Consider the following 45,627-nt stretch of genomic DNA (forward strand, 5'->3'; position numbering starts at 1 on the left):
CCACCGTGGTGGAGGCCACCGAGGGACAGGTGGTGTGCGAGCGCTCCATGTACGGGGACGGGCGCACCTGGGCCCACGACTCCGTGGGGGCGACGGCGCCCGCCGCCTCCTGGTACCTGGCCGAGGGAGCGACGGGCGGGGGTTTCGAGACCTATATCCTTGTGCAGAACCCCGGGGATACGGAGGCGGCGGTCACCATAACCTATATGACCGATTTCGCGAGGCTCGAGGGGCCGTCGCTCACCCTGGCCCCGCGGAGCAGGTGCACGGTGAACGTGAACGCCGAGCTGACCACCTACTACGTATCCGCCATGGTCACCTCGGACCAGCCGGTGGTGGTGGAGCGGGCCGTCTACTACCGCTAGGGGGCCGTATCTTCGCTCTTCGGTTAATCGATTGTCTGCCGGAAAAGCGAAGGGTGAAGATACGACCCCATCCGCCTACGCCATTTCTCTGCGCATCAGGTCCTTGAGTTCGCGCTTGAGGACCTTGCCCACCGCGCTCACCGGCAGGGTGTCCATGAACTCCAGGACCTTGGGCACCTTGTAGGGGGCAACGGTTTCCTTCAGGTAGGCGAGGATTTTCTCCCGCTCTTCGTCGCTCTTCTCGATGCCCGGCTTGAGCACCACCGCGGCTATCACCCGCTCCGAGCCCGGCCGGTTGGGGTCGGGGAAACCGAAGGAGGCGGCCATATCCACGTCGGGGTGCTTCATCAGCTCGTCGTCCAGCTCGCGGGTGAAGACCTTGAAGCCCGAGACGATGACCATGTCCTTCAGGCGGTCCACCACGTAAACGTAGCCGTCCTCGTCCATGCGCCCCAGGTCGCCGGTGTGCATCCAGCCGTCGCGGATGGCGTTGGCGGTCTCCTCGGGCTTGTTGTAGTAGCCTTTCATCACTTCCGGTCCGCGCACGCAGATCTCGCCCGTCTCGCCCAGGGGCACCGTCTCCCCCGTCTCGGGGTCGGTGAGCTTGAACTCCGTGTCCGGATACGGCAACCCCACCGAGCCCACCTTCTTCACTCCGTAGCGCGGGTTGCAGACGCTTACGGGCGAGGTCTCGGTCATGCCGTACAGCTCGATGAACTTGTTCTCGCCGACAACCGATTCCATGTCCGGGATGCTCTCCGGCGGGAAGGGGGCGGCGCCGCTGATGCAGTAGCCGACGTTGCTGAAGTCCAGGGCCCGGAACTCCGGCTTCTTCAGCAGCTCGTAGAAGATAGTGGGGACATTGATGAGTGAGGTGGGCTTGTGCTTGTCGATGGCGCCGATGATGAAGTCCAGGTCGCGGGGGTTGGGCACGCAGATCTGGCCCATGCCCCCCTGCAGCAGGCCCGCGGCCATGGCCAGCCCGGCCATGTGGAACATGGGGAAAGCCGAGATGCCCACCTCGCCGTTGCAGCCGGGCTCGTCCGCCCAGGTGAGGGTCTGCTGGCAGTTGGCCATGAAGTTGCGCTGGGTGAGCACCGCGCCCTTGGAGGGTCCGGTGGTGCCGCCGGTGTACATGATGAAGATGGTGTCGTCCATGGTGCGCGGGACCAGGACATCGTCCTCGGGCATGTCCGCGATGGCGTCCATGAACGAGATGACCGTCTTGCCGGGGACCTCCTGCACCTGCACCGGGGGGAAGTCCCCGGGCATGTAGTCGGTGGTGCCGGCCACGATGACCGTGGTGAAGGGGCACTTGTCGGCCACCGCGGCGAGGGCCGGGAAGAGCAGGTCCATGGTGAGCACGGCTTTGGCGCCCGAGTCGTTGAGCTGGTGCTCCAGCTCGTAGGGGGTGAGCAGGGGGCTGATCCCCGTGGAGACGCAACCCGCCTTCTGCACCGCCACCATGCCGATATAGTTGGCCGGGATGTTCAGGGCGTGCAGGCCCACCACGTCGTCGGGCTGGAGGCCTATCTTCAGGAAGTAGGCGGCCAGCTGGTTGGAGAGGCGGTCCACGTCCCTGAAGGTGAGGATGGTGTCCATATAGATGAGGGCCCGGTTGTCCCCCACCTTCTCCGCCACCTCCTTGAACTTCACGTTGAAGGGCTTGTTATCGTAATCGAGGAACTCGGGGACGTGCGGGTCGTAGCTCTTGAGCCAAGGTTTTGAGGCGTAGACGTCGTCATACTGCCCTTTCGGTTCGGTGCCGGACATGTGAAAACCCCCTTGTTTGATCCGTCTGGACCTGCCTGACCTGCCTGCGTTCGATCGCAACGGAGCACGTAACAGCACGGCTGGAACAGGAATGCTGTGACTGTTGCCGGAATGCCCCGCTCGATCGGTTATGGTATGAATTCTACCACAGGCCAGTGGGGTCGCAATCCTCACTCTTCATTTTTTTGACAGACAATCGCATTATTAAGAGTAGAGATACGACCCCTTAATTGAAGAGTGGAGATACGACCAACGCCGAGTGATAGAATGTAGGACAGTGGATACGTAAGGGTCAACAGCGGGGCGAACAGTCATTCTCCACTTCTGGGCACACGCCTCCCCACGAGGATCCAATCGATCTGAAATGCGCGAGCAGAGGGGGACGGACTTTCGTAGGGCCTCAGGGTCGGGCTTCGACATATGCTCAGGCAGATTTTGAGGCTTGACCCCGATGCCCGGGGTGAAAGGAGAGACACGATGCCGGTTATACGCCTTCCTGGCCGTGGAAAGACCTTCCTGCGCAACCTGTTCATACTCCTGGTGACGTCGGTGCTTCTTGCGGCCCCCGGGGTCGCCCTGTCCGCGGGGGCCGGCGCCCCGGACAGCGTCGTGGCAACTGTAACCGGCACCCCGGTCTACCCTGCCGCCGCCCAGGACAGCGTCCGGCCCGGCCTCGCGGTCCCCGGCCCGCCCGCCGTATCCTCCGGAAACGGTATCGCCGAGGAGTTGGGCCTGTCGCGCCCCTATTACGCTCCCGAGGTGGAGCATGCGTCATCGCCGGAGGGGGAGGGGGAGGAGGCCCTGGAGCGCATCGCGCAGCGCCTCCCCGCGGAACTGCTGCCGCAGTCGCTGCTGCCGCGGGGCAAAGGCGCCGGGGGGGCAGCGGGGGAAGAGGGCTCTTCCACCACGGCGGAAGCCGAGAGCGCCCCCGCCACGGAGGACGGCGATTTCACCGCCGCGGGCACCGGAGGCTGGGCGGCGCTCACCCGTCCCTACCTGCCCGCCGCCGACCCCAGCATCTATTACGGGGTAAGCTCTTACTCCGGGGTGCTCGACGGCAGCGGCAGGATGCACTTCATCTACGGCAAGAGCCGGCGCACCGATATCTCCCTTCCTCCAGACGGGGCTGGCTTCCGGTTGGAATACCTGCAGGATATCCTGTACTGCACCTACGCCGGGGGCGCGTGGGACGTGCCCCGCAACATAACCAGCGTGTCGAGCCCGTGCAGTTCCACCCCCGTCTTCTACGAGGTGGACGACCGCGGCTACTTGCACATCGTCTTCACCGCCTGGATATGGGGACGCGATTCCACCCGCCCCGCCGGAGAGTACGGCGCCTACCAGCACGAGCAGGAGAACCTATGGTACCGCTATATATCTCCCGACGGCTTCATGAGCGACCCCCGCCGGCTCACGGACTTCAGCGGCAGCTGGGGCCTGCAGGGAGCCAATTTCACCCTGCGGGGGAACCGCCTCTGCGGCGTCTATACCGCGGTGCGCAACAACGAGACCGCCCCTTCCTCCTACCGGGCCGTGGAGGGCTTCGTGGAGGGGTACCTGGACGCGTGGCAGCCCGCCGTACAGCTCGCCGCCTGGGACTTCAACGACGACCCCGGCCAGCTGCAACCCCAGTACTGGCCCTCCATCGACGTCTCGGGGATGGGAGGAGAGGTGACCGTGGTCTATGGGGTACGCACCGTATCACCCATCTTGTTCACCGCCAAGATCGACGTTTACGGCTGCGTGCGCGGCGCGGGTGCGGGTGCGGTATGGTCCACGCCGCGCAACATCTCGAGCGCGGCCGGCAACGAGGGCTGGCTGCCCCTGTTCGTCTTTTACAGGGACGGCGCGGACTTCGCCACGGCGTGCACTTTCCGTATGACCATGGCAAGGGACGCCGCCCACCCTCCCCGCGAGGACGCCTTCCTCATCTACCAGTACGGCGGCGTATGGCAGGCGCCGGCCAACATCACCCGCGTCGCAGCCCAGCAGGACGGCTCGTACTTCAACCTCGATCTCGACTCCTTGCAGAACCTTCACTTCTGCTACATGGTGGCCAGCTACGCATGGACAGGCGCCTCATGGGAACCCCAGGGAGCGGATCTCAGGTACACCCGCGAGACGGGGGCGGGGCTGTCCGCCCCGGCGACCATCCTCACCTATTCTCACCAGAGATACTTCCAGGAGATCACCATGGCCATGGACCGTGACGGCAACTCGCACGTTCTCTTCTCGGCCTATATGTATGACGGCGTAACCACTTGGAACAACAACATCGGCCATGCCACCAACGCCCCCGGGGGAGATCCCGGCAGCTTCACCCCTCCCACCCTCATCAGGCCGAACACGGCCTACAGCATCTACGGCCTGACCGCGAGCGCCTTCCCCGACGGCGACGTACTGGCCTCCTGGTTCGAGAGGGGCTTCGACGGCGGAGGAAACCCGGTTTACGGGCGGATGTACTCCCGCCACCGCGACGGGGACACGTGGGGCGACGCCCTGGTGGTCTCCTCCGTCCCCGGCAGCAGCGACATCCTGCATGTCGAGGCCGCATACTGGCCGAGCCACGAGAACACGACCATGAGCGACACGGGCGAGCAGCAGGCGGTCTTCGAGACCGCGAAGTACGACATAGTGGGCGGCACCTGGTACGACTTCCGCAAGTACTTCACCGAGACCGTTAACGGCGTCTGGACCACACCGCAACTCATCGCGGGCGGCGGCCTCAGCGGCGGGGAGCCCGCACTCTATGCCGACGGCGGCCAGCGCTATTTCGTGCTCTACACCATGATGGACCCGGCCACCGGCAAGGATCTGCCCTACGCCACCCGGCAGCCCGAGCCCTCGCCCCCCGCCTCCACTTATTTCTTCGCCGAGGGCACCACCAGGGACGGCTTCGAGGAATGGCTGTGTATCCAGAACGCCGGGGAGGAAGAGACCACCGTGACCATCACCTACATGCTGGAGACGGGCATCAACGTGGACCAGGTGCTCCCCGTGCCCGCCCACTCCCGCATGACCGTCAACGTCAACGAGGCCGTGGGGCCGGAGCACGACGTCTCGGCGCGCGTGGCGGCTGACGGGTTCATCGTGGCCGAGCGGCCCATGTACTTCCGCTACGGTCCGGCCGGCTGGACGGGAGGACACTGCGTGATAGGGGCCCGTAACACCAGCCGCCGGTGGTTCTTCGCGGAGGGGACCACGCGCGGCGGCTTCGCCGAATACCTCACGCTGCAGAACCCCTCGGACGAGGTCGCGCACGTGGACATCACCTACGTGCTGGGGGGAGGCACCACCGTGCCGGGCGCCCTCGACATCGCCCCGCGCAGCCGGGCCACGGTGGACGTGAACTCCGCCGTGGGCCCGGAACAGGACGTGTCCCTGGTGGTGGAGAGCGACACCGCCGTGGTGGCGGAGCGGCCCATGTACTTCGACTACCGCGGCATGACCGGCGGCCACTGCGAGGTGGGCAGCACCTCCCTGTCCCAGAGCTGGTACTTCGCGGAGGGATGCACGCGCAGCGGCTTCGACACCTACATCTGCCTGCAGAACCCGTTCGCCGTGGACGCGGTGGCCAACCTCACCTTCGTCCTGGAGGACGGCACCACAGTGCCGCAGCCCGTGCCCGTGCCCGCCACCAGCCGCCAGACGCTGCGGGTCAACGACGTGGTGGGGCCCGGGAGGGACGTGTCCACCGTGGTGGAGTCGGACAGCCTGCTGCTGGTCGAGCGGCCCATGTATTTCCTGTACGGCGGCACCTGGCCGGGAGGGCACGTGGCCGCGGGCGTGAGGGCGCCCAAGAACACGTGGTTCTTCGCCGAGGGGACGACGCGGGCCGGCTTCCAGGAGTGGCTCTCGCTTCAGAACCCCGGCGAGGTGGACGCGAACGTCACCCTGTCGCTGCTGCTGGACGGAGGCACGGTGCGGGACGTGGGCGTTTCAGTGCCCGCCCATTCCAGGACCACCGTGGCCGTGCACGCCATCGTGGAGCCGGAACGTGACATCTCGGTGGTGGTGAAGAGCGACCGCGCGATCGTGGCGGAGCGGCCTATGTATTTCCTCTACCGGGATAAGTGGCCCGGCGGCCACGTGGTCCCCGGTCTGTAGGCGGGACCAGGCCTGGGGGTCAAGCCTAAAAATCGCAGGCCTGAAAGGCCTGGGGGTCAACCCCAAAAATCGGCCCGGCCGAAAATCAGGCGTGACCCCAAGGCCCGGCCCAGCATCATCCATGGCGCGCGCTTGTGGAGGGCCGTATGTGCTTAGGTTGCCACGCTTCGTTCGCTTCCTCTCAATCCGCTCGCAATGACGGAGAATGTCACATGTCAGGGGCTGACCCCATCGACCCCGTTAGGGGGTGGAGCCCATGACGCAGTGGCCGCCGGTCCAGCCGGGTCCGTAAGAGAAGTACATGGGGCGCTCACAGATAACCGGCGCATCCGAAGTGACCATGGCGGAAACGGTCCGTCCCGGTCCCGCGTTGTCCGGCCCGTTCACATAGGCGGTGAACCGGCTGAAAGCGGCGATGGTCGGTTGCTTGCACACGATAGGGTCCCCGCTCTCCGTGAAGTAGGTGATGGTCACCTCAGCGGGCAGGTTCCCGGGATTCTGGATGCAGATCCAATCCTCGAAGCCCGTTCCAGTGTAACCTTCCGCGAAGAACCAGGTGCGGGCGAACGCGGTGGCCCCGGCGACACAGTGGCCCCCGGTCCAGGAGTGCGGCCCCATGCCTGAGTAGTCGAAGTACATGGGGCGTTCGGCCAGGAAGTCCTGGTAGCAGATGAGCATAACGGATACGTCCTTGCCACCCCCCACTCCCTCGGGGCCTGGGCTGTTCACGTACACCGTCTTTCTGCCGTTGGCGGGCACCGTGTAGATGCCGCCGATGGGATAGGGGCTCCCCTGCCCTTCTCCCAACATGTAAAAGGCATATACGGTGATCTCGAAACCGTTAGGATTCTGAAGGATGAGGTACTCGTCGAAGCCCTCCCTGGTGCAACCCTCGGCGAAGAGGTAATCGGTAGACAACTCGGTGGCACCTATGACGCAATGGCCTCCTGTCCATCCCGGTGCGCCGTAACCGGTGTAGTTGAAGTACATGGAACGCTCGGCCACCACCGGCTGCGTGGACTCCAGGTCCAGCGAAGCCTCGTAAGCCCCGCCTAAGAGCTCGTTTACCCTGAAGGTCCTGCGGGAATGGCCGGGCACCGTCTTTCCCGCTACCACCCTCTCCCCCTCCCCCTGGACCTGGAAACGGAAAGTGAGGTCCGCATCCGCGCCCCAGGGGTTCAGGACGCACAGGTATTCATCGAATCCCGGCCCCGTATATCCCTCGGCGAAGTACCACTCGTTGGCGGGCGCGGGAGCACCCATCACATCGTGGCCGCCCGTCCAGTGCCCGCCCGCTCCGGTGTAATCGAAATACATAGGCCGCTCGGCGACGATGGGCCAGTCGGCCTCGCACTCCATCGCGACATGCTTGCCCGCGCCGACCACCTGGTTGACGTTCACGGTGAGGCGGGACTCGGCCGGCACCGTATATGCCTCCTCCTGGGTACCGCCGCCCTCGAACATGTAAGTGACCCTAGCGGTCGTATCGTTTGTTCCGAAATTGCCAAGGCACAGGTATTCCTGGAAGCCGGCCCCCGTATGGCCCTCGGCGAAATAGTATGTTTGCGGGCGCGCGAATGACACGGCCTGCAGCGCGATGTCCAGCTCCAGCTGCTTCACCCAGGTCTCGCCGCCGTCGGAAGTGTGCTCGACGATGCCGGCGGGTACGCTGGTGCCTCCTGCAGGCCCGGCCGCCCAGGCGGTGTCCGCATCCAGGGCATCGATGCTTACCAGGTAGTAGCTGTACTTGCCGGCGGCCGCCTGCTGCTGCACGAAGTCCCTGGCGTTGTCGGAGCGGTAGATGCCGTCGGCGTCTGTGACCACCCACACGACGTTGTCGCCGATGGTGGTGACGCCGTTGGTGTCGAAGAAGGCCACGAGGATCTGCCCCGTCCAGGAGGCGCCGTTGTCGTCGGTATGGATGACCGAGGCGGTCGTGCTGCCCAGGGCGCCAGCCGATGCGATCCAGGCGGTGTCGTAATCGGAGGCGTGCACGTCCAGCAGAGCCGCATCGGGCACTTCGGCGGCCGAGCCCTTGCGCTGCCAGCTCGCCCCACCGTCCTCGGTACGGAAGATGGTGCCGTAACCCCCGTAGGTGTCGCCGGTCACCCAGACGTTGTCCGCGTCCAGGGCGTACACCCCCTGCAGCAGGACCGGGGGGATGTCGGCGGTCTGCTTCTGGGTCCAGGTGGCGCCACCGTCGGCGGTGAAGAGGATGACGCCCGGCGTTCCCACCACCCAGGCGGTGTCGCGGTCCACCGCGCTTATCTTGCCCAGGCCGACGTCGGGGATGGTCGCGGGCGAGCCCTGGCGCTCCCAGGTGGCGCCGCCGTCCTCGGTGCGCAGGATGGTGCCGTAACCGTTCGCGCTCTCCCCCACCGCCCAGCAGGTGAGGGGGTCTATGGCGGCCACGGCCTGGAGCGGCGCGTCGGGGATGGTCGCGGGCGAACCCTGGCGCTCCCAGGTGGCGCCGCCGTCCGTGGAGCGGAAGATGGCAGCGTAGCCGGAATCGCTCTGCCCCACCACCCAGCCCACGTAGTGCTCGGCGGCCTGTGGGCCCGCTTGTGCTTGCGCGGCCTGCGCCTGGGTGGCCGTCGGGGTATCCGCCGCGATGCTCGGCTGGTCGGCGAGGGGGAGTGCACTCCCCGCGGGTGTCGACGTCACCCCCATGGTCAGGATGAGCACGCCAAGAAAAAGCGTTATCACCAACAGCCTGGCTCGAGCATCGGCCGAGGGGTCACGCCCGGAAATCGGCCTGGGCTTCAGATCAAGCCTGGGATCATATCTGCGGGACCTGGACGACATCATCAGCCCCCTTCTTTCTCTTCGAACTACCGCTCCTCCCCGGCAACCCGATTATCTCACACTAAGACCTTTCCAACCGCGTGGCCGAGTCCAGGGACGCGGTGCCGGTTAATCGGCTAGTCCCAAACGGGCATGTCGCGGTGTCCTATGCTTGCGGATGAGTCGATAGCGGCCGATCTCCGGGCGTGACCCCTCGGCCGAACCTGCTCGGCCAACCTCCGGCCGATCTCCGGGCGTGACCCCTCGGCCGAACCTGCTCGGCCGTATAAATAAAGGCGTCTTGGGATATATATCTAATGTATGCTTGGATAGATATGCCTTTCTTGACTTCGGGGGTGAGGGATGATGCGTAAGACCTTGCGGAAGACCACAGTGATGCTCTGCGTCCTGCTGTTTTTGCCGGGGCTCCTCATGGTCGCGGGCACCCAGGCCGCCCTGGCCCCGCCCGTCCCCTTCTACTGGACCAGCACCGGGGGCGGGGCCGGGTTCAGCACTGTGGGCCAGTTCGCCTATGACCCCGTGCACGATGTGCTCTACGCGGCCACCTGGGGGACCGGGGTGTGGCGCTGCGAGGCCCCCCGCGCCGCCTCGCCCACCTGGGTCGACATGGGCATCGACGCCAGCGCATCCATCTCTTTCCAGGTCGCCTACGACAGCGCCCACGACCTCCTCTATGTCGGCACTCTAAGCGGCCTGTGGCGCTGCTCCAACCCTTCCTCGGCATCCCCTTCCTGGACGCAGCCCCAGGGCATTACCTACGGCGCCCAGGTCGACACCATGGCCTACGACCCCGTGCACGATGCGCTCTACATCGGCTTCTTCGACAGCGCCTCGGTGACCTACGAGGGGGCTTGGCGCTGCGACAATCCGCGGGCGGCGACCCTTGCCTGGACCGATATCAGCGCCGCCTCTCCCGTGGGTGGGTACCGCATCGACAGCCTCGCCTACGACGCCTCCACCAACCTCCTCTACGCCGGGTGCAGCCTCGTGAGCATTGTCCCCCCCACCGCCGACGGCAAGGGGGTGTGGCGCTGCTCCGGTCCCGATTCCGCCTCGCCTGCGTGGACCGACACCGGCACCGGAACCATCGACACCTACATCGTCACTCACCTGGCCCTCGACCCGCTGGGCGATCACCTCTATGCGTCCCCGGAATTCAACGGGGTATGGCGTTGCGACAACGCCAGCGGCACGCCTTCCTGGAGCGACATGGGCGGTGGGTTCGGCGGAAGCGCCATCGAGGACCTGGCCTACGACCCCAACAACAACGCGCTGTATGTCTGTATGTTCATCGGGAACGGGGTGACGCAGTGCCTGGCCCCCGATACCGCACCCGTCTGGCAGCCCACCGGAGGTGCCATCGCGACCTTCGCCGTCAATGCCCTGGCCATCGATCCCTTCAACTTCGTGCTCTACGCCGACTGTTTCGACATTGGGACTTATACCGAGCAAGACGTCTACCGCGCCTGGGTCGACCCCGCTTCCCACTGGTATTTCGCCGAGGGCTACACCGGGGCCGACTTCCAGGAATACCTCTGCCTGGGCAACCCCGGCACCGCCCCTATCACCGCCAGGGTCACCTACCTCTTCCCGGACGGGACCTCGCAGTCGTCCTACTACAGTGTCCCCGCCTCTTCCCGTACCACCGTGGACGTCAACGACGAGGTAGGCCCCAACAGAGAGGTCTCCATGTTCATCTCCTCTTCGGATCCCGGATTGATAGCCGAGCGCCCCATGTACTTCTCTTACGGCCCCGGCTGGACGGGGGGACACGATGCCGTGGGGGCGGAGTGGGCTTCGAGCGCGTGGTATTTCGCCGAGGGCTATACCGGCCCCGGCTTCGACGAGTGGTTATGCGTGCTCAACCCAGGGGGCGAACCGGCCCACCTGCGCTTCCGCTTCCAGACCCAGACCGCGGGGGAGATCATCCCTGCCTTCCAGACCGTACCTCCCTACTCCCGTGCCTCCTTCTCGGCCAATTCCCTGCTGGGCGGGGTGACCTATGAGACCTCGCTGCTGCTGGAGTCGGACTTGCCGGTGGTGGCAGAGCGCCCCATGTACTTCGATTACCTGGGAGGCAACCCGGCTGCGCCCAAGCACTGGACGGGGGGCCACTGCGTCATGGGCGCGACGGGACTGGGCACCGATTACTACTTCGCCGAGGGCTACACCGGGCCGGGCTTCGATGAGTACATCACCATCCAGAACCCCTTCGGGGCTCCGATCACGGTTGATGCGGAATACCAACTGGGCCCGGGACAGGGCGGCCCCGTGAACAAGTCCTACACCGTGCCCGCCAACGCAAGGAGGACGGTGTACGTTAACGGCCCCGAGGGGGTCGGGAACAACATGAACGTCTCGGTGCACCTCACATCGGCTGACGTGTTCCTGGCGGAGAGGCCCATGTATTTCAACTACCGGAGCATGTGGACGGGAGGACATTGCGTGATCGGGTCGCGTTTCCTCAGGACCGACTGGTTCTTCGCGGAGGGCTACACCGGGAGCGGTTTCGACGAGTATCTTTGCATTCAGAACCCCAATCCCACAGCGGCGAACGTCACTATAACCTACTATCCCGAAGGGGGCGGTACGCCCATCATCAGGCCACATCCGCCCATAGCCGCCAATTCCCGCTACACCGTCGGCGTGAACAGCGACGCCAGGGCGAACCTGTCGCTCTCGGCCAAGGTGGTCTCCGACCAGCCGGTGGTGGTGGAACGCCCCATGTACTTCGATTTCTTCGGCTGGACCGGCGGCCACGACGTCGTAGGCTACGCCCCCTAGTGGGGTCAGCCCCTGACATGTGACATAATAAAAATCTGTAAACAGCCACCGGGGAGAGAGAATGTCACATGTCAGGGGCTGACCCCATCGACTTACCATGATAGGGTGCCTCATTGATGAAAGGAGACGGTGATGCGGGCGAGAACGGGTGGCCATAGACCGCGGGCGGTGGCGGTGTTCCTCCTCGCCGCCTCCCTGCTGTGGGTGTGGACGGGGGCGGCACCGGCCGCGACGGGCGACCTCCTGTGCTGCTCCACGACGCAGGGGGGAGAGCTGGGGGACGCCGGCAGCTACTACCCTGCCATCAGCGCGGACGGCAGGTACGTGGCCTTCTACTCCAGCGCCGAGAACCTGGTGCCGGACGACGACAACGCGGCGAAGGACGTATTCCGCAAGGACCTGCGGACCGGCGCCATCGTGCGCTGCTCCACCGACGCCAACGGGGACCAGGTGAGCGGCGCCAGCGCCTTCCCCTCCATCAGCGCGAACGGCCGCTACGTGGCCTTCGCGTCGGAGGCGGCCACCCTGGTGCCCGGGGACGGCAACGGCATGCAGGACATCTTCCGCAAGGACCTGCAGACCGGCGCCGTCCTCCTCTGCTCCAGCGACGCCGCCGGCAACGAGGGGAACTTCTCCAGTGATGCGCCCTCCATCAGCGCGGACGGCAGGTACGTAGCCTTCAAGTCCGACGCCAACAACCTGTTGGGGACCGGGAACGACACCAACGGGTTTGGCGATATCTTCCGCAAGGACCTGCAGACGGGGGCCATCGTGAGGTGCTCCACTGACGCGGCGAACGGCGAGGGCAACAACGCCAGCTATGGGTCATCCATCAGCGCCGATGGCCGCTACGTAGCTTTCGAATCCAACTCCACCGACCTCGTGCTGCCCAATGCCAACACCTTCAGTGATATCTACCGCAAGGACGTCCAGACCGGGGCCATCGTGAGGTGCTCCACCTCTTCCGGCGGAGCCGAGGGAGACAACGGGGGCAGCTCCTATGCCATGATCTCCGCCGACGGCAAGTTCGTGGCCTTCGAGTCCGACGCCACCAACCTGGTGGGCGGAGACGGCAACAACACCCGCGACGTCTTCCGCAAGAACCTGCAGACGGGAAACATGGTGCGCTGCTCCGTTGATGCTTCCGGTGCCGAGGACGGCAACGCCTCCTACAACGCCGGCATCAGCGCGGACGGCAGGTACGTGTCCTTCCATTCCGCCAACGACGGCTTCGTCCCGAACGACGACAACGCGACAACCGACGTGTTCCGCAAGGACCTCGAGACCGGCGCCATCGTGCGCTGCTCCACCGCCCCCGGGGTCGGCGAGGGCGACGGCTACAGCGGACAGGCCGTGATCAACGCCGACGGCAAGTACGTGGCCTTCGTCTCGGAGGCGGCCAACTTCGTGGACGGGGACACCGCCGGGGACGACGTCTTCCGCAAGGAACTGGCCTTGCCGGTGCCGGTACTGACCTCCATCGACCCCACCTCCGGCGAAACGGGTGATGCGGTGACCCTGGACGGGCAGGACTTCCGCGCCACGCGGCTCCCGGGGTCCTACGTATCCTTCGGGGACACGCGGGCGACACAGTACATATCGTGGTCGGACACCGAGATCGTGTGCCGGGTGCCGGCGGGCGTGGGCGGCACCGTGCCGGTGACCGTGACCACCAGTGGCGGCACCTCCAACGCCGTCGATTTCACCGGCCCCTCCATCACCTTCTACTTCGCCGAGGGTTACACCGGGCCCGGCTTCCAGGAGTACCTGTGCCTGGGCAACCCGGGGCTATCCCCGGTTGATATCACCGTGAACTTCATGTTCAAGGGGGGAGGGGCCCCCATGTCGGAAGATTTCGAGGTGCCGGCGCAGTCCCGCCTCACCCTGGACGTGAACGCGCTGGTGGGCGCGGGTAAGGACGTCTCGATAATGTGCGAGGGCGGCTCCTCCTACGTGGCCGAGCGCCCGATGTACTTCGACTACACGGGGGCGGGAGAGCACTGGACCGGCGGCCACGACGTGGTGGGGGCCTCGGCTCCCAGGACCGCCTGGTACTTCGCCGAGGGCTACACCGGCCCCGGCTTTGACGAGTGGATCTGCGTTCTCAACCCAGGGGACGGGGACGCGGACCTCACCTTCCACTTCCAGACCCCGGGCGGGACGGATATGGCGGTCGGGGGCAAGAGCGTCCCCGCCCACTCACGTGAGACCTTCAAGGCCAACGAGCTGCTGGGCGGTGCCTATGAGGCCTCCCTCAAGCTGGTGGCCTCCGAACCGGTGGTGGCCGAGCGGCCCATGTACTTCGACTACCTGGGGGCTGATCCGGCGGCGCCCAGGCACTGGAGCGGGGGCCACTGCGTCATGGGCGCCCCGGGCCTGGCCACGGAGTATTACTTCGCTGAAGGGTATACCGGGCCCGGCTTCGAGGAGTACCTGACCATCCAGAACCCGGGCGGGGCGGAGATCAGCGTGGAAGCGAAGTATCAACTGGGGCCCGACCAGGGAGGGCCCGTGCACGCCACCTACACCGTGCCCGCCAACGGGCGCCGCACCGTGTTCGTGAACGGAGCCGGGGGAGTGGGAGAGGGCAAGGACGCCTCGGTCCACCTCACCTGCAGCGAGCCGTTCCTGGCCGAACGGCCCATGTACTTCGACTACACCGGATACGGGAACTGGCACTGGAAGGGTGGGCACTGCGTCATCGGGGCCGGTGAGACCTCCCAGACCTGGTTCTTCGCCGAGGGCTACACCGGGCCCGGCTTCGACGAGTACCTGTGCATCCAGAACCCGGGCAGTGTCGATGCGGACGTAACCATCACCTACTATCCCGGTGGGGACGGCGACCCCATCGTCCAGGTGCAGCCGACCGTGGCCGCTAACTCCCGCTACACCGTGTACGTGAACGTCGACGCGGGGGCCGGGCTCTCCATCTCCGCCAAGGTGGACGCGGACCAGCCGGTGATCTGCGAGAGGCCCATGTACTTCAACTTCACCGGACTGGACGGCGGCCACGACGTGGTGGGCTTCATCCCCTGATGGGGTCAGCCCCTGACATGTGACATGCTAGGGCAGGCTCGAGCCTCTGGCTGCTTCTACGCAATACAACGTCACATGTCGGGGGCTGACCCCAGGGGCTACGTCAAGAAATGTCACATGTCAGGGGCTGACCCCATCCCGGCGCACTTGGTCTTCGGGGGTGGTAATATCGAGTTGAAGGTAGGCGACGGGAATCGTAAGGGGGATGTCATGAGAGCGTCATCCAGAGGAGCTTCGCTACTACTGGCCGCGATGGTCCTTTCCGTGCTCGTCACCGGCGGGTGGTTCGCGCTGCTGCCGGAACCCGCCCAGGCAGCTGTCTACACCGTCAACCTGACCTCCGACACCCCCGCCGCACCAGCGCCGGGGATTCCGGGCGAGCTGCGCTGGGCCATCAACTCGGCCAACGCGACCATGGGGGTGGCCGACACCATCACCTTCGCCATCCCCGGAGCGGGACCCCACAAGATACGCCCCACAGCACCCCTTCCCGCCATCATCGACGCCGTGACCATAGACGGTTACACCCAGCCCGGAGCGGCGCCACCCGGCCCCGGCCCCGCGAACATCCTCATCGAGCTGGACGGCACCCTCGCCGGGCCGGCCAACGGGCTCACCTTTCAGTTGGCCGGGGTCAGCGGCAGCGCGGTCAGGGGCCTGGCCATCAACCGCTTCTCGCAGAACGGCGTCTTCCTCCAGGGCGCCATAGGGGTGACGGTCGAGGGCTGCAACATCGGCACCGACACCATCGGCGCCGTGCCGTTGCCCAACGCCTGGAGCGGCATAACGGCCCTGGGCGGAGCCCAGCTCAACGTCATCGGCGGCACCACCGCCGCCAGCCGCAACGTGATCTCCGGCAACCTCATGGACGGGATCACCCTCGACAACTCGCTCAACAACGCGGTCATGGGCAATTACATCGGCACGGACATGATCGGTGGCATACCGGTCCCCAACGGCGGCCACGGCGTCCGCCTCTTAAACAACGCCACCAGCAACGTCGTGGGGGGAAGCGGCGCCACCAGCCGCAACATCATCTCCGGCAACAAGGCCTGGGGCATCACCCTGAACGGCGCCCCCGGCAACAACGTCCTCGCCAACTTTATCGGCACCGATGCCATGGGGGCTGCCCCGTTGCCCAACGTAAGCGGGGGCGTAAACATCGCGAACGGCTCCGACAGCTGCACGGTGGGGGGCCTGCCGGCCACGGCCTGCACCATCTCCTACAACACCGGAGACGGGGTCAAGGTGAGCGGCAGCATTGACTGCGTGGTGCGCTTCAACCAGATCCACAGCAACACCGGCACCGGGGTGCTCATCGCAAACAGGTCCGCCTTCCGCGACCAGATAAGCCAGAACTCCATCTACAATAACGGCGCCCTGGGGATCGACCTCGGGGGAGACGGGGTGACCCCCAACGACGGCAACAATAACAATCCCGCCAAGCCCAACCGCGGTTATAACTTCCCGGTCTTCTCGGCCGCGGAGTTCCCACTGGTCGCGGGGTACGCCTACGTCACCGGGACCGCTCCCCCCAACGCGGTGGTGGAGATCTACCACACCGGGGCCGCTTCGGATCCCAGCGGGCACGGCCAGGGGCAGACCTATCTCACCAGCGTCACCTCCGGCGCGGACGGTTCCTTCTACGCCGTGCCGAACGGCCTCTCAAACGGCGACGAGATAACGGCCATCGCCACCAGCCAGTCGGGGGACCCCGCCGGCGCCAACAACACCAGCGAGTTCTCGCAGAACGCCACAGTGAAGAACGCGGCCTCCACCACCTTCTTTTTCGCGGAAGGGTACACCGGGACGGGGTTCCAGGAATACCTGTGCCTGGGCAACCCGGGGACCATCCCCTTTGACGTCGCGGTGACCTACCTCTTCCCGGACGGCAGCACCCAGACGGACGGCTATAACGTGCCGGCCTTCTCCCGTATCACCGTGGACGTGAACCAGGCGGTGGGAGCGGGCAGGGACGTCTCCATCAAGTGCGAGGGACCGCTCCCCTACATCGCCGAGCGCCCCATGTACTTCACCTACGGGCAAGGGTGGACCGGGGGACACGACGCGGTGGGGGCTTCCGATCCCGCCCAGGAGTGGTACTTCGCCGAGGGATATACCGGTCCCGGTTTCTACGAGTACATCTGCGTGCTCAACCCCGGGAACGACGACGCCGACCTGACCTTCCGCTTTCAGACCCAGAGCGACGAGATAGTGGTGGCGGACAAGGTGGTCCCCGCCCACTCGCGCCAGACCTTCCTGGCCAACGACCTGTTGGACGGGGCCTACGAGGCCTCCCTCAAGCTGGAGTCCACCCAGCCGGTGGTGGCCGAGCGCCCCATGTACTTCGACTACCTGGGCCCCGATGCGGCGGCGCCCCGGCACTGGAACGGGGGGCACTGCGTGATGGGGGCCACCTCCCTGGGCAACGTATACTTCTTCGCCGAGGGTTACACCGGGGCGGGCTTCGACGAATACATCACCATCCAGAACCCCGGCGCCTCCGAGATCACCGTGGAGGCCGAATACCAGCTGGGCCCGGGGCAGGGAGGGCCGGTGACGGCTTCCTACGAGGTCCCCGCTCACACCAGGAGGACGGTGTATGTGAACGGTCCGGAGGGGGTAGGAGAGGGAAAGGACGCCTCGGTGGAGCTGACCAGCGATGACGACTTCCTGGCCGAGCGCCCCATGTATTTCAACTACACCGGTTACGGGGCCCCGGGATGGACGGGCGGCCACTGCGTCATCGGGGCCAGGGATGCCGCCACCCGGTGGTTCTTCGCGGAGGGTTATACAGGGTCGGGTTTCGACGAGTTCCTGTGCATCCAGAACCAGTATCCAGGGGATGCCCAGGTGACCATCACCTACTACCCCGAGGGCGGAGGCCAGCCCATCGTGAAGGATGCCTTCGCCGTGCCGGGAGACTCCCGCGTCACCGTCTACGTCAACGTCGACGCCGGGGAGGGGCTCTCCATCTCCGCCATGGCCACCTCGGACCAGCCGGTGATCGTGGAGAGGCCCATGTACTTCGACTTCTTCGGCATCACCGGCGGCCACGACGTGGTGGGTTACGCCCCCTGAAGGACGATCACCGGGTTCGATCTTATTGCCGATGAAGGCCAGCACCAGGCATCGTAACGGATGAGAATCGGCGCAGGCTGTGGCCTGCCTCGAGGTGCCGAAAAGCGCGTGTTACGGTCGTGTAACAAAAGTCACGGGGGGGTAGTCGATAGCATATATCCTGTGCTAATATGTTCAGTGTCTTCGGGCGGGAGAAGCCCGGTACAACAACAAGACAGGCGAGGCAAAAACATGGACGCGAACATGACTGTCGTCGGAAGCGAGATGCCGAGGAGAGATCCAGCCATCTTCGATGGTTGGATTTTTCTTTTCTGAGGCTGCGGGTTTTCCGTACCGCGACAGTTGATCTCTAGGGGACCCTCATCTCCTAAAGGAAGGGCGCGGGAAACCGCGTCCTTCTGATTTGTAACGGATGTGACGGATGGGGTCAGCCCCTGACTTGTGACGGATGGGTTCAGCCCCTGACTTGTGACATTTCCTGATAATCGAAAGATTTAAGAAACTTGCCCTTGCTGGAAATGTCACATGTCAGGGGCTGATACCATTAGGGGATGAGGCCGACGACGTCGTGGCCGCCCGTCCACCCGGGGCCGTAGTCGAAGTACATGGGGCGCTCGGCCACGATCTCGGGGCCTGCGGTCACCCGCAGGCGCGTCGAGAGCTGGTAACCCGCGCCAGCACTGGCGTTCACCCACACGTTGAGCCTGGCGTGGGCGGGCACAGTGACGGTACGTTCGGGCAGGGGCCCCTCCTCCTGGGTGAAGTAGTCGATGCTCACGGCGGCCTCCGCATCCCCCGGGTTCTGAAGCGTCAGCCACTGCTGGAAGCCGGGCCCGGTATAGCCTTCCGCGAAGAACCACTCCGCCGCGGTGTCCGTGGCGCCGATAACGCAGTGGCCCCCCGTCCACCCCGGCGCCCCGTAGCCGGTATAGTCGAAGTACATGGGGCGCTCGGCCAGGAAAGGACCGGCCGAGGTGAGTTGCACCGAGAGGTCCTTGTTCTCCCCCGCTTCGCTGGGCACGAACACCGTGTGCCTGGTCCCGGGCATCAGAGTATAAGAGGCCTCGATGTTATCCCCCTGCCCCGCCACGGGCTGGTAGACGGCGTCCACGGTGATGGGCATGATGCCGGGGTTCTGGATGGTGATGTACTCGTCGAAGTTGGGCAGGGTGCAGCCCTCGGCAAAATAGTAGCGGTTGGAGAGGCTCGGCACCCCCATGATACAGTGGCCCCCAGTCCAGTGCCTGGGTGCGGCCGGGTCGGGGCCCAGGTAGTCGAAGTACATGGGGCGCTCGGCCACCACCGGCCGGCTGGACTCCAGCCTGAGGGAGGCCTGGTAAGCTCCACCCAGGAGCTGGTTCACAAGAAAAGAGCCTCGGAAGTGAGGGGGCATGCCGATGTCCTCTATGATGATGGGGTCCTCCAATCCTTCGACCTGAAAGATGAAGTCGAGGTCCGTATGCTCGTCCCCGGGATTGAGGACGCAGATCCACTCCTCGAAACCGGGGCCGGTATAGCCCTCCGCGAAATACCACGTATTGGAGAGCGAGGCCGCTCCCGCCGCGTCGTGCCCACCCGTCCAGTGCCCGGGATTCAGCGATGGGGTGTAGTCGAAGTACATGGGACGCTCGACGGAGATGGCCCGGTCGCACTGCACCAGGGCCGCGACGCTCCTCCCCGGGCCCACGGTCCCGTTGACGTCGACGGTGACGCGATAGCCGTGGGGTACGGTGAGGGACTCGCGCTGAGCGCTGCCGTCCTCGAACATGAAGGTGATGGTGGCGTCGGCGTCAAATGCCTCGGGATTGCCCAGGCAGAGGTACTCCTGGAAACCCGTCCCGGTGTATCCCTCGGCGAAATAGAAGTTGTTGGCGGCGGAGAACACCTCTGCCCCGTCTGGCCAGTTGGCGGTGGCGGCGTAGAGAACCGAGCCGTACTCGCACATGGCGTTGATGGGGTTGTTGTTGGCGTTGCCCAGGCCACCGTCGGCCTCGGGGTACCAGCCGGCGACGTCCGTGCGCCAAACCTGGGCGCCAGTTGCTCCGGTGCGAATGGTACCCGCGTAAAGATAAGTTCCGTAGGATACCAGGGACTTCACGGCGATGTTGCCGGTGTCGCCGAAACCCGGGCCGGAATCGCCGGGCAATGCCGGTCCCGCCGTCATGTTCCAGCCCGCGCCCGCGTATTGCCACACCTGGCAGCCGTCGGGGTTGAAGGTGCCCACGTAAAGGCTGGAGCGATGCTCGGCCATGGCGTATGCGATCTGGTTGTGTTCGTAGCCGAAGCCCGGTCCCGTGCCGAAGGTGCCGGCGGGGTCCTGCCCCACCAGCTGGGTCATGGCGGTCCCGCTCCAACGCCATATCTCGCAGCCATCGGCTGAATTACGGGTGCCCACGAACAGCGCTTCGGTATCCGTGCCCAGGGGATCGCTATAGACGACCATGGACTGGATGGCAAGGTTGTCGGGATTTCCCAGACCGGGTCCCAGGGCCATTTATTGATCGAAATCGATGCCGTCGTAGCGCCACAGTTCGCAGCCATCGTCGTTGGAGGTGCCGATGTAGAGGAAGTCACCGAAAGCGGCCATGGCGCCGATGCTGTAGTTGTCCACGTCGCCGAAACCGGGGTTCCGGCCCACCCCCACCAGTTTCTGGAAGCCGTCGCCGTCGTAACGCCACAGCTCGCAGCCGGTGTTCATGTTAAGGGTCCCCATATATAGGGCGCCCTCGAAGACCGCCATGGCGGTGATGGTATCGTTCTCGATGTTGCCGAAGCCGGGAGAACGGTAGGTTGGCAAGCCCTCCCCTACCAGCATCTCCCACTGCAGGCCGTCGTAGCGGTAGAGGTCGCAGCCGAGCATGTTGGAGGTGCCGGCGTAGAGGGCGCCATCATAGACCTGGAGGGTGTTGATGCTGCCGTTGGCACCGGTGGTGATCCCCCCGGCGGCGACCTGGTTCCAGTCGAGTTCGCTCTCGCCGGGTATAGGCGCGAAGGCAAGCGCCTCGGGCGCATCGAAAGGGGCCCCGGCCGGAAGCGGGAGAAGGGCCATGAGCACACAAAGGATGCCGGCGGACAACGTGCGCCTGAGCCATCTAGATCCCATCGCTCTCTCCCCCCTCTTCCGCGGCCACCAAGCATCCCAGCAAAGCGATTATCTCACAGGTGATGGGGCCGTATCCTCATTCTTCGTTTTCCCGACAGACGATCGGTCAATTGAAGAGTGAAATCACGACTCCAGCGGGACTATAATGTAATGGAAAGCCTGCAGGGCATGCATATAGGGAAAATCGCGGTATGGAGGTATCTATTATGTCATGGATAAACCATCACGGGGGTTGGAAGGCGAAGGCGTTCGTCCTGGGAGCGGTGCTCGTGTTCGCGGGCGGGCTTTTCTTCGCGCTTCCTCACCTGTCCAAGGCCGGGACGGCCCAAGCCCAGGATTCAGGACCCTACGACTACGCGTACAGCTCCATGGGCGGGACCGTTCCTACGTCGGTCTGGTATCTGCCCCTGAACGACGGCAACGGGTCCGAGTCGTTTATCGTGGTATTAAACCCCAACGTCTCCGCGTTCGAATTCGACGTGGACTTCATGACCGCATCGGGTCCGGTCGCCGGCCCCCAGGACCTGAGCGTAGCCGGTGGCTCCCGCCTCACCGTCCTGGCGGAGTCCTACACCAGCGGCCCCGCAAGCGCAAAAATCACGGCCACTGGGTCCGTGGTATGCGACTCCATGGTCTTCGGAAACGACAGGACCTGGAGCTACGGCTCCGTGGGCGCGACCGAATCGGCGAACAGCTGGTACTTCGCCGACGGCTGTACCGCCTGGGGCTTAGAGACCTTCGTGGTCATCCAGAACCCTAATGCGACCACGGCGGAAACGACCACGACCTTGATTACCCCTACCGGAAGCTCGACGAGCAATCACACCGTGCCCGCCAACTCCTGCTACGTTCTGGACACCAGCACGGTGGTGCCGGATTCCGAGATCTCCATCAAGGTGGAGGCGGATGAGCCGGTAGTGTGCGAGCGCACCATGTACGGGAACAGCAGGTCCTGGGCCCATGCCACCGTCGGCTCGACCAACCCCGCGACAACCTGGTACTTCGCGGAAGGAAACGAGAGCAGCAGCTGCGACACCTGGTTGATTGTGCAGAACCCGGGGGTCGCGGAGGTTACGGCCCACCTGTCCTTCATGAACGAAGCGGGCGCGGTCACCAGTGCCGACTTCGCCGTGACCGCGAATTCCCGGATCACCATCGACCCGGGGATGCATGCGACCGGCCGTTTCTCCACCAAGGTGGTAGCCACCGGGGCCGTGATATGCGAAAGGGTGATGTACGCGAGCGACTTTGCCTGGGGGCACTGCTCCATGGGCGTGTACTTTGCGATGAATTCATGGTATTTCGCGGACGGATATACGGGTTACCCATACGAAACCTACGTGCTCATCCAGAACCCCAACACGAGTGCCGTGAATGTCACTCTGACCTTCATGCAGCCGACCGGGAGCACGTACTCCAACATCGTCATCCCCGCCCAGTCGCGCTACACCGTGAACGTCAACCAGGCGGCGCCGAATGCCTACGTTTCGACCAAGGTAGTTGCCAACCTGGTTGTGGTATGCGAAAGGTCTATGTATCATCAGGCACCCAAGCCATCCATCTCCACCATCTCACCCGCCTCCAACGTGATCAACTCTCTGGTAACCATAAGCGGTGACGACTTCGGGGCCACCCGCGGCACCTCCAAGGTGAGGTTCGGGGACGTGGTGGCAACCTACTATGAGTCATGGTCCGATACCCAGATCGTGTGCAAGGTGCCGGCGGGAACGTCCGGGGCGCTAACCGTCACCGTGACCACACCCGCGGGAGAGTCCAACGCTTACCCCTTCAAGGTGCTGCCCCGCCTAGTCAAGCTGGTCCCCAAGTACGGGACGCAGGGGGCCACCATCACCCTGCAGGGCTCGGGCTTCGGGGCCACTCGGGGGACGTCCTACGTGAAGTTCGGGACGGTGAAGGTCACCAACTATATCTCCTGGACCCCCAACGAGATCCAGGTGAAGGTGCCGGCGGGGGCGGCGGGGCTCCTTAACGTCTCCGTGACCACCACGGGAGGCACTTCCAACCTGCTGCCCTTCAAGGTCACCCCCAGGATAACCAAGATCAGCCCCGCCAGCGGACCCGTAGGCACCACCGTGACCGTCACCGGCGCCGGATTCGGGGCCACCCGCGGCACCTCCACGGTGAAGTTCGGGATCACTGCCGTCACATCCTACGTCTCCTGGTCCAACACCCAGATCGTGGTCAAGGTGCCCCAGACCGGAGTAGGCACCAAGGACATCGTGGTCACCACCTCGGGGGGCAAGTCCAACGGTTTCCCATTCACCGTGCTGTAAGTGGTGTAAGCGGGGTCGCATCTTCTCTCTTCACATAATCGGTTGACTGTCGAAAACCGGATAGTGAAGATATGACCCCCATGGCGCTGGCGTCATCCATATAGTATCCTGATTTTTCAGGCTGTCTCGGCAGCGGCAGACCGGTCAGGGGTAGGCCGGCGCGGCCGCACAGGGCAAGAAAGGATGGAAGCCATGGACTTCAACGTCGGCACATTTCTCACCAAGCGGGCGGAGCTGTTCCCCGACAAGGAAGGGCTCGTGTGCGAGGGCCAGCGCCTTACCTTCAAGCAGATGAACGAGCGCTGCAACCAACTCGTGCACGCCCTTGGCAAGATGGGGGTGGAGGCGGGCGACCGAGTGGCCATCCTCGCCTTCAACGAACCGGAATACTACGACCTCTTCAACGCCGTGGCGAAGATGGGGGCCATCATGGTCACCCTCAACTACCGCCTTGCCGGGCCCGAGCTGCAGTACATCATGGAGGACAGCGGCGCCAAGGTGCTCATCTTCAGCCGGGAGTTCGTCGAGTTGGTGGACTCCTTCCGTGCAGAGGTCCCGGCGCAGCACTACATCGCCATCATGGACGACCCGCCGGAGTGGGCGTCTTCCTACGCGGCCGCCACAAAGGAGGAGCCCGCCGCCGAGCCCGAGATAGTCGGCGGGGGGGACGACACGCTCGCCATCCTCTATACCTCCGGCACCACCGGCAGGCCCAAGGGAGCCGAGCTCACCCATAACGGTTTCTTCGTGACCTCCGACACCATCATCGCCACGGTGGGGATGCCCGGGGACACCTTCCTCATCGTCCTGCCCCTCTTCCACATCGGGGCCCTGCCGGGGGTCATCCTGAACAGCCAGTTCGGCCTGCGCAGCGTGCTCTGCCGCACCCTGGACCCGGTGCGCTTCCTGGAGCTGCTGGGCGAGGAGAAGGTCACGGCCTTCGGCTCGGTGCCGCAGCTGCTCCAGATCCTGCAGCTGGTTCCCGACTTCGAGAAGTACGACTGGAGCTCGGTGAAGGTCATCCTGGTCTACGCGGCCCCCGTTCCCGTGACCCTGCTCAGGGAATACGCCGAGGCGGGCATAGAGGTGCGGCAGCTCTACGGGCTCACGGAGTGCACCGGCCCGGCCGCGGTTATCGACGGCGAGCACGCCCTCTCCAAGGCCGGCTCGTGCGGACTGCCCATGTTCTACATCGACATCCGACTGGTGGACGAGGACGGCAACGACGTGGGCCCCGAGGAGCTGGGCGAGGTCATCATGCGGTCGCAGAACGTGATGAAGGGATACTGGGGGAAACCCGAGGAGACGGCCAAGACTATCCGGGACGGCTGGCTCTACACCGGGGACATCGCCAAGAAGGACGAGGACGGCTACCTCTACATCATGGACCGCAAGAAGGACATGATCATCTCCGGCGGGGAGAACATCTATCCAGCCGAGATCGAGGACTTCATCCTCTCCCACCCCAAAGTCCAGGACGTCGGGGTGATAGGATGCCCCGACGAGCAGTGGGGCGAGGCGGTGCGTGCGGTGGTCGTGGTCAAGGAGGGAGAGGAACTGACCGAGGAAGACCTCATCGAGTACTGCAAGGGCAAGATCGGCAAGTTCAAGATCCCCAAGAGCGTCGTCTTCGCGCCGGAGCTGCCCCGTACGCCCACGGGGAAGATCCTGAAGCGCGTGCTGCGCGACGAGTACAACGCATAGGCCAGGCCGGGGGGCCACACCTGTGACCCCCCGGAATGCGGCGCCTCGCAATGGTATGACCGCGCAGGCCGATTTCCTGGCGTGACCCCTCGGCCCCGATTTCCGGGCGTGACCCCTCGGGCATTGACCGCGCAGGCCGATTTCCGGGCATTACCCCTCGGCCCACTTGAAACGGGGCCGGGTTACAAGACCCGGCCCCGTTGTTGCACGGACGTCGCGGCGCTAGGGGGCGAAGCCCTGCGAGTCGTGTCCGCCCGGCCAGTTGTAGGCGTGGTAGCCCTGGTAGAAGAAATACATGGGCCGCTCGCAGATCACCGGCTGGTCCGAGAGGATGTAGGCCGAGAGGTTCAGGCCCTCGCCGGCGTCCACTCCCACGTTGATGGTCAGGCGGGAGTGGGGATCGACGGTGTGGTTGGTGGTGATGGGCGGGCTGGGCGGGTCGGTGAGCACGTAATAGGTCACCAGCAGGTTCGCAACCGCTCCGCCGGGGTTCTGCACCGTGAGGTACTCGTCGAAGCCGGGACCGGTGTAACCCTCGCCGAAGAACCATTCCTGCGAGGTGGAGTTCACTCCCACCGCGCAGTGGCCGCCCGGCAATCCGCCGTGCAGCTGGTTGAAGTACATGGGCCGCTCCACCAGGATGGGCAGGTTGGCGTGGAGGTAAGTCGATACCTCCGCGTCCACCCCGCAGTCGGTGCGGGCGTTGATGGTGAAGCGCGAGTTGGCGGCGATGGTGTGGTTGGTGGTTATGGGTACCCCCGCCGGGGTGTAGTACTGTATGGCCACGGTGGCGTCGGCCGCGTTGGGATTCTGGATGGTGATGTACTCGAAGAAGGGGTCAAAGGTCGCGCCCTCGGCCAGGTACCAGTCCCTGGAGAGGAAAGGTGACCCCATGACGATATGGCCTCCGTCCATCTCCCCGGCGAAGTTGAAGTACATGGGGCGCTCGGCCAGGATGGGCTGGTCGGACGAGATGGCCGCCGAGACCTCCAGGCCCGTACCGGCATCGACGTTGACCATGACGGTGTAGCGTGATTCCGGGGCGACGCGATGCTGCCGGTGGATGGGGTCTCCCCCGTTCACCAGGTAGGTTACGTCGACGGTGGCCCATGCCGTATTGGGGTTCTGGATGGTGAGGTACTCCTCGAAGCCGTCCAGGGTGCAGCCCTCAGCGAAATACCACTGGCGCGAGAGCTGGGTGGAACCCATGGCGTCGCTGCCCCCCTGCCAGTCGTGCCCGGACGTGCCGGCATAGCGGAAGTACATGGGCCGCTCGCAGATGATGGGCACGTCCGATTCCACCTTGAACGAGTTCTCCTGGCCCGCCCCCAGGTCGCTGTTGACGTAGACGTTGTAGCGCGAGTTGGCGGGAACGGTATGGGTCTTCGTCTGTGGGACCGCCGACGGGGTGTAGTAGGTCACCCACACGTGGGCGTCAGCAGGCATGGGATTCTGGATGGTGATCCACTCGTCGAAGCCCGCTCCGGTATAGCCCTCCGCGAAGTACCAGTTGACGGGGATGGCGGTGAGGTCGATGGCCAGGTTGGAGACCTCGACCGCACCGATGCCTCCTAGCGACACCTTGTACTGGATGTAACGCGTAGGACCAAAGGGGACCGGTGTGCCGTTGGCCACAGCCGCCCATCCGCTCCAGGTACCGTCGGGGACGGGCACATCGCCGGTGCGCACCTCGACAGTGACGGAGGTGCCCGCTGGCACCACCTCATCCCAGGTGACGTTGCCCCATTGCGTCGGCGAGCCCGCGTCGAATACGGATGATAGCAGCCAGGAGGTACCGCCCGAGAAATTGGGAGTGCTGGTGGCGGTGCCGATGGCGGGTGGGACGATGCTGCCGTAGCCGTTGTAGAAAGCGCGCAGGGTATTGCCTTCCAGGAAGGGAAGGACGGCGAAGACAGCTCCGTCATCCCACGCCGGACCGGGCGCAGGCACGAGGTATGGGCTCGGGAATATGCTCCAGGGATTGCCGGGTTCCCTGTAGGCCTGCCCCACGCTGACCCCGGGGGGGCCATAACCGATGATCCCCATCTTGTATATGGTGCCGTCAAAGGTCAGTTCCCACACGTCGATGCCGCTCTGGTACCAGGGGGCGGCACCAGATGCGAGGACCGGGTTCGCGGCATCCTTGGTCCAGACCACGCCATCGGGTGAGGAGGCCATCCCGATGCCGTAGTTGCCGATGGTGTCATCGGAGGAATAGGCCATGAGATAGTCGTCCATCCAGGGCCGCTCGAGTATCTTGAAGGAACCGGGGCCGGTGACGTCCCAGGATGCGGCGTTCTCGGTCAGCACGGGGTTGGCCGCGCTCCGGGCCCACGAGACGCCGTCCGTCGAAAACGCGTACCCTATGCGGCCCGTTCCGGTGGCATCGAAGGCGAGGTACCACAGGCCGTAACCGCCGTTGACGAGCTTTACGACCGCCGAGTCCAGGAACTGCTCCCAGGAACCGGCCGCGCCTGGACCGAAGACGAAATTGGCGTCCCTGGTCCAGTCGATGAGGTCGGGTGAGGTCGCGCGGCCATAGCGTATAGCGCCGCCGCTGTCATAGCCGCGGAAGAACATGGTGTAGTGGTCACCCTCGTCGAGGATGGGGCCGTAACTCACTCCCCCCGCATCCCATGCCGTCGCCGCCGCGCTGCTGCGCTCGAGCACCGGATTGCCGGGGTGTTTCGTCCAGGTGACCCCGTCGGGGGATGAGGCGTAGCCGACGGCATTGATGCCGGCGCCATCGGTCCCGCGGTAGAGCACCTCGTATCCGCCGCCGTCCTTCCGCATGGGATACCCGATCAGCCCCAGGGCATCCATGGTCCCCGCCGCCGAGCCGAGCACGGGATTGGCCGCGTCCTTGGTCATAAAGTTTGCCATATAGCTCTTGCGTATGGTGCCGGGCACGCTCATTGTATCGATGAAACTGGACGAGCTGTAACGGGAACTGTCGTACCAGAGGTCCTGGCCGGGGCCACCCGACCAGTCGGTCTGGCGCCACTCCCAGCCGTCCGCCACAGCGGCCGGCGGCGGCAGGAGAGTTATGAAGAGCGCGGAGATAAGGAAACACAACCCGAAGACCAGCAACCTGCGCATGGCGCACCTCCCCGATAAGAGCCCGGCAATTTAGGACTTAAGACGACCGCCGTCCGTTGTGAGTATCCGATCTTTCCTTGCTTTACTTTTCGCTGAACCGACCCTATATCCTTTCCTATATATCCACATCCGCGCACGGCTAATCCCGACCGTGGCAATGGGGTCAGCCCCTGACATGTGACATGCCAGGTAAGCTCGAAGCTCTGGGTTGCTGCTACGCAACGCAATGTCACATGTCAGGGGCTGACCCCATTGCCCATTGTCTGCCCACAATGTCACATGTCAGGGGCTGACCCCGACCGGCACTAAGGGAGATGGCGGGTGGTGCCGCCGGCTCCGACGGTGATGGCGCCGGAGCCGAGGGAGGTCACGCCGAAGAGGGAGGCCGGCGAACCCCCGCAGGGGTACCAGGTGAGGCCACCATCGCTCGTCCTGAAGGCCGCACCTCCTTCGCCCACCACCCAGGCGATGAGCGGGCTGGCCGCAAATACGGCACGCAGGTTCGCGGTGGTGACGGGGATAGAAAGAGCGGCTGTGCCCGCTTTACCCGCGGCCGCGGTGCCCCTCACACTCTCCGCACCGCCCGCTTCCACCTCCGCGGCTGCCTCCGTGGAATCCGAGGCGGCTATGGCGGAGGTCCCCTTGACCACCCAGGTGAGGCCGCCGTTGTCGGTGCGCAAGACGGTCCCCGCGCCGCCCACGGCCCAGCAGGTGTCGGCGCTGACGGCGGAGACGCCGTAGAGGGTCGCGGTCACGCGGGAGTTCTGGGGCGCCCACGACGCCCCGCCGTCCACCGTCTTGAGCACCACGCCCCCCGCGCCCACCGCCCATGCGGTGCCGGAGTCGACGGCGCTCACGGCGTACAGGCTGGACCCGGTGCCCGAGGCCTGCGGCGTCCAGGTGGCCCCCCCGTCCACGGTCTTCATGATCGTCCCTGCGTCGCCCACGGCCCACGCGGTGGTCGCTCCGGCCGCGTCCACACCGTAGAGGGTGCGGGTGGCGCCGGCGGGATGCATTGTCCAGGTGGAACCACCGTCGCCGGTGGTGAGGATGGCGCCGCCTTCACCCACGGCCCATACCCTGGCCGCGCTTCCCGCGGCCACGCCGTACAGCCACAGGCCGCACCCGGAGTCCTGCGGTCTCCAGGTCGCGCCGCCGTCATTGGACCTCATGATGGTGCCGCCCTCGCCCACCGCCCAGGCCCTTCCGCCGCCGGCGTCGATGCCACGCAGGTCGGCTTTCCTCACCACGAAACCGGCGGCGGCTGAAGTGGCCACCGTTGTGGTGACGGTGACGGCCACCTTCCCCTCCAGCTGCGGGGGCACCTTGACCACGATGCGCCCCTCGGACCAGTAGTCGTATACCTGCGGCCTCACGCCGCCGAAAGAGACGTAGCTGGTGGGCCCCTCCCGCGGCCCGAAGGCGGCGCCGGTTATCTCTACCTGGGAACCGGCCGTGCCGGATGGCGGGGTTATGGCATATATGGTGGGGGGCATGACGGCGGTGAAGGCGAGCGCGGCGGTGGTGCCGGCAGCGGTGGTCACCGTCACCTTGACCTGGCCGACCACCCCGGGGGGCACCCTGACCACGATGTGGTCGTTGGCCCAGGCGGTGTATTCGGCGGCCTTGACCGTGCCGAAGCTCACGTATCCCGAGCCCCGGCAGGGCCCGAAACCGCTGCCGTAGATGGTGACCTCCTGGCCGGTCACCGCGGTGGTGGGGTCGAGGAAATCCGCTTTCGGCCTGATGATCTCGGGCAGGGAGGGCGCCGCGCGGGAGACGGTCACCTTCACGGCGTTGGAGGTGCCTGACGCCGTCACCACCTTGACCTCGGCGCTCTCGGGCGCGTTCCCGGGCACGGTGAGGCGGATCAGGTTGTTGGTCCAGTACTCGAACTCGGTGACCTTCACCCCGCCGATGGTCACGTACGATCCGCCACGCTGGGAGCCGAAGGAGGCCCCGGCTATGGTGAGGGGTTTGCCCGGGCGGCAGTGGTAAGGGCTCACCCCGTCCAGCTTGGGGAGGATGATGAGCAGCCGCCCGGCCGAGGTGCCCAGGGGGGTGGTGACGGTTATCTCCTCGCGGGGAGACGCGCCCGGCGGCATGACCACTTTTATGACGCGCTCGCTCCACTGGGCGTACTGTATCGCCCTGACGGCGCCGAAGGAGACGAACGAGCCCTCGTTGCCGTCGCCGAAGGCCAGGCCGGAGAGGGTGACGGTGCCCTTGGCCTGGGCCGTGGTGGGAGAGACCGCGTCCAGACGGGGCGAGGCGCGGAAGGTGAACACGGTGCCGTGCGCGCCCACGGCGTATGCGGTGTCCTTATCGGGCGCCGCTATGCCCCGCAGGGCGTTGGCGGTGCCGGTGTCCCGGGTGGTCCAGGTGAGGCCGCCGTCCGTGGTGCGTGCCGCGAAGCCATCCCGGCCCGCGACCCAGGCGGTCCGGGCCGCGTCAGCCGCGGCCGCGCCGCCGCGCGGCGCGGAAACGGCGGTGAGGTCCACCGCGGTACCCGCGTCCAGGGGGAACCAGGTGCGGCCGCCGTCGCTCGTGCGCAGCAGCGTCCCCGCCTCGCCGCAGGCCCACACGTTCTCGCCGTCGCTGCCGCATACCGAGAAGAGGTCGCTGGTGGTGCCCGATTCCTGCACCGTCCAGGTCTCCCCGGCATCGCCGGTCTTCAGGATGGCGCCTCCGCGCCCGACGGCGTAAGCGATATCAGCGCTGGCGGCGTAGACCCCAAGGAGGTCCACGGCGCTCTCCCCCGCTCCCCCGGGGTCCTGGCGGTACCAGGTATAGCCCTCGTCGAAGGTGCGCACGATGGTGCCGCGCCGCCCCACCGCCCAGGCGGTCTTGCCGTCCACGCAGGATATGTCGTGGAGGTCGTAGGAGGCGCGCGACGGTTGCTCCTCCCAGCTGCCGCCGCCGTCCCAGGTGCGCAGGATGAGGCCATCCTGCCCCACCAGCCAGGCGTCGTCGGGACCTGGTGACGCCACGCCGTAGAGGTTCCCGGTGGTGCCGGGATAGAGGCCGCTCCAGGTGAAGCCGCCGTCCGTGGTGCGCAGGGCGGCCCCCGCCTCCCCCGCCGCCCAGGCCGTGTCCCGGTCGGCGGCGCAGGCGTCGTTCAGGGAGCGACCGTCGCTGATGTGCTGCGGTATCCAGGTTCCCCCGCCATCGTAGGTCCTGACCACCATGCCGTTCTCCCCTACCGCCCAGGCGTCATCGCCCCCAGCGGCGTGGATGGCACGGATGTTGTTCGAGTCGCCCGCGTCCTGCGGGCCCCAGGTGGCGCCGCCGTCGGCGGTCTTGAGCAGGAGGCCCCCTCCGCCAGCCAGCCAGGCGGTGGTGGCGTCCACGGCGCAGACAGCGGTAAGGGTCGTCGTGGTCTCCAGGTTGTGGGCGGCCCAGGTGAGGCCGCCGTCGCCGCTGAGGATCACCGTTCCCGTCTCGCCCACCGCCCACAGGGTGGAGGGCGTGCCGGCGGAAGCCATATCCACGAGGTTATCGCCGGTGTTTGTCACCTGAAGGGCCCAGGTGAGGCCGCCGTCGGATGTGCTCAGAACGGTGCCGTTCTCTCCCGCCGCCACGGCCGTATCGGGTCCCGAGGCGCGAATGGAGGTCAGCCGGCTCTGGTTGCCGGGGTCGCGGTGATCCCAGGTGAGGCCGCCGTCCGTGCTGCGCAGGACCACCGGGCCTTCGGCGGCGGCCCAGATGGCGGAAGGGCTGGCGCCGCCACCGCCGGTGGCGGAGATGTCGTATATGTCCCGGCCCAGGCCGGGGTCCATGGACTGCCAGGCTTTGCCGCCGTCGGAGGTGTGCAGGACGGTGCCGCGGTTGCCGGCAGCCCAGGCGGTGGTGGTGTCCACGGCGGAGACGCAGAGCAGGTCCTCCTGCGTTCCGGATTCCTGGGGTATCCAGGTGGCGCCGCCGTCCCGGGTATGGAAGACGAACCCGCCGTCGCCGACGGTCCACGCCGTATCCGGGCTGGCGGCGGAGATGTCGCGCAGGCCGGTGGGACCGGCCTGGGACTGCCCGTCCTCGAGCTGAGCGCGCGGCGAGGCGTGCGCTGCGATGTCCCCCGTGGGCACAGCCGACATGGAAGCGAGGAAGGCCAGTACCGACAGGGCGCACAATATAAAGCCGCAGCGACGCCTGGAGCGGCGCCTCGCGCGCTTTATGGAGCCGAAACCCGTTCTCATCGTGGGCATCACACGGCCCTCCTCACAGCGGCCAGGGTACGTTCGGCCGTGACCTCCACGCGGAGAAACCATGGAGCGTTATTCCTCATTTCTTCCGCCCTGGATACTCGCTTAAGCTCTGGTTTTACCGGTATAGAATATTCTACCACGCCAAAGCGCAGCCTCCCGCTCTTGGGGCCGTATCTTTACCCTTAGATCAAGCGATGGACCGTCGGTAAAGTGAAGGGCGAAGATGCGGCCTCATTCGCGTTGACGCTATTTCGGATCCGGGATTAGAATTATTCAGAGGAACGACACATCCATCCATGAGGGCAAGCCGGTACTTCTCGGGACGCGCCCGGGCCTTTCCGCCCCCCCGCGAACGCCAGGACGCGGACCAGATAGACATCGGGGGTGACGAGATGAGGTATCCATCGCAAACGAGGTCTCACGCTGTGCGCGTCCTGGTCCTGGCCGCGGCATTCCTGTTGACAGCAATGCCGGTCGCCGCGGTGGCGGTCCCCACCGTTGGGACAGAGGCGAAGATAGGCGCAGACGCCGGGGTGTACGGTGATGTCACCGTACCGGGTGAGGTGTGGGAGCCCTGCGCCCCGGAGGGCATCTCCTCCCTGAGCGTCACCGAGATCGAGGCCGCGGGCCAGAACACCGCCTACGCGGTGGTCGACGACACCACGGGCAAGGTGCTCAAGACCACCGACTACGGCGACACCTGGGACATCATATCCCTGGCCACGAATTGGGGCTGGATGGGTTCTGTCTCGGTGGTCAGCGACCAGACCGTCTGGGCCGGGAAGGTCGGCGCGGGCGTGGCCATCACCACCAACGGGGGCGGCAGCTGGAGCTATGGTGGCAGCCCTGTCTATCAGTACACCCTGGAGGCCACCGACGATCTTCACGCCTGGGCAGGTGGGTCCTTCGGCCCCGGGGGCGCGTTCATACAGGAGACCTACAACGCGGGTGGAGACTGGATCCACCGCTGGGGTTACGGGAACGGTTCGTGCCAGGACATCGAGAGTTCCAGCGCCACCGACTTCTGGGCAGTGGGCAACACGTCCTACCGCGGCTGGATCGCCCACTATCACGAGGGCGAATGGTCCGACCAGACCCCCAGCGACCCCTCTCTTCCCGAACTTAAGGCTTGTTGGGCGGTGAGCGACACCACCGCCTGGGCGGTGGGCGGCACCACGATCCTCAGGACCACGGACTCAGGGGCCACGTGGGAGACCCACGCTGCGCCAGCCGGCAGCGGAAGCCTTCAGGACATATGCGCCCTCGACCCCAGCACCGCCTTCGCAGTGGGCGGAAGCGGCACCATCATCAAGACCACCGACGGCGGCGCCACCTGGACCCGTATGTACAACCCCAGCACCGAGACCCTCTACAGCGTCTGCGCGGCGGACTCCACCCACGCCTTCGCGGTGGGCACCAAGGGCACCGTCCTGCGCCTGGTGCAGGCCAACACCAGGGTGGGCAGCGACGTCACCGTTGGCTTGAAGGGCAGCGACACCATCACCTTCTCCGAGGTGACGGCGGCGGGGAACACCATCGAGTCGTCCGCGGAGGCCCCCACCGGCGAGGAGTTCGACTACCACATCTCCCTGAAGTGCGTCGACATCTCCAGCAGCGCCTCCTTCGCGGGCGCGGCCGAGGTGAAGTTCCCGTATGGCGAAGGCCTGATATGGGACGAGCGCTCGTTCCGCATGCTCCACAACACCGGCAGCGGCTGGGAGGACGTGACCACGGAAGTGGACACGGAGAACAACATCCTCACCGGGGAGGTGACATCGCTCTCGGAGTTCGCGTTCATCTTCCCCATCCCCAAGATCAAGAGCGTTAGTCCCACCTGGGGCAAGCGGGGGACCACCATCGATGCCGACCTCTACGGTTACGGTTTCTGGGAGGCGCCCGGGGACAAGCCCACGATACAACTGAAAAGCGGGGAGATGGCCATCGACGCCACCGACATCGTGGTGCACAGCCTCTACCACATCAGCTGCAAGTTCCCCCTCCCGGCGGACGCCGCGCTCGATACCTGGGACGTATACATCATGAACCCCGACGATTCCTACGAGGACACGTTCTGGGGTTTCAAGGTCGTGGAGAACCCGCCGCCCGCGCCCGCGATAACCGCGATAACTCCATACTACGGGGCCAGGGGGACCACGGTGAACATCAGCGACCTGGCCGGCACCGGTTTCTGGGATGCCCCCACCGTCCAGCCCACGGTCAAGCTCACCCGGGCCGGTGAAGACGACATCCTCGCGACGGGAGTCAACGTCTACAACGACGGCACCAAGATAACCTGCGGCTTCCCCATACCCGCGGACGCTTACTCCGGGCCGTGGGGCGTCACGGTGATAAACCCCGACGGCCAGCTGGCGACCCTGGCGGAGAGCTTCATGGTCACGGGAGGGCTGCCGGCCCCCACCCTGACCAGTATCACCCCCAACGTGGGAGCGCTGGGCGACTACGTCGACGTCACCCTGGAGGGGACCGGCTTCTGGGGAAAACCGTACGTCTATCTCTCCGGGCATGACGTGGGGCAGAACCCCTTGGGCTCCCTCGCCAACGTGGTGGTCACTGACGGTACCACCATCACCTGCACGTTTAAACTTGTTACTAACGTGAAGCCTGGCGTCTACGATGTGAACGTGAGAAACCAGGACAACCAGCTGGCTACCCTGGTCGGCGCCTTCACCATCACCTCCCCCGCGCCCGCCATCACCGGCGTCTCGCCCCCCAGCGGGGAGGCGGGCACGGAGGTGACCCTCACCGGCACCGCCTTCGGGCGTTACCGCTGGGACTCGAGCGTCACCTTCGGGGGTGTGCCGGCCACGGAGTTCCCCTCCTGGAACATAACTCAGATCGTGGTGAAGGTACCGGCCGGCGTGCCGTCGGGGCCGGTCAAGGTCAAGGTGACCACGGACTGGGGCGAGTCCAACGAGGCCGACTTCACCGTCGGAACGGTGGTGCTGCCCGCCATCACCGACCTCGCTCCCGCCTCTGGCAAGATCGGCACCCAGGTGACGGTGACCGGCACCGGCTTCGGGGCTACCCGGGGCACCTCCTACGTTAAGTTCGGGGCCACCAAGGCCACCTCCTACATCTCGTGGTCGGACACCCAGGTGGTGTGCAAGGTGCCGGCGGGCTCGGCGGGCGCGGTGAACGTGACCCTGACCACCGCCGCGGGCGCCTCGAACGGCGTCGCCTTCAACGTGCTCCCCTACCTAAGCACCCTCTCCCCCAAGTCGGGGACCCAGGGCACCCAGGTGACGGTGACCGGCACCGGCTTCGGGGCTACCCGGGGCACCTCCTACGTTAAGTTCGGGGCCACCAAGGCCACCTCCTACATCTCGTGGTCGGCCACGCAGGTCGTGGTCAAGGTCCCAGCGGGCTGCGCGGGGGCCTTAAACGTCTCGGTGACCACGGGCGGGGGCAAGTCCAACCTCTCCGCCTTCAAGGTGGTGCCCAGGATCACCAGGCTCTCGCCCACCAGCGGCACCCCGGGCACGGTGGTGACCATCACCGGCACCGGCTTCGGGGACAAGCGCGGCACCTCCACGGTGAAGTTCGGGATAACCGCGGTCACCAGATACGTCTCCTGGTCGAACACGCAGGTCAAGGTCAAGGTGCCATCGACCGGGGCCGGCACCAAGGCGGTCAAGGTGACCACTGGAGGAGGCACCTCGGCGGGCGTGGACTTTACGGTGAAATAAAATGGGGCATATCTTCGCTCCTCGATCAAGCGATGGGCTGTCTGAAAAGTGAAGGGTAAAGGTACGGCACCAAGCTGGTCTTATTCCGTTTGGGTGGTTTGAAATAACCAGAATATAGGTATATAATGAACGACGGTTGTTTCTATATGAGCAGTAAACAAGCTCAAGCAGGGTAAAGACCACTGGCAAGACGGCTGAACCGGTAAACTCTGTCGGTGTTGGGGCGATCGGGACTTTAAGAATCCGCGTTTAGATAAACAGTCCAAGGCGAGATATAAATTGTTAATAGCAATGCGAGCTGTTTTGCGTGTACGAGTATCCATCACTGGAACCGGGAAGAGGTGAGAGATGTGCGAAGGGTAATCATCATCGTGGTGATCGCAGTGCTGGCTTCCACCACCTTGGCCCTCGCCGCATGGAAAATCGTGGACATGGTACAGGAGGATGACGGGGGCTCTCCTGCCATGGAAGCATCTTCCGCGGTGGAAGAAAGCACGGCCGAGACGGACGCAGACCCGGGCGGGGGCGCCGAGGGTGAGGCGGAAGCAAGCGCGGCCGACGTGGAGGCGGCGGCCCTTCCCTCGGGAGAGGACTTCTCCCAGGACAGCCCCGACCAGCGTTACGTCTCGGAGACGCAGCGCCATCAGAACTTCTTCATCGCCCTCGCCGAAGGCCGCGTGAAGAGGCTGGACGCCGTGGCCACCGACTACCAGCCGGCGGGCGACCCCAACAGCTCATACCTCTACTTCACTTTGACTACGACGGACGGTGCCAAGCACGACGGCACCATGGTGCTCAAGTACGAGGGCGGCATGTGGCGCATCGGCGCCATCCGCCAGCTCACGGGCGACCTGGGTGGAGGCACCAACTACGTGGTGCCCGCCAGTTTCGAGGAGGACCTGGCGCGCGAGATCGGCGAGCTGCAGGAATTCCTCACCAAGGTGGCCGAGGGACGTCTCGACTACATGATCTGGGACGACTACGATCTCGTCTCCGACACCGAGGTAGTCCTGACCGGACGCGTTGTCAGTGTAGGTGGCAGAGTCTGGGACACGCAGATGACATTGCGCAAAGACTACAACATCTGGCACCTCACCGACATCTGGGAACTATAGCCGGGAAGGTCGGAGGTGAATAGACATGACTAGCTGGAAAAAGACCTTCGGGGTCCACATCTGCTGTTCCGTCCTGGTGCTGGCTTTCCTGGTGGCGGTGCCCGTTGTGGCCACGGCCACGGCCGGCCTGGCGGAAGCGAAGACGGTGACCGGTTCTGACCTGAACAAAGACCCCCTGGGACGGCTCCCCTCCTCCCCCGAGGAGGCCCAGGAGCGCCTGGCCGAAAAGGAGCTGGCATGGCCGGACGGCGGCGGCGCCGAAGCGGACTTCGCGGCCGCCGGGGTGGTGCCGGGAGTGCGCGTGGCCATCCCCTACGACAGCGTGACCGGCTTCATCACCCACGGGGGGGCCGGCGCCGACGTCAAGGTAGAGCTGTGGCGCGGGGTGAAGATAGGCGAGAAGACGGTGGAAGCGGACGCCAACGGCTGGTTCAAAGCCGATATGTCCGACGTGGGCGACATCCTTTCCGGGGACGTGGTCAGGGTGACCGACCTCTCGGGAGGTCCCGCCATCAACATCGACTGCACCCTCACCGGCAACCTCGACTTCAACAACGACCGCGTCACCGGCACGGCGTCGGGCAGCGCAACCATCGACGCCTATATCGTCGCGCCGTCAACCTACTACGCAGATATTCCTCCGGGCGCCACGAACACCAGCACCACGGCCTCGGCGGCCGGCGCCTTTACCGCGGGTTTCACCGCCTTTAACGTGGGCAGGGGGGACGCTGCGTTCGTCTTCTCGACCAACGCCAGGGGCGACATGGTGATGAACGTCGCCGCCGGCTCCGGCGCGGGACTGGTAGTCTATCCGCAATACGACGACGTCATGGGCTTCTACATCCCGGGGACGGCGCTGCAAGTGCAGGCGGACGCCGAGACCAGGGACGTCACCACCATGGGGGACGGTTTCTTCGAGGCATGGTTCCAGGACTTCGACATCACCGACGGCACCGATGTCTCCTGCGACATGGGCGGCGCCCGCAGCATCGTGGTGCGGGACGTCACCGCCACCTGTGACCCGGCTACCAATATTGTCTCGGGCACGGGACCGGCAAACCGCCCCATGCGCATCACCATGGACCCGTACGGCACGCCGGTGGTCTTCGAGACGACCAGCGACGGGGCCGGCAACTTCGGAGCGGTGCTCGCGGACCTGTACACGGCCACCGGCACCGACGTCTACAGCGTCACCTGGTACGACGACGAGGGCGACTGCGTGGTCTACGAGTTCCAGACCTTCTCCTGGTACCTGGCCGAGGGCTATACGGGCGGCAGCTTCGATACCTACGTGCTGGTGCAGAACCCGGGTCCCCTCGACGCCGAGGTGGTCATGACCTTCCAGCTGGTGGACGGCACGGCGCCGCATTTCGCTTTCGACCTGGCCGGCGGGGCGAGGCGCACGGTGATGCTGGACGCGCTGCCGGGGCTGTCCAGCAAGGAGGTCTCCACCAAGGTGACCTCGACGGCGGGCACCTGGATCGTGGCGGAGCGCGCCGTCTACTTCGACTACAACGGCCTGCCGGGCGGGCACGACTCCATCGGCACCTTTACGCCCTCCAATACCTGGTACCTCGCCGAAGGCTACACCGGCGGCAGCTTCGACACTTACGTGCTGGTGCAGAACCCGGGGACGGAGGCGGCGGCGGTGACCCTGTCCTTCCAGCTGGTCGACGGCACGGCTCCGGACTTTTCCTTCCCGCTGGCAGCGGGGGCGAGGCGGACGGTGATGCTGGACGGCCTGCCGGGACTCTCCGATGCCGAGGTCTCCACCAAGGTGGACGCCACCGTGCCGGTGGTCTCGGAACGAGCGTGCTACTTCGACTACAACGGCCTGCCGGGCGGGCACGACTCCATCGGGGTCATCGCGCCTTCCACCTGGTGGAACCTGGCCGAGGGCTACACCGGCGGCAGCTTCGACACCTGGGTGCTGGTGCAGAACCCGGGGACGGAGGCGGCGGCGGTGACCCTGTCCTTCCAGCTGGTTACCGGTAACGCCCCCAACTTCGAGTTCGACCTGCCCGGTGGTGAGAGAAGGTCGGTCATGCTCGACTCGCTGCCGGGGCTCTCCGACGCCGAGGTCTCCACCTCGGTGATCTCTAGCGCGCCGGTGGTGGCGGAGCGGGCCATGTACTTCGACTACTTCGGCAAGAAGGGCGGGCACGATTCCATCGGCGCCACCGAGCCGAGCACTACCTGGTACCTGGCGGAGGGTTATACGGGCGGCAGTTTCGACACCTGGGTGCTGGTGCAGAACCCGTGGCCGGTTGACGCCCAGGTGACCCTGTCCTTCCAGCTGGTGGACGGCACCGCCCCCGATTACACCTTCACCCTGAAGGGCGGGCAGAGGAAGTCGGTCATGCTCGACGCGCTGCCGAACCTCTCCAACTCCGAGGTGTCCACCAAGGTGACGGCATCCATACCGGTGGTGTCTGAGAGGGCCATGTACTTCGACTACTTCGGCAAGCAGGGCGGGCACGATTCCATCGGCGTCCCCGAGATATTCTAGGGGAAAGGACGCCGATCGGGCCGACCGCCCGATAAGCTAATAGCGGAGGCGAAAGACAGCAAGGATGAGACCGCGGGGGGTGCCCCGGGTGGGGCGCCCCCTTTGATTTGGGACCAGCAAGGGCTGGCACGGTCCGGGCCTGACCCCAAACGTGCCAGCCGTATATAATAGGGAAGCCATGGAGCTAAGGGACTATATTAACGTCGTCGTCGCCCGCAAGTGGATCATCATCGGGGTCACCGCCCTGGTGGTGGCGGCGGCGCTGGTCTTCTCCCTGCTGCAGGACCCGGTGTACGAGTCGAGGGTGATGATCCTCACCGACATCAACCGCGCCGGGGAATCCGCCTCCGACAGCCTCTTCTCCCTCTTCTATGGGGACACGCAGGAGTTCATCCAGACCCAGGCGGAGATCATCGGCACCCGGACCCTTGCCCGCGCCGTCTTCGACCGCCTGGAGTACAACTACGAGGAACTGGAGTATGCCCGCGAGGAGGGCGAGGAGGTGTTCATCCCCGACGCCGTCCCCTCCGCCGAGGAGCTGAGGTCCAGCGTCAGCGTGGAGCGCTCACAGAACACCAACGTCTTCGAGATCGCCGTCACCAACAAGGACCCCCTGCTGGCGCGGGACGTCGCCCAGGCCTACGCCGACGAGTACATCCTCGACCGCCAGCTCGCGGCTATCAAGCAGATCAGCGATGCGCGCAAGGAGGTCTGGAACCGCATCACCGAACTGGAGACCCAGATATCGGAGATAGCCCAGGAGGTGAAGCAGTACACCCCGGAGAACATCCCTCCCGACCTGCAGGCCCAGGCAAGCCAGGCGGTGAGCCTGTGGGCTACCCTCTACGAGAAATACATGAGCCTGCGCATATCCGAGGCGCTGGGCCAGCGCGGGCTGGAGGTCATCGAAGTGGCGGAGCCGGGGGTGAAGGTGAGCCCGCGCACCACCCGCAACGTCGTCCTGGCCATCTTCCTGGGGCTCATCCTGGGCGTGGGCATGGCCTTCCTCGTGGACTACCTGGACGACACCCTGAAGACCCGCGAGGACTTCGAGCGCTACTACGGGAGCAGCATCATAGGGGAGATAGCCCGGGCCACCCCCAGTGGGGAGGAGGAGCGCGAGGTCATATATTTCACCCGGCCGGACAGCCCGGCGGCGGAGGGTTTCCGAAACCTCCGCACCAACGTGCAGTTCCTCAACCTCGACGGCGGCACCAGGCTGCTCATGGTCACCTCCTCCAGCCCCGAGGAGGGCAAGACCTCGGTGGCGGTGAACCTGGGCGCCGCGCTCTCGGAGATGGGCAAGCGGGTGCTGGTGGTCGAGGCCGACCTGCGCCGCCCCGTCATCGGCAAGTTCCTGGTGGAGAAGTCGGAGAAGGGCCTCACCGACATGATCATGGGGACCACCTCGCTGGAGGAAGTCATCGTCGATACCGGCAACGTTAACCTGCACGTGCTCATGTCGGGGCCCAGGCCGCCCAACCCCGCGGAGCTGGTGTCGTCCCAGGCCATGCAGGACCTGCTGCAGCGGCTGCGCGATGAGTTCGACTACGTCATCGTTGACGCACCCCCGGTGCTCGCGGTCTCCGACGCCATCGCAATGGCCCCCATGATGGACGGCGTACTCGTGGTGGCCAGCCACACCATCGCCACCCGGGACGGGGCCAGGCACACGGTCGAGATGCTGGGCCGGGTGGAGACGCGCATCCTCGGCGTGGTCATCAACAACGTGGAGATGGCCGGCCGTTACGGCTACGGCTACCGCTACGGATACTACTCCCCCTACCAGTATTCCTACGGCGAGACGGAGGGCGAAGGCCTGGACGGAGGCAAGCCTTCCCGCTGGATGAAACGCCAGAAGAAATAAGCTGCCTCAGGGGTTACCGCCGCGCATCCCTTGGCGCTATCGATGCTCGTCATGATGAGGCAGGGAAATCACCGAAAAGCAAGAATACATGGAGGGACAGACCTTATATCCGCCAACATGGACCAGCGAGGAGGACGCGATGAGGGGGGCCATCACCGCTAACCGCGGATTTGACCACGTACCGTCAACCGCTCGAAAAGCGCCGCCCGCGCTCCATATGTCCCGTATCCCAGGTTCTTGCACGCTGTCCCCTGCAAACCGTCGTTTAATGTAAGGGAACCCTGAATATCGGTATTGCGGGAAGGAGAGAGGTCAGGCATATGAAAAGGACCGCGCGCATAACAGTGCTTCTGGCACTGGTCTTTTTTCTAATGGCGGCTATGACCACCACGGTCCTTGCGAAGAAGCCACCACCCGATCCCACCGGGGGCGGAGGAGCGGACATCACCGTCCAGGCCAATGAAGCGGGTTGGGTCACGTCCGGCACCTGGCAGCTGGAGAACTATACCGCCGATGGAGGCAGCTACATACTTGTGGCCAACGACGCCGGCGCCTCCGCGACTTATACTTTCATCAAGGACCTGAAGGTAAAGAGCCAGAAGATAGACGTTTACGCCTCGAAATACTGGCTCAGCGGGGACGTGCAGGTCCGCATCGACGGGGTCCTCGTGGCCACGGTAAGCCTGGATACCGTTGGCGGCGTGAAGATGGCGCCCTTCAGCGCTCCCCTCTTCGGCCAGTTGATCTATTCAGGGACCTTCTCCAACACCAACTCGAACCATACCGTGACCTTAACCGCCGTAGGCTCCGGCGGCCCCGGCATAGTGAACATCGGGGGAATCGACTACAACCTCTCCGGGCTGCATTTCGTGAACGTGCAGTATATCCACACCTACCCGTGATACCAACTCCGGAGCGAACGCTCCGGCCAAGGCAATACCGCCATGGCCCGTCCTTCCGGGGGCGGTCTTTCTGGATGCCCTGTCGATCGCCCCTGGCCCCAGCGCCGCAAAGCAACGGCAAGCCTCCCACCCGTCATTGTGCATTCGGTTCAAACCATCTACCATTAAATAGGATCCGGCGCAGGACGATAAACCTAGAGAGCGAAATAAGCGTCATAAGGCTGTTAGCGTCGATACTTCGCGCGAGGAGAGGGTTTGGAGCTAAAGGACTATATAAACGTCCTCATCAACCGCCGCTGGATCATCGTCGGCACGGTGGCGGTGGTCCTCGCCGTCACGCTCATCTTCACCTTCCTGCAGGCGCCCGTTTACCAGTCGCAGGTGGAGATCCTGAGCGAGGTCAGCTCGGCCTCAGAGTCGGTGCTGGGCAGCTTCTTCACCGCCGCCCTGTTCGACCCCGACCGCTACATCCAAACCCAGACGGAGATCATAAAGACCGATACCATGGCCCAGGCAGTGGAGGAAGCCCTGCGGATCAAGTACGATGAGAACGCGCGGCTACAACAGGAGGGCGAGGAGGTCTATATCCCCGAGCAGATACCCACGGCATCGGAACTGGCGGGCATGGTGGACGTACAGCAGAAGGAGCGCACGAACATCTTCGACATCGTCGTCACCAACACCGACCGCCTGCTGGCGAGGGACGTGGCCCAGGCCTACGCGGAGGAGTACATCGCCAGCCGCCAGCTCGCCGCCATCAGGCAGATAAGCGAGGCGCGGCGCGAGGTGTGGAACCGCATCCAGGAGGTCGAGGAGGAGATCGGGCAGGCCGTGGAGCAGGCGAAGCAGTACACGGCGGGGAACGTCCCCACCGAGGTGCTCAACGAGGCGCAGCGGGCGGTTAACCTGTGGGTGTCCCTGTACGAGAAGTATATCACCCTGCGCATCGCCGAATCGCTGGAGCAGCGGGGACTGGAGATAGTGCAGCCGGCCAAGCCCGGCGCCAAGACAAGCCCACGCCCCACCCGCAACGCCGTCCTGGCCATCTTCCTGGGCCTTATCCTGGGGGTGGGCCTGGCCTTCCTGGTGGAGTACCTCGACGACACCCTGCATACGCGCGAGGACTTCGAGAAGTACTACGACACCTCCATCATCGGGGAGATCCCGCACATCGAGGCGGAGAACCTGCCCCAGAACCATATCATCTACTTCGAGATGCCGCAGCACCCGGCGGTGGAGGGGTACCGCACCCTCCGCACCAACCTGCAGTTCCTCAACCTGGACGGCAAGACCCGCACCATCCTCTTCACCTCTGCGGGCCCCGAGGAGGGCAAGTCCACGGTCATGGTCAACCTGGGCGCGGCCCTCTCCGAGATGGGAAAGAAGGTGCTTCTCATCGAGGCCGACCTGCGCAAGCCGGTCCTGGACAAGTACTTTAAGGTCTCCCCCGGCAAGGGCATCAGCGGAGTGCTCTCGGGCAGCATCTCCCTGGAGGAGGCCGTGCAGCCCACCGGCTACAACAACCTCTACGTCATGGTGGCCGGGGTGAAACCACCGAACCCGGCTGAACTGGTGGCATCGGAGGCCATGCGATCCATCCTGGACAACGTGAGGCGCTTCGCCGACTTCGTCCTCATCGATTCCCCTCCCATGCTGGCCGCCTCCGACGCCATGGCCCTGGCACCGATGATGGACGGTATCATAATCATGGCCAGCTACGCCAGGGCGGTGCGGGACGACGCCCGCCGCACCACCGAGCTGCTGCGCAAGGTGGACGCGCGCATCCTGGGACTGGTCATCAACAATATCGCCTCGTCGAGCCGCTACGGCTATTACCACTACTACTATTACACCCCGCAGGTCGGGGAAGAGGCGACCGGCTGGCGCAAGTTGTTCCGCGGGAAGAGCGAGAAGGCTTAAGACGGCAGCGGCGGGGTGCCCTATCTTATCTGCAGGGCCTCCAGGTTGATGAAGGTGAAGTTGGCGTCCGAGTTCTTACGCCCGGTGCACACCAGCTTGATGGTATGGGCACCGGGGCCCAGGCCCGAGGCGGTGAAGACGGTGTCCGAGGCTACGGTCTCCGGCGCGTAGAGGTCCACCTGCTGCCGCAGCTCGCCGTCGACGAAGATATCCATGATTCCGTAGTTCCAGTGGCGCGTGGCGATGACCGCGACGCTCTCTCCGCTGAAGGTGTAGCTGACGCTGTCGCCGGAATACGGGGTGACCATGATCACGCCCCCCATCACCTCGGCATAGTGTTCCTCGTACCAGACGCCGCTGTAGCTCATGCCCGCGGCGGTACAGCCGACGAAGGTGGGGGGCAGCTCTTCCCGGGAAGGCTCGGTTATGGTGACGTCCTCGACCATCTCCGGCTCCCGGGTGGGGGTGAGCCCCGCCAGGGATACCGGCTCTACGGACGGTGTTACCTGGACGGACACCTCCCCCTCCCTGCCGCTGGAGTCCACCGTGGCCACGGCGTAGCTGTTGAACATGGTCCCCTCGTCGTCGTGGTAGACGGTGTCGGAGATGATGGCCGAGTTCACCTTGCTGCCGGGGTCGTTTCCCGACTTGTAGCGATATACGTTGTAGCCTACTATGCGCACGTCGTCGGTGGCCTCCCAGGTGATGGTGGCCCCCTTATCCACGGTGACGCTGACGTTCGTGGGCACGGAGATGGTGCTCCTGGCCTGGCCGGAGGCCTGGGCGCTGGTGCCGGTTTCACCGCCTGGAGAGCCCGAGAGCCTGGACATGTAGACGAAGAAGGTCGCTACCACCAGGATACCCAGCAAGCCGAAGACCAGGACCAGGGGCCAGAGCGGCCGCGTCCTGCTCCTGGGCTGCTTTGCTAACCCGAACCTCTTCTCCAAGACTCCCAAGCTCCCTTTAGCCTGTTCCGCCAGTACGTAACCCATTACTTCCTATCTGTCTACTGTATTATATCGGCCCCGCAGCCGCGAGGCGCCATATTTATATCATAGCGGCCGGCCAACCCGCCGGGGCGGCTGGAGAACAGCCGTGCTGTCGCTTCGTGGGTCTGTCTTGTGGGGATCACCAGTATCTCAGCCACTGCACGTTGACGAAGTGCAGCCCCGAAACGGGGTAGGTGATGCCGCCGATGGTGACCGAGGTGGGGCCGCCGGTGCCCGTGCACAGCAGGGTCAGGGTGTGCGGGAC

Annotated in this window: 20 protein-coding genes; 13 read left to right on the forward strand and 7 right to left on the reverse strand. The window is 65.1% G+C overall.

The genetic code is table 11. From position 1 onward, the window contains the following. Positions 1 to 365 (forward strand): hypothetical protein (locus tag AB1384_07800; GenBank protein ID MEW6554171.1); only part of this gene is annotated, 365 nt, incomplete at its 5' end. A gap of 75 nt (positions 366 to 440) precedes the next feature. On the opposite strand, the gene AB1384_07805 is transcribed toward AB1384_07800, so the two are convergent. Next, positions 441 to 2,138 (reverse strand): AMP-binding protein, encoded by a 1,698-nt coding sequence (locus tag AB1384_07805; protein ID MEW6554172.1) that lies wholly within the window; start codon positions 2,136 to 2,138, stop codon positions 441 to 443. Positions 2,139 to 2,615: 477 nt separating this feature from the next. On the opposite strand from AB1384_07805, the gene AB1384_07810 reads away from it, so the two are divergent. Continuing rightward, positions 2,616 to 6,245 carry a DUF5719 family protein gene (locus AB1384_07810; protein ID MEW6554173.1) on the forward strand — a complete coding sequence of 1,210 codons (3,630 nt, stop codon included), beginning with the start codon at positions 2,616 to 2,618 and terminating at the stop codon, positions 6,243 to 6,245. 240 nt (positions 6,246 to 6,485) lie between these two features. On the opposite strand, the gene AB1384_07815 is transcribed toward AB1384_07810, so the two are convergent. Then, positions 6,486 to 8,951: a YCF48-related protein gene (locus AB1384_07815; GenBank protein ID MEW6554174.1), complete on the reverse strand. Its 2,466-nt coding sequence runs from the start codon at positions 8,949 to 8,951 to the stop codon at positions 6,486 to 6,488. Between the two features lie 441 nt (positions 8,952 to 9,392). Here AB1384_07815 and AB1384_07820 point away from each other — a divergent pair, with 441 nt between their 5' ends. From AB1384_07820 to AB1384_07830, 3 genes are all read left to right on the forward strand, one after another. Continuing rightward, a complete protein-coding gene (locus AB1384_07820) occupies positions 9,393 to 11,834 on the forward strand; it encodes a hypothetical protein (protein MEW6554175.1) in 2,442 nt (813 codons plus the stop codon). Positions 11,835 to 11,966: 132 nt separating this feature from the next. Continuing rightward, positions 11,967 to 14,870 (forward strand): DUF5719 family protein, encoded by a 2,904-nt coding sequence (locus AB1384_07825; protein MEW6554176.1) that lies wholly within the window; start codon positions 11,967 to 11,969, stop codon positions 14,868 to 14,870. 210 nt (positions 14,871 to 15,080) lie between these two features. Next, the gene (locus AB1384_07830) at positions 15,081 to 17,951 is read left to right on the forward strand and encodes a DUF5719 family protein (protein MEW6554177.1); all 2,871 of its coding nucleotides are present in this window, start codon (positions 15,081 to 15,083) and stop codon (positions 17,949 to 17,951) included. A gap of 544 nt (positions 17,952 to 18,495) precedes the next feature. Here the strand turns inward: AB1384_07830 and AB1384_07835 are convergent. Then, positions 18,496 to 20,445, reverse strand: coding sequence for a DUF5719 family protein (locus tag AB1384_07835; GenBank protein MEW6554178.1), 1,950 nt, complete (start codon positions 20,443 to 20,445; stop codon positions 18,496 to 18,498). Further along, positions 20,446 to 21,054, reverse strand: coding sequence for a hypothetical protein (locus AB1384_07840; GenBank protein MEW6554179.1), 609 nt, complete (start codon positions 21,052 to 21,054; stop codon positions 20,446 to 20,448). Positions 21,055 to 21,260: 206 nt separating this feature from the next. Between AB1384_07840 and AB1384_07845 the strand changes: the two genes are divergently transcribed. Beyond that, positions 21,261 to 23,348, forward strand: a complete 2,088-nt coding sequence (locus AB1384_07845; protein MEW6554180.1) for an IPT/TIG domain-containing protein — start codon at positions 21,261 to 21,263, stop codon at positions 23,346 to 23,348. Between the two features lie 192 nt (positions 23,349 to 23,540). Then, entirely contained in the window at positions 23,541 to 25,052 is a 1,512-nt protein-coding gene (locus AB1384_07850; GenBank protein MEW6554181.1) for a long-chain-fatty-acid--CoA ligase, read from the forward strand. 222 nt (positions 25,053 to 25,274) lie between these two features. On the opposite strand, the gene AB1384_07855 is transcribed toward AB1384_07850, so the two are convergent. Both AB1384_07855 and AB1384_07860 read right to left on the reverse strand, forming a co-directional pair. Continuing rightward, positions 25,275 to 28,151, reverse strand: a complete 2,877-nt coding sequence (locus tag AB1384_07855; GenBank protein MEW6554182.1) for a hypothetical protein — start codon at positions 28,149 to 28,151, stop codon at positions 25,275 to 25,277. Positions 28,152 to 28,456: 305 nt separating this feature from the next. Continuing rightward, entirely contained in the window at positions 28,457 to 32,353 is a 3,897-nt protein-coding gene (locus tag AB1384_07860; GenBank protein ID MEW6554183.1) for a YCF48-related protein, read from the reverse strand. A gap of 296 nt (positions 32,354 to 32,649) precedes the next feature. On the opposite strand from AB1384_07860, the gene AB1384_07865 reads away from it, so the two are divergent. The 6 genes from AB1384_07865 to AB1384_07890 all read left to right on the forward strand — a co-directional run bounded on the left by AB1384_07865 (position 32,650) and on the right by AB1384_07890 (position 44,373). Then, on the forward strand, positions 32,650 to 36,060 hold the full coding sequence (locus tag AB1384_07865) for an IPT/TIG domain-containing protein (protein MEW6554184.1): 3,411 nt from the start codon (positions 32,650 to 32,652) through the stop codon (positions 36,058 to 36,060). A gap of 350 nt (positions 36,061 to 36,410) precedes the next feature. Next, positions 36,411 to 37,175: a hypothetical protein gene (locus AB1384_07870; GenBank protein ID MEW6554185.1), complete on the forward strand. Its 765-nt coding sequence runs from the start codon at positions 36,411 to 36,413 to the stop codon at positions 37,173 to 37,175. A 25-nt stretch (positions 37,176 to 37,200) separates the two neighbouring features. After that, complete coding sequence (locus tag AB1384_07875) at positions 37,201 to 39,684, forward strand: hypothetical protein (GenBank protein MEW6554186.1); 2,484 nt, start codon at positions 37,201 to 37,203, stop codon at positions 39,682 to 39,684. 178 nt (positions 39,685 to 39,862) lie between these two features. Further along, complete coding sequence (locus AB1384_07880) at positions 39,863 to 41,551, forward strand: polysaccharide biosynthesis tyrosine autokinase (protein ID MEW6554187.1); 1,689 nt, start codon at positions 39,863 to 39,865, stop codon at positions 41,549 to 41,551. A 320-nt stretch (positions 41,552 to 41,871) separates the two neighbouring features. Then, positions 41,872 to 42,453: a hypothetical protein gene (locus AB1384_07885; protein ID MEW6554188.1), complete on the forward strand. Its 582-nt coding sequence runs from the start codon at positions 41,872 to 41,874 to the stop codon at positions 42,451 to 42,453. A 255-nt stretch (positions 42,454 to 42,708) separates the two neighbouring features. Continuing rightward, positions 42,709 to 44,373, forward strand: a complete 1,665-nt coding sequence (locus AB1384_07890) for a polysaccharide biosynthesis tyrosine autokinase (protein ID MEW6554189.1) — start codon at positions 42,709 to 42,711, stop codon at positions 44,371 to 44,373. Between the two features lie 20 nt (positions 44,374 to 44,393). Here the strand turns inward: AB1384_07890 and AB1384_07895 are convergent, their stop codons facing one another. Continuing rightward, positions 44,394 to 45,320, reverse strand: a complete 927-nt coding sequence (locus tag AB1384_07895; GenBank protein MEW6554190.1) for a hypothetical protein — start codon at positions 45,318 to 45,320, stop codon at positions 44,394 to 44,396. Positions 45,321 to 45,627: the final 307 nt, after the last annotated feature.

The sequence above is a fragment of the Actinomycetota bacterium genome (assembly GCA_040757835.1).
Taxonomy (GTDB): domain Bacteria; phylum Actinomycetota; class Geothermincolia; order Geothermincolales; family RBG-13-55-18; genus SURF-21.

Bases quoted from the DNA above. Each gene is read 5' to 3' on its own strand.
- AB1384_07885 (MEW6554188.1), top strand. From the start codon at position 41,872: ATGAAAAGGACCGCGCGCATAACAGTGCTTCTGGCACTGGTCTTTTTT.
- AB1384_07840 (MEW6554179.1), bottom strand. From the start codon at position 21,054: ATGGGATCTAGATGGCTCAGGCGCACGTTGTCCGCCGGCATCCTTTGT.
- AB1384_07850 (MEW6554181.1), top strand. From the start codon at position 23,541: ATGGACTTCAACGTCGGCACATTTCTCACCAAGCGGGCGGAGCTGTTC.
- AB1384_07875 (MEW6554186.1), top strand. From the start codon at position 37,201: ATGACTAGCTGGAAAAAGACCTTCGGGGTCCACATCTGCTGTTCCGTC.
- AB1384_07830 (MEW6554177.1), top strand. From the start codon at position 15,081: ATGAGAGCGTCATCCAGAGGAGCTTCGCTACTACTGGCCGCGATGGTC.
- AB1384_07880 (MEW6554187.1), top strand. From the start codon at position 39,863: ATGGAGCTAAGGGACTATATTAACGTCGTCGTCGCCCGCAAGTGGATC.
- AB1384_07805 (MEW6554172.1), bottom strand. From the start codon at position 2,138: ATGTCCGGCACCGAACCGAAAGGGCAGTATGACGACGTCTACGCCTCA.
- AB1384_07845 (MEW6554180.1), top strand. From the start codon at position 21,261: ATGTCATGGATAAACCATCACGGGGGTTGGAAGGCGAAGGCGTTCGTC.
- AB1384_07825 (MEW6554176.1), top strand. From the start codon at position 11,967: ATGCGGGCGAGAACGGGTGGCCATAGACCGCGGGCGGTGGCGGTGTTC.
- AB1384_07860 (MEW6554183.1), bottom strand. From the start codon at position 32,353: ATGCCCACGATGAGAACGGGTTTCGGCTCCATAAAGCGCGCGAGGCGC.
- AB1384_07810 (MEW6554173.1), top strand. From the start codon at position 2,616: ATGCCGGTTATACGCCTTCCTGGCCGTGGAAAGACCTTCCTGCGCAAC.
- AB1384_07820 (MEW6554175.1), top strand. From the start codon at position 9,393: ATGATGCGTAAGACCTTGCGGAAGACCACAGTGATGCTCTGCGTCCTG.
- AB1384_07855 (MEW6554182.1), bottom strand. From the start codon at position 28,151: ATGCGCAGGTTGCTGGTCTTCGGGTTGTGTTTCCTTATCTCCGCGCTC.
- AB1384_07835 (MEW6554178.1), bottom strand. From the start codon at position 20,445: ATGGCCCTGGGACCCGGTCTGGGAAATCCCGACAACCTTGCCATCCAG.
- AB1384_07865 (MEW6554184.1), top strand. From the start codon at position 32,650: ATGAGGGCAAGCCGGTACTTCTCGGGACGCGCCCGGGCCTTTCCGCCC.